Here is a 54,381-nt window from a genome sequence, read left to right as displayed (position 1 = left end):
ACGGTGGGATCATCCGGCACGGCGCGAAGCTGCTGTACGCCTACTGCAACGCGACGGTGCCGAGGATCTCCCTGATCCTGCGCAAGGCCTACGGCGGTGCCTACATCGTCATGGACAGCCAGTCCATTGGCGCGGACCTCACCTACGCATGGCCGACCAACGAGATCGCGGTGATGGGCGCCGAAGGCGCCGCCAACGTCATCTTCCGCCGGCAGATCGCCGGCGCCGAGGACCCGGAAGCCATGCGGACCCGCATGGTCAAGGAGTACAAGGCCGAACTGATGCACCCGTACTACGCCGCCGAGCGCGGCCTGGTCGACGACGTCATCGACCCTGCCGGGACCCGCGAGGTCCTGATCGCCTCGCTGGCGATGCTCCGCTCCAAGCACGCCGACCTGCCGTCGCGCAAGCACGGCAACCCCCCGCAGTAGTCGAGAACGCCGGGGGCGGTGGGTGCGCTCCCCTGGGGCCAAGCCGCTGAGCCCCGTAATCAGGAGACATGTGATGGTCAAGCAGGACCGTGCGGCGCGCACACGTCAGTCGTTGATCCGGGCCGCCGCCGAAGTGTTCGCGCAGGAGGGCTTCGCGCCCGCTTCGCTCGCCGCGATCAGCCGCCGGGCCGGAGTGAGCAACGGCGCGCTGCACTTCCACTTCGAGAACAAGAAGATGCTCGCCCGAGCCGTCGTGGACGAGGCGGCGGAGAGCGTGCGCCGGATCATCGAAGAGGCGGTGAACGGGGGAGGAAGCACTCTGCAGGTGCTCGTGGACACCACGCACGAGCTGATGAGCAGCCTGGCCGGCGACATCGTGATCCAGGCCGGCTTCGAGCTGGGCGGGGACCTGGCCTGGCGGGAGGAGCCCCGGCTCCGGCAGCGCTGGCAGCGGTGGATCGAGGACATGCTGCAGCGTGCCGACGCCGAAGGCGGACTGGCCGAAGGAGTGTCACCCGCCGACGCCTCGCTCGCCATCGTGGCCGTGACCGTGGGCCTGGAAGTGCTCGGCGGCGAGGACAAGCAGTGGCTGTCCACGGAGACGGTCACCGGGTTCTGGGACCTGGTGCTGCCGAGGCTGGCGAGTTCGCACCGTCCGTGCAGGTCGGTTCCCTCCCCGAGGCACGGCCTCGCGCCCCTCGCGACTCCGGCGGCCCAAGCAACGGACTGATCATGCTGTTTTGAGGGCCCGGCAGGGAGGAAGCCTGCCGGGCCTCCCCTCCGCACCCCCGGGTGCGGAGGGTTCTCTGTTTTGTACGATCCGCGAAAGCCCAGGTCAGCAGCGTAAGGCGGGGTCAACTGAGGCAAAATAAAACAGCGTAGACGGTTTGATATTGACAAACCGTGTGTCCTGTTTTTTACTCGAGGTACTTCCGAGCGGCTCACGATTCATGCACGAATAGGGGAAACGGCGTGGATATCGATGTACTGGGCGCGTTGGCCGTCCGCGAGAACGGGGTCTCGGTGACGCCGACGGCGCCGAAGCCGCGTCAGGTACTGGCTCTGCTGGCGCTGCACGCCGACCAGGTCGTGCCCGTGGCCACGCTGATCGAGGAGCTGTGGAGTGACCGCCCGCCGCGCAGCGCACGCACCACGCTGCAGACCTACGTACTGCAGCTGCGGGACCTCATCGCGACCGCGCTTCGAGGGGACCCGGAAGGGGCCGCGCCGCGCTCCGCCAAGGACGTGCTCGTCACCACGCCGGGGGGCTACCTGCTCAACACCGCCGGTGGCACCAGCGATGTGCGCGAGTTCGAGCGGCTGGCGGGGCTGGGGTACCGGGCGATGGACGCGGGCGACTTCCCGGGCGCGGCACGGCAGCTGGGCGACGCGCTCTCGCTGTGGACCGGCTCCGCACTGGCCGACATCCAGGCCGGGACACAGCTGGAGAGGGAGATCCGGCGGCTGGAGGAGACCCGGCTCTGTGCGCTCGACCAGCGCATCGAGGCCGATCTGCGGCTGGGCCGGCACCGCGAGCTCCTGGGGGAGCTGACCGTGCTGGTCAGCCGTTACCGCACCCACGAGAACCTGCACGGCCAGTTCATGCTGGCACTGCACCGCTCCGGGCGCCGCAGCGAGGCGCTCGACGCCTATCAGCGGCTGCGCTCGGTTCTGGTACGGGAGTTGGGGTTCGAACCCTCCGCCGGACTGCGGCGGCTGCAGCGTTCGATCCTGATGTCAGGTCCTGAGCCCACCCCCGACCCGGTTGCTGCCGGTGGCGAGCGACTCAGCCGGGTCGGCTGAGGAGAAGGCGGTCGAGATGCAGGCCAGATCGCAGCGGACCCGCCAGAGGCTGGTCCACGCGGGCGCGGAGATGTTCAACCGGAACGGCTATGCCCACGCGACACTGGGGCAGATCGCCGGAGCCGCCGGGATGACGAAGGGGGCGCTGTACTTCCACTTCTCCTCCAAGGACGGGCTTGCCGACGCCGTGCAGGAGCGGGGGCGCGCCATGTTGCAGGACTTCGTCAGGGAGCACGGGGAGGCAGGCGTACCGCCGGTGCAGATGCTCATCGACATGACGCACTGGCTGGCCAGGACCCTCCATGACGACCCGGTCATCCGGGCCAGCTTCCGGATCACCAATGAGCGCGCCGGACGCCAGCCACCGGTAACCGACTTCCATCAGGTCTGGATCACCCAGGTGCAGCGGCTCCTTGGCCAGGCCCGCCGGGCGGGGGCGCTGCGGGAGCGCGCGAGGGGTAACGGGCCCGCATCGCTGCTGTCCGCGACGGTGTGCGGTATCGGGGTGCTGGCAGGCACCGGTCTGCCCTACCCGCGGCTCAGCGACCGGGTCGCCGCGCTGTGGGCCCCGCTGCTGTGGGCGCTGGTGCCGCCCGAGGACATCGCCGGCTATCGCACCGGCCCGCCGGCCCCTGCCGCGAGCCTTCCCCCGGCGGCTGTCGCCGGCGAACTCCCGGACGCCGTGCCGCCGCCGGGAGCCGCGGCGGGCAACGCGCCGGCCGGCACACCCAGCGCACCGGATCCCGCGACCAGACTCGCTCCTACCGCGTAGTCGCGAGGAACAGTCCCTCCCGGGGACCAGGTCGAGCCCGCACATTTTCAGCACGGGCGGCGCTTGCCCCTGTTCACACGCGCCTTCGCCTACATCCTTACTGCCGGCCGGGACAGACTTTGGAGCCCCTCCATGCCCCACGCACACCAGACTCCCCTCAGGACGAGCGCCGTTGCGCAGCCCCGCGACATGGTGACCGATCTCGTCGCGGCGCTCGCCGGCGTACTGCGGCTGAAGCCCGAGAAGATCAATCCCGAGCAGACCTTCCGGTCGCTGGGCGTCGACTCGCTGCTCACCGTCGAGTTCATCGCCACGGTGAACGCCCGGTACGGCACCGCCATGAAGGCCTTCGCGCTGCTCGACCATCCGACCCCGCTGGACTTCGCCCGGCATGTGGCCAGCGAGCTGGGGGTACGGGCCTTTCCGGCCGCGGTCCCGCCCACGCCGTCGCCGGCGCCCGTGCCCGTTGCCGGGGCTGCGCCCCTGCCGGGCGGGCCGGTTTTGGCGACCGCATCCCCCGACCCCGGCACGCGCAAGATACTCGACCTCCTGCGTGAGGAACTCGCCCGCCTCCTGTGCTGCGACCCCTGGGACATCGAGCCCACCGCCGCCTTCGGCCTGCTCGGGGTGGACTCCATCATCGGCGCGCAGTTCGTGGCGGTCATCAACCGCACCTACGGCATGAGCGAGCGGGCGGTCACGCTCTACGACCACCCCGACCTCACCGCCCTCGCCGTGCACATCGCCTCCGCCAGCAGGACCCCGGCGGCCCCGCAGGCTCCGGTGAGTGCGGTTTCGGGGACGGCGGCTCCGCAGCCCGGCCCACCGGGGGTGCAGGCGCTGCTCGACGCGGTACGCGACGACCGGCTCACCATCGACGAGGCGCTCACGCTGCTGCCCGGCCGGTCTTGAACCGGCGGGCTCGAACAGGCGGAAGACCATGGACGAACGAGACATACTCATCCGGTTCAAAGCCGGAACCCTGGAGCGCGGGCAGGCCGTGCGGCTGCTGGCCGAACTGGAGGCCGGGCCCGGCCCGGGGACCCCGCAGCCGCAGCCGCAGCCGCAGCCGCAGCCGCAGCCGCAGCCGCAGCCGCAGCCGCAGCCGCAGCCGCAGCTGCCGGCTCCGCACAGCGCCGACGTCCCGGACACCGGCGACCGGTTCGCCGTCATCGGCATGGCCGGCCGGTACCCCCTGGCCCCCGATCTGCGGGTCTACTGGCAGAACGTGCGCGAAGGACGGGACACCTCGACGGCCGCGCCGCCCACCCGTCCCGGCGGATCGCCGCTCGGCGCGGGGCAGCGCGGACACTTCCTGGACGGGGCCGCCGACTTCGACGCCGAATTCTGGGGGCTGAGCACCCAGCGGGCGAGCCTGATCGACCCACAGGACCGGCTCTTCCTCGAAACCGCCTGGGAGGCGCTGGAGGACGCCGGCTGCACCGGCACCCGGCTCGACTCCCTGACCGGTCCCGGCGGGTCGCCGCGCGGCCTCGGGGTGTTCGTCGGGGTCAGCTCCCGCGACTACGCGCTGGTGGCCGCCGAGGCCTGGGCGCGCGGCGGCCGGGAGATGCCGGAGAGCGGCCACGGGGGCCTGGCGGGCCGGCTGTCCGGCCTGCTCCAACTGAGCGGCCCGGCGCAGGCCGTCGACACCGCCGAGTCCTCCGCCCTCGTCGCGGTGCACCTCGCCGTCGGTGCGCTGCGGCGCGGAGAGTGCGCGGCAGCCGTGGCCGGCGGGGTCGAGTTGCTGCTGCACCCCTCGCGCGGCCGGCCGGGCGCCGGAGAGGGCGTGGGCGCGGTGGTCCTCAAGCCGCTCGCCCGCGCACTGTCCGACGGCGACCATGTGCATGCCGTCGTATGCGCCACCTCCACGGGCGCGGGCGCCCGGACCGGCACCTCGGGCGTGCGCGCAAGGACCGGCCCACCGGGCGTGCGCGAGACCCGCGAGACCACGGAGTGCCGGGTGGGCCGCGCCGGGGCCGTCACCGGTCTCGCGGCCCTGACCGCTGCTGTCCTCCAGCTGCGGTACGCCACCCTCGCGCCCGCCCGGAGCGGGGACACGGCCACGTCCTGGCCCAGGCCCCGCGATGCGTCGGGCCGGGAGCTTCCCCGGGTGGCCGTCGTCGAGGTCACCGGTGCGGGCGGCCCGTTCGACGCCCGCGCCGTCCTGGAGGAGTTCGTCCCGGGCCGCCATCCGGGGCCCGGCCACCACGACGCGTGGGACGACACCGTCGAACGCGACGAGCTGATCCTGCTGTCCGCCCCCACCCCCGGCCATCTCACCGCCACCGCCGCCCGGCTCGCCGACTGGCTCGCCTCCGACAACGGCGGGAGCGGGAACACCGCCACCGGTGACGAGCGGGTCGCAGTCGCCGATGTGGCCCGCGCCCTGCGGGCCGGCCGCGCCGCACAACCCTGCCGGATCGCTTTCCCCGCCCGCGACATCCCCCAACTGGTCAGCTCGCTCAGGGGGTTCGTGGACCGCGACGCGGACGCCGAGGAAACCGGCGGCCACGTGTGCGGCCGCCGCGCCCACCACGGCTGCGTTCCCGCCAGCGGTGTGCGTTACGCGGACCTGCGCACGGGCGGATCCGATGTGCTGGGCCTGGGCGATGCGCCCGAGACCCGCGACTTCCTCGGCGCCCTGTGGCGCGGTGGCCGTATCGAGCAGCTGACCCGCCTGTGGCTGTCCGGCCTCGACGTCCACTGGGCCGCCCTGGAGTCACCGCCGGGCCCCGGCCGCGCTCTGGTGCCGCTGCCCCCTTCGGCCTTCCTGCGCCGTCCCCTGTGGATCGGGCCCCAGGCGGCCGCGGCGGGGACGGGGAGGGAGGGATGACCGGCCTCGTGGCGGCGCAGTACTCCCTCACCGCTCTGGAGCCCGACCGGCCCGAACCCGTCAAACTGTGGTTCTGCCCCAACGACGAACTCACCCCCACCCTCGCCACCACCCTGGCCACCCACTGGCTGGACGAGCACGAGCGGGAGATCGCCGCCCAGTTCCTGTTCGAGCGCGACCGCCGTCAGTACCTCGTCGCCCACACGCTCGTACGGCGGGTCATCGCGCTGGAGGGCGGGGTGCCCGAGGCGGAGGCCGTGATCTGGCGGTCCTCGCGGGGGCGGCCGTTCCTGCACAAGCCCGTGGAAGGGCTCCCGCGAGGCGGCCGGGAGCTCGACTTCAACCTGTCCCACACCGCCGGCCACAACTTCCTCGGCGTCGTCCGGCGCCATCGGATCGGGGTGGACGTGGAGCGCCTGGACCGGGACGACCAGGGATTCGACGCGGTCGTGCAGACCTTCGCGGACGAGGAACAGGCATGGGTGGCCCGGGCCGCGCCGGGCCGCCCCCGCAACCGCCGGGTGCTGCGGCTGTGGACGCTGAAGGAGGCGTACTCCAAGGCGCGTGGCCTCGGCCTCGGGCTGCCCTTCGACAGCTTCGCGTTCACCCTGGCCGAAGACCGGGGCGTACGGGGCTTCCGGCCGCCCAAAACCGAGAGCGCCCACCCGTGGCGGTTCATCGAACTGGAGCCGGTGCCCGATGTGCTGGCGGCCGTCGCCGTGGCGGCCGATAGCGATGTGCCCTCCGTCCTCCAACTGCACCACGGGTTCCCGTGGGACCGCAGCGCACCGCGGCTGCTGGACCTGCCGGAACCGGTGGCTTGAGTCCTGTCATCGGGCCGGACCAGGGGGCGGTGCCCGGCACCCGCACCTGCGGCTCGAGCGGGACTCCGGTGCGATACCAGCGGGGCTTCCAGGTTTCTGTGCAGACTTCCAAGGAGAGGACGGCCGCCATCAAAGCGGCCCGACGATGTGGGGGTGGCCGGTGCGCCAGGGCGTACAACTCGGCCTGCTCAGGGAGCACTTCGAGGCTGCCCGGCGGGGCGAGGGCCGCGCGGCGCTTGTCACCGGCAGCCCGGGTACCGGCAAGAGCGACCTGCTGCAAGCCTTCGCACAGGAAGCCGGGCGCACGGGCGCGCTGGTACTGAACGCGTCCGCGTCACCGGCCGAGACAGACCTGCCGTCGGGGATCGTGGGACAGTTGCTCAGCGGCGCCGGCCCGGACGCCGAACGCCACCTCCGGGCACAAAGCCCCTCACCGAGGCACCCCTTGGAAGGCGCCGCGGCCGGCGAGGAGCGCGGTGAGGACCCGGCCGTGCTCCACGAGGCGCTGCGCGCCATCGCCTCGCACACGCCCGTGGTGATCCTCGTCGACGATGTGCACCACGCGGACCAGGCCTCCGCCCGATGCCTGCTGTATGTGTGCGGACGGCTCGCCACGAGCCGGATCCTGCTGGTGATGAGCGCAGGCCCGCAGACCTGCTCCCGCCCCCCGCTGCCACTGCCGCTGGCCGAGTTGCTGAGACATCCCCGCTGCACCGCCCTACCGCTCACGACGCTGGACAGGGACGGGGTCGCCGATTTCCTGGCAGCGCCCTCGGGCGGCGCGATGGAATGGCCGACGGCCCGGCGGCTCGCCCCCGACTGGCACCGCTTCACCGGCGGGAACCTGCGGCTGCTGTGCGGGCTGCTCGAGGACCACCGGGACTGTGAACCGCTACGCCCCTCCCGTCCACTGGCGGGCACAGCCTTCCGGCGGGGCGTCACGGGCTGCCTGCGGGGAGCCGGTCCTCCCACGGTGTCGGCCGCCCGCGGCCTGGCCGTGCTCGCCGAAGCCTCGACGCTCACCCTGCTCGCCCGGCTGCTGGAGACCCCCGAACGCGCTGTCGGCCCCTGCCTGGACGAACTCGACGCGATGGGGCTGCTCGACGGCGGACGGCTGCGCCACGAGGGCGTACGGGCGGCCGTCCTGGAAGAGCTGTCCGCCCAGGAGTCCCACCGGCTGCACACCGCGGCCGGCCGGATGCTGTACGAGAACGGCGCCGAACCGGCCGTGGTCGCCTGCCACCTGGTCGCCGCCGATACGGCCGGCGGCCCGCCCGCTCCGGCGTGGGCCGCCGAAGTGCTCGCCGAGGCGGCCCGGCACACGATGAGCGGCGGCGGGGCCCGGCAGGCCGCGGACTTCCTGCGCGCCGCCCGCCGGGCCGGCGGCCACGAGGAGGCCGGACTGCTGACGATGCTGGCCCGCGCCGAGTGGGAGAGCGATCCGGCAGCCGTCATCCGGCACCTGCCCGACCTCGAACGGAGCCTCGGCACCGGGGCGGGGGCCGCTACCGACCCGGAGGGCGCGGTGGGGCTGCTGCTCTGGCACGGGCGCCCGGCCGGCGCGGCGCGGGCCCTGCCGCAACCGCACGGCTCCAGAGCGTCGGGCGAGCCGGCCGCGACGCTGGCGTACGTCTACCCCGGTGCGGGCACCGGGCCCCTCCCGCACGATGCGCGGGAGGCCCTCCCGGAGACGGCCGAAGGCGGGGCCGAGCAGCGGGACGAGGCGGCCGAGCGGGTGCTGGAGTCGATCGTCTACGACCACGCGCCACCGGCGCCCGTCGCCGCCGTCCTGTCGGCGCTGCTGCGTACGGGGGAGACCGGGCGGGTCGCCCGGTGGTGCGAGCTCCTCGCCGGCGGGGAGCGGACACGGGCCACTCCGGCCCGCCGGGCGGTGGCCGCCGCCGCCGCGGCCGTGGTGCACGGGCGCACCGGCGAGCACGACCTGGCGGCCGAGCACGCGGGCCGGGCGCTGTCGCTGCTGTCGCCGGGGGCCTGGGGGGTGGCCCTCGGGATGCCGCTGTCCGCGGCGGTGCTGGCGGCGACCCGCCTGGGTGCCTACGACGAGGCGGCCGCGCGGCTGCGCGTCCCGGTGCCCGCCGCGATGTTCCGCACCCGGGCCGGGCTGCACTATCTCCTGGCCAGGGGCCACTACCAACTGGCCGTGGGGCGTCCCGAATCCGCCCTCGGCGACTTCCACGCCTGCCGGGACCTGCTGGCCGACTGGCGGCTGGAGCCGCAGGGCGCAGCCGGCTGGAGCACCCCCGCCGCCCTCGCTCTGCGTGCCCTGCACGGTCAGGACCCTGCGAACGGCGATCCGGTCGCCGCACTGACCGACGCCGAGCGGCGGGTCGCGGTGCTGGCGGCCGGCGGCTGCACCAACCGGGCCATCGCGGCCCGGCTGTACGTCACCACCAGCACGGTGGAGCAGCACCTGACCCGGATCTACCGCAAGTTGTGCGTGAAGTCCCGCCGGGACCTGGCGGACCTTCTGGCGGCCCGCTCCCCGGCCCCGGGCCCGGCCCGCGGGACGGGGAACGGGGCCGGGCAACGGTCAGCGACGTGTGGCCCAGGTGCGCAGCCCCCGTCCGTTCTTGCGGCCGAGCAGTCCCGCGGCCACCAGCTCTTCCAGTACAGCGGCCGGTTCGTGCTCGGGTGACTGGAAGGACTCGTACAGCCGGTGCTGGATGGCGAGTGAGACGTCGAGGCCGATGGTGTCGAGAAGCGCGAACGGCCCCATGGGGTAGCCGAATCCGGACCGGATCGCGTGGTCCGTCTCCTCGATGTCCACATCGTGCCGTTCCAGCAGGGCCAGGGCCGCGCCGAGGTAGGGGAACAGCAGGCTGTTGACGATGAAGCCGGTGCGGTCCGGGCACGCCACCGTCGTCTTGCCGAGGGTGTGGCAGAAGGCGCGGGCCGTGGCCAGGATCTTCTGGTCCACCCTCCCGGTATGCGCCAGCTCCACCAGTTTCATCACCGGCGCGGGGTTGAAGAAGTGGATCCCGACGACGTCGGCCGGCCTGCCCGCCGCATCGGCGCAGGCGGCTACGGAGAGACTCGATGTGGTGGTGGCCAGCACGGTGCCCGGCGGGCAGACCTCTGCGAGCGCGGCGAACATCGCGCGCTTGACGTCGATGTCCTCGGCCACCGCCTCGATCACCAGGTCGCAGTCGGCCAGGGCCGTCATGTCAGGGGAGCCGGTGAGCAGTTCCCGGGCCGAGTCCTTGGTCTGGACGGTGACCCGGCCACGCCGTATGCCCCGGGTGAAGGACTCCTCGACGGCCCGCAGCGCCTGACCGGCCTTCTCCGCGGTGCGGGCCACCAGGACCGTGGGGTATCCGGCCGACGCCGTGACCTCGGCGATCCCGCGCGCCATCGCGCCGGAGCCGAGCACGCCCACCCGCCGCACGGTGGCGGCACCCGTGTCGCCGGGCCCTTCGGCCGGGCGGCCGGCCATGGCGCCGGTCTCGTCGTAGGTGTAGAACCCGTCGCCGCTGGTGCGCCCGAGCCGTCCGGCCGCGACCATGCGGCTGAGCAGCGGGGCGGGCTCGAAGGCGCAGTCGCCGGTGCGCCGCCACAGTTCCATCAGCGCGGTGTGCGCCGTCCCGAGGCCGATGCGGTCGAGCGTCTCCAGGGGGCCCGCCGGCAGTCCGCAGCCGAGCCGCATGGCGGTGTCGATGTCGTGCGGGGTGGCGTACCCCTCGTCGAAGAGGATGACGGCCCGGTTGAGGAAGGGGAGGATCAGCGCGGTGGCGTCGGCGGCGGGCCGGGCGCCGACCGCGACCGGGTCCAGACCGGCCGAAGCCACCAGCGCGTCCACCGCGGCGGCGGTGTCCGGGGAGGTCAGCGCCGTGCGTACCGGTTCGGCGGGGCTGCCGGCGACGGGCGGGGTGAACAGCCGCAGCCCGGCGATGTCGTCCGGGCGGCCGGTGGCGACGGCCAGCCGCGCGACGGACAGCGACGTCGTGGTGGTCACCACGGGGGTGCCGGGCGGACAGAGCGCGACGATCCGGCCGAGTACGTCCCTCTTGACGGCCGGGTCCTCCGGCACCGCCTCGATGACCAGCCCGGCCGCGCGCAGCGCCCGGTGATCGGCGGTGAAGGTGACATCGGGGCGCTGCGGAGCGTCCTCGGCTTCGAGGGCGGCCTTGAGCCGGCCGGCCGTCCGGGCCAGGACGTCCAGGTCGCTGTCCACGGCGACGAGGGTGTGGCCCGCGCGGTGCAGCAGCCGCAGGAGGGCCTCGCCCGTCGAGCCCAGACCGACGATGCCCGTCACAGGTGGGGTGGTCTGTCGCGCAGTCATGAGGTCCGCGCCTCCTGCGGCCGGAAACGATTGATGGCGTCGATGTGCTTCTCGCGCAGTTCCGCGTTCCGTACGCCGAGCCCCTCGCGCGGGGCGAGCGCCAGGACGCCGACCTTGCCCTGGTGGAGGTTGCGGTGGACCTCGTACGCGGCCTGGCCGGTCTCCTGCAGCGGGTACGTCTTCGACAGCGTCGGGTGGATCTTCCCCTTGGCGACCAGGCGGTTGGCCTCCCACGCCTCGCGGTAGTTGGCGAAGTGCGAGCCCACGATCTTCTTCAGCGACATCCACAGGTAGCGGTTGTCGTACTCGTGCTTGTAGCCCGAGGTCGAGGCGCAGGTGACGATCGTGCCGCCCTTGCGGGTCACGTACACGCTCGCGCCGAACGTCTCGCGGCCCGGGTGCTCGAAGACGATGTCGACGTCCTCGCCGCCGGTCAGTTCACGGATGCGCTTGCCGAAGCGCTTCCACTCACGCGGGTCCTGCTCCTGCTCGTCCTTCCAGAACCGGTAGCCCTCGGCGTTGCGGTCGATGATCGCCTCGGCGCCCATCTTCCGGCAGATCTCCGCCTTCTGGTCGCTGGAGACGACACAGACCGGGTGGGCGCCGCCGGCCAGCGCCAGCTGGGTCGCGTACGAGCCGAGTCCGCCGCTCGCGCCCCAGATCAGGACGTTGTCGCCCTGCTTCATCCCCGCGCCGTTGCGCGAGACGAGCTGGCGGTAGGCGGTGGAGTTGACCAGCCCCAGGGACGCCGCCTCCTCCCAGGTCAGGTGCTCGGGCTTGGGCATCAGCTGGTTCGACTTCACGAGCGCGAGCTGCGCCAGGCCGCCGAAGTTGGTCTCGAAGCCCCAGATGCGCTGCTCGGGGTCGAGCATCGTGTCGTTGTGGCCGTCCGAGGACTCCAGCTCCACCGAGAGGCAGTGCGCGACGACCCGGTCGCCGGGCTTCCAGGCGTTGACGCCGGGACCGGTGCGCAGGACGACGCCCGCCAGGTCGGAACCGAGGACGTGGTACGGCTGGTCGTGGCGGGCGGCGCCGGGGAACCGCCTGGCGTACCGCTCCAGGAACCCGAAGGTCGGCAGCGGCTCGAAGATCGACGACCACACGGTGTTGTAGTTGATGGCGCTGGCCATGACGGCGACGAGGGCCTCGCCCGGACCCGGCTCGGGGGTCGGCACATCCTGCGGATGCAGTGACTTGCGCGGATCCTTGTCCACGGAGGACATCCCCTCGAAGATGCCGGTGTCCTCCTTGCGGACAACGATGCCGCGATAGGTCTCCGGGAGCCGAATCCCCCCGAAGTCCTGGGGCGTCGCGTCCTCGGAGAGAAGGGCGTTGATGATCTCGTCCACGTGAATTCCCTGATTCTCTTGAGAGCCGAGGAGGGCGAAGCCGGCCCCAGTTCATGAGCGTGGGACACGGCGCCGCCGCAGAGCATCCCCTGTCCACCCCCTCAACGCGCACCCCCCGCCCTTAGGGGCCTGTTAGGGGAGGCCCCGGGGTAGTGCGCACAGCGATCCTGAGCCTGTATCGCGGCTTTTTTCGGACCGGCTTAGGAGAACTCATGACGGCAAGCCCCGACAGCCCCTGGTTCAGGAACTACCGTCCCTCTCCGGACGCACCCGTACGTCTGGTCTGCCTGCCGCACGCCGGTGGTTCGGCCAGCTTCTACTTCCCGGTCGCGCGCCAACTCGCACCGCAGGTGGAGGTCCTGGCCGTCCAGTACCCCGGCCGGCAGGACCGGCGCACCGAGCCGCCCGTCACCGGCCTGGACACGATGGCCGACCTGATCGCCGAGGCGCTGGAGCCGTGGGCGGACCGGCCCTACGCGCTGTTCGGGCACAGCATGGGCGCCGCCGTCGGCTTCGAGGTGGCCCGCCGGATGGAAGCGGCGGGCCACGGCCCCACCGATCTGTTCGTCTCCGGCCGCCGCGCTCCCTCGCTGGACCGCGGTGACGCGTGGCATCCCGCCACCGACGAGGAGGTCGTCGCGGAGATCCGGAAGCTGAACGGGACCGGAGACGCCCTGCTCGACGACGAGGAGACCCTGCGCATGATCCTGCCCGCGCTGCGCGCCGACTACGGGGCGCTGCGCGGCTACCGCTACCGCCCGGGCCTGGCCCTGGACTGTCCCGTCACCGCGTTCACCGGCGACCAGGACCCCAAGGCGCGCGTCGAGGACGTACAGGCATGGAGGAACCACACCCGGTCCGGGTTCGGCCTGAGGGTCCTGCCCGGTGGGCACTTCTTCCTCGTCGAGCAACAGGACGAGGTCCTGCGCACGATCCGGGAGCAGCTGGCCGGTACGCCGGTGGCGGCGCCGGCATGACCGTGTACTCGCCCGCCCCGAGGGGGATCGGGATCATCGGAACCGGCTCGTACCTGCCCGAACGGATCGTCACCAACGAGAGCGTCGCCGCCCGCGCCGGGGTCACCGCCGAATGGGTCGAGCGCAAGACCGGCATCCGGGAGCGGCGCTACGCCGCGGATCACGAGGCCGCCTCCGATCTCGCGACCGAGGCTGCGGTACGGGCCCTGACCGACGCCGGGGCGCGGCCCGAGGACCTCGCCTGGATCATCGTCGCGACCTCGACCCCCGACCACCCGCAGCCGGCCACGGCCGCGCTCGTGCAGCACCGCCTCGGCGCACCCGGGGCGGCGGCCTTCGACCTGAACGCGGTGTGTGCGGGTTTCGTCGCCGCGCTGCACACCGGCTCCCGGCTGCTGGCCGGGCCCCCGACCGGTGGGCGGCGCCTGGCGCTCGTCATCGGCAGCGAGGTCTACTCACGCATCATCGACCCCCAGGACCGCAGGACCGCACCGCTGTTCGGGGACGGGGCGGGCGCCGTGGTGCTCGGGCCGGTGACCGGGGAACGGGGGCTCCTGGGCACGGGGATGCGCACCGACGGCCACCTGCACGGACTGATCGGTGTCACCGCGGGCGGCAGCAGGGAGCCCGCGTCGGAGAAGACCGTGGCCCGCGGGGACCACTTCTTCCGGATGCGGGGACGGGACGTACGGGCCTTCGTGGAGCGGGAACTCCCGGACGCCGTCGCGGGCACCCTCGATGCCTTCGGCGTGGCGGCCGACGCGGTCGCCCACTTCATACCCCACCAGGCCAACGGCGAAATGCTGCGGAGCGTGGCCGCCGGGCTCGGGCTGACCTCGGCGCGTGTCCATCTCCCGGTCGAGCGGCACGGCAACACCGGAGCCGCCTCGATCCCGCTGGCGCTGGACCAGGCCCGGCGCGCGGGTGAGCCGTGCGACGGCGACCTGGTGCTGCTGGCGGGGTTCGGCGGCGGGATGACACTGGGCACCGCTGTGCTGCGCTGGGGCCGCTGACGGCCTCGGCACCGGTGGCCCGCACCCCCATGCCGAGGTGTCGCGCATTCAGCGGATAGGCCCGGTTTCGATCGCGGAGACAAGGAAGAGGAGTGGTTTCGCACCCCGGCCTCAAGGCCGGGTGGGAGTGCGATCTCGTGGCTGCTCCGACGTGAGGAGCGGAGCGGACGTTACCGCTGCTCGATCCTCAACGGCCCGTCAACGGCGCTCCGCCGCAGGCCCTGCCAGGCGGGGGAGCAGGAGTGCCTCGCCCCACATACGGGTCACACACTCACGGTACGCACCCCGCCCCGGGCCCGGTCGGGTACCCGCGCCGGCCGTTCGTTGGAGGGTCGCTAGAGCGCAGGTCGAGGTCTGTGGGCCGATGGGGTGAACGGGGCTAGCGTGCAAACGCCACCAGCTTCTGGCCAGGCCCCGTCCGCTTTCCATCCGCCGGACAGGTCTGGGGAATCGACCGGGCAACGGGGAGGAAAACGTGGAGATTCAGGTTCTGGGCCCGCTGAGTGCCGACGTCAACGGAGTGTCGATCGTTCCGACTGCGGGAAAGCCGCGGCAGATTCTGTCGCTGCTCGCCTTCTACCCGGGCCGGGTCATGCCCGTGCCCACGCTCATGGAGGAGCTCTGGGGCACCAACCTGCCCCAGAGCGCGATGACCACCCTGCAGACGTACATCCTCCAGCTGCGCCGCAGGCTGGGCACCGCGATGGGACCCGACGCGCCCGGCACCGCCAAGGAGGTGCTCGCCACCCGGCACGGCGGCTACCTGCTGCAGATCCCGCAGGAGTCCGTCGACGTGCACCGCTACGAGCAGCTGGTGTCGGCGGGGCAGAGCGCCTTCGACGAGGGCGAGGACGGGCGGGCCGCGCGCCTGTACCGCGAGGCGCTGGGAATGTGGCACGGGCCGGCCCTCGTGGACGTACGGGTCGGACCGATCCTCGAGATCGAGGTCCTGCGGCTGGAGGAGAGCCGCCTGGTGACCGTGGAACGGCGCATCGACGCCGATCTGCGAACCGGCAGACACACCGAACTCCTCGCCGAACTCACCGATCTGATGGCACGCCACCCCCAGCACGAGGGCCTGCACTCGCAGGCGATGGTGGCGCTGTACCGCTCCGGCCGCCAGGCCACCGCGCTGGACGTCTACCGCAGGCTGCGCGCCCGCCTCATCGAGGACCTGGGTGTGGAGCCCTCGCCGCAGCTCCAGCGGCTGCACCAGGCGATGCTGACCGTCGACCCGGCGCTGGACACCCTCAGCGGACCGCGCCGCGGCTCCACCTTCGATCTCTACGCGGCCTGAGCCCGAGCACGTCCCAGGCACTGTCAAGGAGGTTCGGTGAACGTGAGACCGACCGGCGAACTGACCCAGGAGGTACGGCATATGTGCGAGGAACCACCGGTCCGGCTCCACTGCTTCGCGCACGCCGGAGCCGGCGTCTCGGCCTTCTACAACTGGCCCGCGGATCTGGGGCCCGAGGTCGAGGCGCTGCCCAGACTGCTGCCGGGCCGCGACGCCAGGCGCCGCGAGCCCCGTGCCACCGGACGCGAAGCGCTGCTGGCCGATCTGATGGAAAGCTTCGCCCGGGCACCGGACGCCCCCTACGTGCTGTACGGGCACAGCCTCGGCGCGATGGTCGCCTACACCGTCACCCGCGCCCTGCACGAGGCCGGGCTGCCCGGTCCGGCGCTCCTCGCCCTCGGCGCCTGCCCGCCCCCGGACGCCCCCTCCTTGCTGTCGGACGCCGCCTGGGGGCCCGAGGACGAGCTGCTGGAGCTGCTCCGTGAGACCGGCACCCTCCCGCAGGGGGCACGGCCCGGCGGACTCTGGTACCGGGCGGTGCTGCCGGTGCTGCGTGACGACCTGTCCCTCGCCCACGAACTGCGGATCAACGCCCACGAGCCGGTGGTGGGCCCCCCGCTGTCCGTGCCGGTGCTGATCCTGTCCGGTGCGCAGGACCCGCTGGCGCCGCCGGACGTGATGGCCGGCTGGCAGGCCTGGAGCACGGGGCCGGCCGTGACCCGGACCGTGCCCGGGGACCACTTCTTCGTACGCGGCCACGAGCTGCCGCGGCTGCTCGGGCGCGCCTGCCGGGTCCTGCGGCGCACCAGGCCCGCCCGCGCCATGGCCGCGGCCGGCAGCTGACCGCCCAGCACAGGAGGAAGAGATGAGGGACAGCCGATGAGACGCGTCGTCATCACCGGGATAGGAGTGGTCGCCCCCGGCGGGATCGGCACCAAGGCGTTCTGGTCACTGCTGACCGAGGGCCGCACCGCGACCCGCCGCATCACCCTCTTCGACGCCTCCTCGTTCCGCTCGCAGATCGCGGCCGAGGCCGACTTCGACCCGGCCGGCCACGGCTTCGGCCCGCAGGAGGCACGACGCCTGGACCGGGCGGCCCAGTTCGCCCTTGTCGCCGCCCGCGAGGCGGTCGCCGACAGCGGACTGACGACGGGCGAACGGGCGGAGCGCACCGGGGTCACCCTGGGCAGCGCCGTCGGCTGCAGCACCGGACTCGACGAGAGCTACGCGCACGTCAGCGAGCACGGCAGCCACTGGCTGCTGGATCACACCCGGGCCGAGCCGAGACTCACCGACTACCTCGTGCCCAGTTCCATCGCCGCCGAGGTGGCGCGCGACGTCGGCGCGCAGGGGCCCGTCGCGGTCGTCTCCACGGGCTGCACCTCCGGACTGGACTCGCTCGGCCACGCCGCCGAACTCATCCGCGAGGGCAGCGCCGACGTGATGGTCGCGGGCGCCGCGGAGGCACCGGTCACCCCGATCACCCTGGCGTCCTTCGACGCGATCCGCGCCACCTCCCCGCGCAACGACGAGCCGGAGACCGCCTCCCGCCCCTTCGACCGCAGCCGCAACGGCTTCGTCCTCGGCGAGGGCAGCGCGGTGCTGATCCTGGAGGAGTACGGGCACGCGCTGCGGCGCGGCGCCCATGTGTACGCGGAGATCGCGGGCTTCGCGAGCCGGTCCAACGCGTACCACATGACGGGACTGCGCCTGGACGGCAGCGAGATGGCCGAGGCCATCAGGATCGCCCTCGACGAGGCACGGCTCGACGGCACGTGCGTCGACTACATCAACGCCCACGGATCGGGCACCAAGCAGAACGACAAGCACGAGACGGCGGCGTTCAAGCGCAGCCTGGGCGAGCACGCCCACCGGGTGCCGGTCAGCTCGGTCAAGTCGATGATCGGTCACTCGCTCGGCGCGATCGGCTCCCTGGAGATCGCCGCCAGCGCCCTGGCCATCGAGCACGGAATCGTGCCGCCGACGGCCAACCTGCACGATCCGGACCCCGCGTGCGACCTCGACTACACCCCGCTGGTCGCACGGGAGCAGCGCACCGACACGGTGCTCAGCGTCGGCAGCGGATTCGGCGGCTTCCAGAGCGCGATGGTGCTGACCACCCGCCGGCTGGGGGTGGCCGCATGACCGCGGTGGCCCCCGAGGAGGCCGGACTGACCGGCCCCCGAAGCGTGGAAGCGGCCATCACCGGCATCGGTGTCGTCGCGCCCGGCGGCGTCGGCGCCGAACAGTGGTGGGCGGCCGTGCTGCGGGGAGAGAACGCGATCGGGCCCGTCACCCGCTTCGACGCCTCCGGCTATCCCGCGCGCCTGGCCGGGGAGGTGACCGGCTTCGTCGACGCGGACCACGTCGCGAGCCGGCTGCTGCCCCAGACCGACCGGGTGACCCGGTTCTCGCTCGCCGCGGCGGCCGAGGCCCTGAACGACGCCGGCCTCGACCCGGCCCGGCTGCCCGACTACGCGGTGGGCGTGGTCACCGCCAACGGCACCGGCGGTTTCGAGTTCGGGCAGCACGAACTCCAGGCACTGTGGAGCAAGGGCAGCCGGCACGTCGGCGCCTACCAGTCCTTCGCCTGGTTCTACGCCGCCAACTCCGGCCAGATCTCCATCCGGCACAAACTGCGCGGTCCCAGCGGAGTCATCGTCTCCGAACAGGCGGGCGGCCTCGACGCCGTCGCCCAGGCCCGCCGCCAGCTGCGCAAGGGGATACGGGCCGTGGTCACCGGCGGAGTCGACTCGGCGCTCTGCCCCTGGGGCTGGACAGCCCATCTGGCCGACGGCGGGCTGAGCACGGCCGACGATCCCGACCACGCCTATCTGCCCTTCGACGCCGAGGCGTCGGGCCATGTCATCGGGGAGGGCGGCGCCCTGTTCGTCCTGGAGGACGGGGACGCCGCGCGTGGTCGCGGCGCCACCGTCCACGGCACGATCGCGGGCTGCGCCGCCACCTTCGACCCGGCGCCCGGCACCGGGGAGCCCCGGCTCCGGGCCGCCGCCGAACTGGCCCTGGCGGATGCCGGGCTCACCCCGGGCGGCATCGACGTCGTCTTCGCCGACGGGGCGGGCCAACGCAACGCCGACCGGGCCGAGGCGCAGGCGCTGGCCGCGCTGTTCGGCCCGTACGGGGTGCCGGTCACCGCACCCAAGTCGATGACCGGCCGGCTCTCGGCGGGCGGCTCCGCCCTCGACCTGGCGGCCGCCCTGCTCGCCCTGCGCGACCAGGTGATCCCCCCGACGACCGGCACCGCACGGGTCGACGACGACTGCCCCGTCGACCTGGTGACCGGCGGCCCGCGCCCGGCCGTGCTGCGGACCGCACTGGTACTGGCCCGGGGCCGGGGCGGCTTCAACGCGGCCACCGTAGTGCGCGCCGCGCACTGACCACGTCCCGCTGCCGGACGTTTCGAACCGACACCGAGGAGAAAGGCACATCTGTGGACCGGCTGGAGCTCACCGAACTGACCACCCTGCTGCGCGCCTGCGCGGGCGAGGGGGAGGGCGTCGATCTGGACGGCGACGTCCTGGACACCCTCTTCCTCGACCTGGGCTACGACTCGCTCGCCCTCCTGCAGACCACCGGCGTGATCGAGCGCGACTACGACGTGCTGCTGGACGAGGAGGCACTGGACGACGCCGAGACTCCGCGCCAGTACCTCGACCTCGTCAACCGCGCCCTGGCTGCCCGGATCGCCGCCTGATGAGCGGCGACGGACCGCAGGAGCCGAGCACGGGCGCGGGCCTCGTCGCGGCCCCGCCGAGGAGCTGACGTGTCACACACCCGACCCGGACGCCCCGCCCCGGCGGCGGGGGAGCCCCGGCTGACGGAGCTCGCCGACGGCGTCTTCGCCTATGTCCAGCCCGACGGCGGCTGGTGCCTCAACAACGCCGGATTGATCGTCGACGGCGGCACCGCACTCCTCGTCGACACCGTCGCCACCGAGGCACGGGCCCGGCGGCTGCGCGCCGAGACGCTGCGGGTGGCGGGCGGCCCACCGCGTCTGCTGGTCAACACCCACTTCCACGGCGACCACACCTTCGGCAACTTCGTCTTCTGCGAGGCCGTCGTCATCGGCCACGAACGGGCCCGCGCTGATATCGCGGTGGCCGGGCTGCACATGGCCGGGCTCTGGCCCGACGTGTGCTGGGGCGACCTGGAGGTGGTGCCCCCGAGCATCACCTACAACGACCGCATGACGCTGTACGCGGGTTCCCTGCGGGCCGAACTGATCCATCCGGGGACCGCGCACACCACCGGCGACACCATCGTGTGGCTGCCCGAGCAGCGGGTGGTTTTCACCGGCGACCTGGTCATGTCGGGCGTCACGCCGTTCTGCCCGATGGGTTCGGTCTCCGGCTCCCTGGCCGCGCTGCGGACCCTGCGCGCACTCGGCGCCCACACGGTCGTGCCGGGCCACGGACCGGTGGGCGGGCCCGGGCTGCTGGACGACAACGAAGGATACCTGCTGCGGCTCCAGGAGCTCGCCCGGGAAGGAGTGGCCGCCCGGCTCACCCCGCTCCAGGTCGCGCGCGCGGCGGGCCCCGGCGCGTACGCCGGTCTGCTGGACGCCGAGCGGCTGGTGCCCAACCTGCACCGCGCCTACGCGGAGGAGCTCGGCGCGGCGCCCGGCGATCCGCTGGACATTCCCGCCCTGTTCCGCGAGATGTCCGAGCACCACGGCGGGCGGCCGGCCTGCCACGCCTGAAGCGGCGTCAGAACGACTGGTGGTCAGGGATGACGCGCCGCTCACGGGTGACCAGCTCCCCGTCCTCGTACACCAGCACGTCCTCCACCACGCTGCTCGGCGCGATGAGCGGCGCCGGGTCCCAGGGGCGGCTGACCATCACCAGCGTGTAGTAGTGCGTGAGCAGGGTGCCGTCCGGTCCCGGGTCCACGCGCAGCATGTTGTGCCAGTGCCGGCACCGCACCGGCTCGGTGCCGAAACGCCGGGCGTGCCCGGCGCGCAGCGCTGCCGCGATGGCCTCGCGGCCGTGCGCCGGCGGGATACCGGGCGACGGTGCGAACACCCCGTCCTCGGTGAACGTGGCGGCGAACTCCTCCGCCCGCAGATCGTCGAGCAGCCGGACCTGCCGGGCGTAGAACTGCTGGACCTCCACGTAGAGCGAGGCCGGGTCGGTGCCGAGCCGCGGCTCGGTCGTGTACGTCGTCATGTGCGTCTCCTGGTCTCAAGGCCGTCGTGGCCGGCTGCCGGTGGGATGTGACACCTCTCAGCCGAGGTCGTCACGGGTCACGACACGGTGACGGACGCGCCATTTGCCCCGCGAGCGGACGAGCACGTCCTCCATGACACAGACCCGGTGCACCGCGGATCCGCCCTGGCCGGGTGTCACGTACACCAGCGCGTAGCAGCGGGTGTGCAGCGTCCCGCCGGCCTGCGGACGCAGATCGATCATGCCGATCCAGTGCCTGAACTGCTCCCCGCTGCGGGCCTGCTGGGCCTGGTTGCGCCGCACGCTCGACGCCAGCGCGACGCGGCCGCGCACCGGCTCGGCCAGGGTCGGTACGTCGAAGACGGCGTCCTCGGTGAAGGTTCCCGCCCAGCGCTCGGCGTCGTGCTGGTCGAACAACTGCATCTGGCGTCCGTAGAACTGCTGGATCTGCGCGTACAGGACGCCGAACTCCGCTCCGGCGAGCACCTCGGCGGGTGCCTCGAAGACGGCTGCGGTGTCGGGTGTGGCGGTTCGGGTGCGGCTGAGTGTCTCGGTGGTCATGTGACCGGCCCTCCGTTGCATCGGATACGGACACTTTCTGTGGCACAGATCGAGCGCCCTTCGAAGACTCCTCAAGTGCCCTGGTCGAACGTGTGAACCGCAGCCTGTGAAACGGCCGCGCCCCGACCAGCCGGAGGAGAACGAGCATGCCGAACTTTGTCTTTCCGGATCTTCCGCTGGACGGCCTGCTGCGCAGGGCGGCCGTGCGCGACCCCGACGGCATCGCCGTGCGGACCACGGACACAGCCCTCGGATTCGGCGAGCTGGACCTGCTGACCGATCGCCTCGCCTCCTGGCTGCGGCGGCAGAACGGGGGCCGGAGCGGTGTACGTACCGGCGTCGCCCATGTCCTCGACCCCGTCTTCGCCGCCACCTACTACGGCACCGTCCGCAGCGGTGCGACGGCGGTGCTGGTCAACCCGCTGATGGGGGAGGACGGGCTGCGGCACGTCTTCGCCACCGCCGGGGTGGAGGTGGCGTTCGTCCCCGCGGCCACCGCCGAGCTGCTCACCAAGCTGCGCGGCGTGCTGCCCCGGCTCCGCACGATCGTGGTGACCGACGCACCGGACGGGGTGACACCGGGCGACACCCTCTCCCTCCACCTGGAACTGGAGTCGGCCCCGCACACCCGCGGACACAGCCCCTGCGACCCGGGCTCGATCGCCTGCATCCAGTTCACCACCGGCAGCACCGGACCCCCCAAGGGCGTCCTGCTGACCCACCGCAACATGGTCGCCAACGCCAAGCAGACCGCCCTCGCCCACCGCCTGGACCCGGCCTCCGTCACCCTCAACCATCTGCCGCTCTACCACGTCATGCACCTCAACTCCGCGGTGTACGCCGGGGCGTGCCAGGTGCTGTGCCAGGACCCCGACCCGTTCGCCTCGCTCGCCTCGGCCGCCTCGGCCGGCGCCACCCACTACTACGGACTGCCCGCCAGGCTGCACCGCCTGGCCGTCGACGAGCGGCTGGCCGCCGCCTCGGGCCCCCCGCCCGGCGGCGCCCGGCTGACGGCCGTGCTCTCCGGCGGCTCCGGGCTGCGGCCCGAAGCGGCGCGCGCCCTGCGCGACCGGCTCGGCGTCCCCGTCATCCAGGGCTACGGCATGGCCGAGACCTCCCCGCTCACGCACTGCCAGCGGCCCGGGCGCTACCGGACGGGTGAGGTCGGCGGGACCGTCCCCGGGACCGAGTGCCGACTTGTCGACGTGGACACCCGCACCCCGGTCGAGGTCTGGTCCACCGGAGAGGTACAGGTCAAAGGCCCGCAGCTGATGGCCGGATACCTCACGGACGCACAGCCCTCCCGGATCGACGAGGACGGCTGGTTCTCCACCGGCGACGTCGGCTACCTCGACGACGACGGAGAGCTGCGCCTGGTGGACCGGCTCGACGACATCTTCAAGTACGACAACGAGATCGTCTCGCCGAGCCGGATCGAACGGGTCATCGGCGAGGACCCCCGGGTCGCCGACTGCATCGTCGTGGACTGGCCCGACGCGGTGCACGGCGGTCTCGTCTGGGCCGGAATCGTCCTGCGTGAGAACCCCGGGGGCGCGTACGCCGGAGCCGCGCCAGGACCCGGGGGATCCGGGCGGGCCCCGGGAGCGGACGTCCTGGCATCGGTCATCGAACGCGCCAACGAAAGGCTCGCGGACTTCGAACGGATCCGCCTGACCGAGGCGCTGGACGCGGTGCCCCGCACCCCCACCGGAAAGCCCGAACGACGCGCACTGCGGCAGCGGTTGAAGAACCGCACCGCCGCATGAACGCCCGCATCCGCCCCCACCACCAGGAGCAGACCATGGTGACCTTCGTCAACAGGCCGGCCGTGCACGGCGCCCCCGGCGCCTCCCGCACCGGCACGGGCCACGCGCCGCAGGCGATGCCCCAGGAGCGCGCATGAGTGCCGCCCGGCCGGACGCGATCGTCGCGGGCGCCGGACCCGTCGGCCTGACCGTCGCTCATGAACTGGCCCGCAGAGGACTGCGCGTACGGCTCGTCGACGCCGCCGCCGGCCCCGCCCCCACCAGCAGGGCCGTGGCCACGCACCCGCGCACCCTGGAGACGTACGACCAGATGGGCATCGTCGACGACATGCTCCTACGGGGCCGCCGCAACCGCGCGTTCACCATGTACGCCCAAGGGCGCCGGCTGGTGCGGCTGGAGGCCGACTACGCCACGATGCCGACCTCCTACCCCTACACCCTCGTCATCGCGCAGACCGACACCGAACAGGTGCTGCGCGAGGCCGTGGCCCGCCTGGGCGTCGAAGTCGAGTGGGGGGTGCGCCTCACCGGCTTCGAGCAGGACGACGATGCGGTGCGGGTGACCCTGAGCGGGCCGGACGGCACCGAGGAGACCGCCGAGACGTCCTGGCTCGTGGGGTGCGACGGAGGCCACAGCACCGTACGCAAACTGCTCGGGCTCGAACTCCTCGGCGGGGCCGGTGAGACCTGGATGCTCGCCGACGCACCGGTCACCACCGACCTGCCGCCCGACACCATCTACTGGGCCCACACCGGCGGACAGGCGCTGATGATGGTGCCCTACGCCCGGGAGGGCCACTGGCGGCTGCTGGACACCGCACCCACCGGGCGGGGCACCGGCCCGCGCCCCGTCGAGGAGCGGCTGACCGAGAAGCTGTCGGCCGGGCTCGGCCAGCGGGTCCGGGTCGGGAAGAGCGAGTGGACCTCGGTCTTCACCTTCCAGCAGCGGATGGTGGAGCGGATGCGCGAGGGCCGCGTCCTCGTCGCCGGGGACGCCGCGCATGTGCACAGCCCCGCCTCCGGACAGGGCATGAACACCGGCATCCAGGAGGCATACAACCTCGGCTGGAAGGTGGCCATGGTCGAGCACGGCCACGCGGGCCCCGAACTCCTGGACACCTACAGCCAGGAGCGGATGCCGATCGGCCGGGCGCTGCTCGGCTCCACCCGGGCCGCGACCTTCCTCGTCCAGCTCAAGAACGCGCTCGCCTCGGTGGCGCTGCCCGTCGTCTTCACCTTCGTACGGAACGTGACCCCGTTGCGCCGGGCCGTTCAGCGCAAGGTGCTCGGCGGCATGTCCGGGCTGCGCATCGGCTACGGCGATTCGCCCCTGACCACCGGCGACGCCCCCCGCCGCAGGTCCGGCGCCGGACCCGCCCCGGGGCCCGGGCCCGGCGAGCGGGTCGTCCGGGCCCAGGTCCACGATCCGCACGACCCCGGCTGCGCAGGACTGCGCGCCGAACTCCGCGACCCCCGCTGGTCCCTGCTGCTCGCCGCGGGCGGCACCGGCCCCGGGGACGTACCGGTCGGCGTGGCCGTCACGGCTGCCGCCCAGTACTCCGAGTGGCTGTCGGTGCGCACCGTCGGCGGCACCGGCCCCGACGGGCCCGCCCCGCTCGCCGACCCGGACGGACGGCTGCGCGCGGCACTCGGCCTGTCGCCGGGCAACTGGCTGCTGGTGCGCCCCGACGGCTACACCGCCGCGCGGGCCGGCGCCCTGACCCGGGCCGCCCTGCGCCGGGCGCTCGCCCCGCTGCGGCCGGCCCAGCTGCTCGCCGAAGCGGCCCGCTCCGAACCGGGACTCGTCCTCCCCGCCCCCACCCACCGGCTGAAGGAGCACTGACCATGGCCGACAACGGCCCCGTAGCCCTGATCACAGGAGCCACCAGCGGCATCGGACTGGCGGTGGCCCGTCAGCTCGGCCGGTCCGGGCACCGCGTCTTCCTGTGCGCACGCACCGAAGCGGACGTCAAACAGACCGTCGAGGACCTCCGGGACGAGGGCCTGGACGCCGACGGACTGGCGGCCGACGTCCGCTCCAGGGAGTCCGTGGCCACGCTCGTGAGCGCCGCCGTCGCGACGTACGGACGCGTCGACGTGCTGGTCAACAACGCCGGGCGCAGCGGCGGCGGCGTGACCGCCGACATCGTCGACGAGCTCTGGTACGACGTCATCGACACCAACCTCAACAGCGTGTTCCTGGTGACGCGCGAAGTGCTGAAGAACGGCGGCCTCACGGGCACCGGCCACGGGCGGATCATCAACATCGCCTCGACGGCCGGCAAACAGGGCGTGCTGCTCGGCGCCCCGTACAGCGCCTCCAAACACGGGGTCGTCGGCTTCACCAAGGCACTGGGCAGGGAGCTGGCCCCCTCGGGCGTCACCGTCAACGCGGTCTGCCCCGGCTACGTGGAGACGCCGATGGCGCAGCGGGTGCGCCAGGGGTACGCGGCGGCCTGGGACACCACCGAGGACGCCGTGCAGGAGCAGTTCGAGGCGAAGATTCCGCTCGGCCGCTACTCCACCCCGGAAGAGGTCGCGGGACTGGTCGGCTATCTGGCCTCCGCGTCCGCCGCATCGATCACCGCGCAGGCGCTCAACGTCTGTGGCGGACTTGGCAATTTCTGAATCTGTGAGGAAGAGGTGATGGGTGGTGTCCAGTGAGCGTGTGTACCGCACAGCGCATTCGGTCGAGGTGGCCGCACCGGCGGGAGTCGCCTACGGGCTGATCTCGAACCCGGTGCAGTGGCCGCTGTTCCTCCCGCCGAACGTCCATGTGGAGCGCCTGGACTTCGACGGGCAGAACGAACGGCTGCGGATGTGGGCCACGGCCAACGGGCAGGTCCGGTCGTGGATCTCCCGGCGCGTGCAGAACCCGCAGGCGCGGCGGATCGACTTCCGCCAGCAGCACCCGCAGGCCCCGGTCGAGACGATGAACGGGACCTGGACCGTCGAGGAGCGGCGGGGCGGCGCCAGTGTGCTGACCCTGCTGCACGACTTCACGGTGAGCGGTGACCGCCCCGAGGACGTGGCCTGGGTGGAGCGGGCGATCGACACCAACTCGGTGGCGGAGCTGGACCATCTCAAGCGCCTGGCCGAGCGCTGGCCCCGGCTCGACGAACTCGTCCTGTCCTTCGAGGACGCCGTACGGGTCAAGGGCCCGGCCGAGCTCGTCTACGACTTTCTGTACCGGGTGAGCGACTGGCCGGAGCTCGTTCCGCACGTGGCACGCCTGGAGCTGACGGAGGACACCCCAGGCGTCCAGGTCATGGCGATGGACACCCGCACCGCGGACGGCTCGACCCACACCACGGAGTCGGTACGAGTCTGCTTCCCGCAGGCGGGCCGCATCGTCTACAAGCAGACCACCACCCCCGCGCTGATGGACGCGCACACCGGTGAATGGTCGGTGCTGCCCGACGAGTCCGGCGTGACGGTCATCTCCCAGCACAGTGTGGTGCTGCGCGAGGAGGCCATCGAGAGCGTGCTCGGTGAGGGCGCCGACCTGGCTCAAGCCCGCCGCTTCGTGCGCGAGGCGCTCGGCCGGAACTCGACGGCCACCCTCAACCTGGCCAAGCGCCACGCGGAGTCCGCGATCCGCGTGCTGTGACCGGGCCCTTCGCACCGAAAACACCCTTCAGCAGCCAGGGCTTCTGTCCCCGGTCCACACCGAATGTTCGGCCGATGGTGCGTCCACCGCTGCTCCGGCCCCGCTCTAGCCGTCGCCGTGAGAGTTGCAGCGACGGACTTTCTCGCAGGGGAACGGGGCGGCAGCAGTGGGTGCTCGACTCTATTTCCGGCCGTCCGAGAGACCTCTAGGAGAGGCATGAGCCCCATGACCATCACAGCCGAGGAGAGCTACAACCGGACGAATCCGCCGTCCGACGGGCCGGTGCTGTGGCATCTCGCCCTGGTCAGCGGTGCCAGCGGCACGTCCCTGGACGCAGGACTCGCCGGGCTCACGGCCCGGTACACGGCATCCCCGACCCACGAGGACGTACCCGTGCGGATCCGGACCCTCGGCAGCGGAGGCGGCCACCGCGGCGCCGTGCTCGCCGGTGAGGGCGGGGCGACGGAACTGGGCGCCAAGGCATCCGCCGGGACCACTGCCTCCGTCGCCTTCATGTTCCCCGGCCTCGGCGACCACTACCTCGACATGGGCCGCGATCTGTACCGCGACTTTCCGGTGTTCCGGTCCGCTGTCGACAACTGCGCCGATGCCCTCGTCCCCGAACTGGGCGTGGACATCCGCGAGGTCGTCTTCCCCGGTCCGACACCCGCGACACGCACCGCTCCGGCCGTCGACCTGCGCCGCATGCTCGGCCGCGACACGGCCCCGCAGAGTGAGAACGAGCGCAGGCTGAACGCCACCCGCTTCGCCCAGCCGGCGCTCTTCGTCATCGAATACGCCCTGGCCAGGCTCTGGGAGTCCTGGGGGGCCCGGCCCTCGATCATGATCGGCTACAGCCTCGGCGAGTACGTCGCGGCGACCCTCGCAGGCGTGCTGTCCCTGAACGACGCGCTGACCCTGGTGGCCCGCCGCGCCGCGCTCATCGACACACTGCCGCACGGCGCCATGCTCGCCGTGACGCTTCCGGAGGAGCAGGTCCGCCCCCTGCTCGGCGCCGATCTCTCACTCTCCGCCGTCAACGGCCCCGAGTTCTGCGTGGTGGCCGGGCCGGTGCCCGCCGTCGAGGCATTGGCGCAGGGCCTCACGGAACAGGGCGTCCTCCACCGCAGGGTGCAGTCCACCCACGCCTTCCACTCCTCGATGATGGATCCCATCGCCGATGAGGTGACCGAGCTCGCGCGGACCCTGACTCTGAACGCGCCCCGCATCCCGTACATCTCCAACGTCAGCGGCCGGCTCATCACCGACCAGGAGGCCACGGACCCCGGCTACTGGGGCCGCCACCTGGTCAGCACGGTCCGCTTCGCCGACGGGCTGAACGCCCTGGGCGCCGCCGACCTGCTGCTGGAGACCGGACCCGGCCAGACGCTGAGCAGCCTGGCCACCGTCGCCCGCGGCAACGCGGCGGCCACCGTCGTCGCCTCCATGCGCCACCCGCTGGAGAGCCACTCCGACTCGGCCGTGGCACTCAAGGCCCTGGGCAGGCTGTGGCTCGCCGGCGCCGACATCGACTGGGCAGGCTTCCCCGCCTGCGAACTGGACATCGTGGCCGACGGCGCCACGACAGCCGCCCGGGACACCGGGGCCCCCACCGCGACCGCCACCGAACAGGAACTGCACGGCCTGTGGGCCAGGCTGCTGAAGACCGACCAGCTCCCGCACGACGTCAGCTTCTTCGAGGTCGGCGGCAACTCGCTGCTCGCCACCCGCCTGGCCCTGCGCATCAAGCGGACCTTCGGCACGGAGCTCTCGCTGCGGCAGGTCTACGAGTGGGCCACCCTGTCCCGGATGGCGACCGCCATCGACACCCTGAGCGCGGGCGGCGAGCTGACTCACCCGGAGGGGGGCTCCTCGCACACCGGCAACTCCCTGGCCCGCTTCACCCTGCCGAACGGTCTCACGGTCTCCCACCAGAACGAGGCGGAGACCCGCCACTTCTACGAGGACATCTTCGACCACCGTACGTACGCAAAGAACGGCATCTCCCTCCCGGACGGCGCCACCGTGGTGGACGTCGGCGGCAACATCGGCCTGTTCACCCTCTTCGCGCACTACGAGGCGAAGGACGTACGCGTCTTCACCTTCGAACCCGCGCCCCCGATGTTCGAGCTGCTGAGCCAGAACGTGGCCGAGCACGGCGTCAACGCCCACCTCTTCAACATAGGCATCTCCGACACCGAGGCCGAGGCGGACTTCACCTTCTACCCGCGCAGCTCCGGCATGTCCTCGTTCCACCCGGACGAGGCGGAGGAGAAGCACAACCTGCGCACGATCATCGCCAACCAGCAGAAGGCCGACGCCGACGCCGAGGTCGCCGAGCTGGTCTCCTCCGACGAGCTGATCGACGTCCGCTTCGAGGCGATCGAGTTCACCGCCACGCTGCGCCCGCTCAGTGCCGTCATCCGCGAGCAGGGCATCGAGCGCATCGACCTGATCAAGATCGACGTGCAGAAGAGCGAGCGTCAGGTCATCGACGGTATCGCCGACGAGGACTGGCCGAAGATCCAGCAGATGGTGCTGGAGGCTCACGACGCGGACGGCGAGGTCGGCCGCCTGGTCGAACTGCTGGAGAACCGCGGCTTCACGGTCAGGGCCGAACAGGACGAGTTGTACGTCGGCACGGACATCCACAACATCTACGCCGTACGCGGCGCACGCTAACGGAGTCGTACGACATGGAATTCACCACGGTAGGAGTCGTCGGCGCCGGCGTCATGGGCGTCGGTGTCGCACAGAACCTCGCACAAACCGGCCATCAGGTGGTGCTCGTCGACATCTCCGACGAGGTGCTCGACAACGCACGTCGTGAGCTGCGCAACAGCCTGCGCGCCTACACCATGTTCAACAGGAACTCCGGCGTGGACCCGGCGGCAGTCTTCGAGAAGATCGAGTTCACCACCGACTACGAACTGCTGGCCAAGGCCGACTTCGTCGTCGAGAACGTCACCGAGGACTGGGACATCAAGCAGCAGGTGTACGGGCGGATCGACCGCATCGTCCGCCCCGGCGTGGTCTTCGCCGTCAACACCTCGGCGATCTCCATCACCCGCGTCGGCTCGGTGACCACGCGTCCCGAGCAGGTCATCGGCATGCACTTCATGAACCCGGTGCCGATGAAGCCGATGGTCGAGGTGATCCGCGGCCACCACACCACGCCCGAGACCATCGACACCGCTCGCCGTTTCCTCGCCGGCATGGGCAAGGACTGCATCGTCGTCCAGGACGTGCCCGGCTTCGTCTCCAACCGGGTCCTCATGCTCACCATCAACGAGGCGGCCTTCCTGGTCCAGGACGGCGTGGCCCCCGCCGCCGACGTCGACAGGATCTTCCAGACCTGCTTCGACCACCGGATGGGCCCGCTGGAGACCGCCGACCTGATCGGTCTCGACACCATCCTCAAGTCCGTCGAGGTGCTCTACGAGAGCTTCAACGACAGCAAGTACCGGCCGGCCCCGCTGCTCAAGAAGATGGTCGCCGCCGGCCTCCTGGGCCGCAAGAGCGGCGAGGGATTCCACAAGTACCACTGACCCGCCGACCGGATCACCCGGCACCTCACCCACGACAACAGGACGGATGAAAGAGATGAGCACGGACAACAAGGCCCGGATCGCGGAATACCTCTCCCGCTTCTTCCCGGTCCAGGACCTCAAGGACGACGACGACATCTTCGAACTCGGCTTCGTCAGCTCGATGTTCGCGATGCAGCTCGTCTCCTTCGTGGAGCACGAGTTCGGCATCACGGTCGAGAACGAGGACCTCGAACTGGAGTACTTCCGCTCCATCGGAGCCCTCGACGCGTTCGTCGCCCGCAAGCTGCCGGTCCCGGTCCTGCAGTAGGACGAGAGCGGACACGACGACGATGACCGGAGCGCTCACGGCTCAGCAGGCCCAGGCCCAGAAGGAATTCCGGGCCTTCGCCGACAGCCACATCACCCCCCATGCCGACACCTACCACCGCGCCCAGCGCACCCCGCCCCAGATCATCCGGCTCCTCGCGGACGAAGGACTGCTCGGGCTGTCCGTCGCCGAGGAGTACGGTGGCGGCGGCTGCGACGCGGTCACGCTCGGCCTGCTCGCCGGTGAACTCGGCCGGGCCTGCTCCTCGCTCCGCAGCCTGCTCACCGTCCACACGATGGTGGCACACGCGATCGCCCGCTGGGGCAGCCCCTCCCAGAAGGGGACCTGGCTGCCCCTGCTGGCCCGCGGTGAGCGCATCGGCGCGCTCGCGGTCTCCGAGCCGGGCGTGGGCAGCGACGCCTCCGCCGTCACCACCCGCCTCGCCCGCGACGGCGACCACTGGGTGGTCGACGGCCACAAGAAGTGGACCACCTACGGGGAGAGCGCCGACCTGTTCCTGGTCGTCGGCCGCTCGGCGGAAGGCCCCACGGCCCTGCTCGTGGAGAGGGACACCCCCGGACTGCGGACCGAGCTGATCGAGGACATGATCGGCATCCGGGCCTCGATGACGGCCCATGTGCACTTCGACGACTGCCGCGTACCAGCCGGCAACGTACTGGCCCGGCCCGGACTCGGCGTCTCCCATGTGGTCGGCGCCGCCCTCGACCTCGGCCGCTACACCGTCGCGTGGGGCTGCGTCGGCATCCTCGACGCCAGTCTGGAGGCGAGCGTCGACTACGCCACGACCCGCGAACAGTTCGGCTCCCTCATCAAGGAGCACCAGCTCGTCAGAAGCATGATCAGCAACATGTACACGGACGCGCACGCCGCCCGGCTGCTGTGTCTGGAGGCCGGACGGCTGCGCGACGAGCGCCACCCCGGCGCCCTGGCCGCGACCTCTACGGCCAAGTACTTCGCTGCCACCGCTGCCGGCCGCGCCGCCGCGGACGCCGTCCAGATCCACGGGGCCAACGGCTGCAGCTCCGACTATCCCGTCCAGCGCCTCCTCGGTGACTCCCGGGTCATGGAGATCATCGAGGGCAGCGCACAGCTCCACCAGGTGGGGCTCGCCGAGTACGCGTTCCAGGAACGCGGACCGAGGAGTGAGCGATGACGACGACTGTGAGCACCGTCAAATGCGTGGTGTGGGACCTCGACAACACGGTGTGGGACGGGGTGCTCCTGGAGGACGGCGACGTCACCCTGCGCCCCGGCGTCGTGGAGGCGATCCGCACCCTCGACGAGCGCGGCATCCTCCACTCGATCGCCAGCCGGAACGACCACGAGGCGGCCATGGCGAAGCTGGCGGAGTTCGGCATCGCCGAGTACTTCCTCCACCCGCAGATTCACTGGGGCAACAAGTCGGACTCCGTCAGGGCGGTCGCCGAGGCCTTCAACATCGGCATCGATACCCTGGCCTTCGTCGACGACCAGCCCTTCGAGCGCGACGAGGTCGCCTTCGCCCACGCGCAGGTGCTGTGCATCGACGCCCTCGACGCCCCGGCCATCGCCAACCTGCCCGAGATGCGGCCCCGCTTCGTCACCGCCGACTCGCGCGAGCGCCGTCACCTCTACCACGCCGACATCCAGCGCAAGCAGGCCGAGGACACCCACCAGGGCACCGCCGAGGACTTCCTCGCCTCGCTCGGCATGCGCTTCACCATCGCGCCCGCCCAGGAACGCGACCTCCAGCGCGCCGAAGAGCTGACCGTGCGTACCAACCAGCTCAACGCCACCGGCTACACCTACTCCTACGAGGAGCTGGACGCCTTCCGCCGCTCGCCCGGTCACGACCTGCTCGTGGCCGGACTGGACGATGCCTACGGCACCTACGGCAAGATCGGCCTCGCCCTCGTCGAACGCGGCGACGACGTATGGACCGTGAAACTGCTGCTGATGTCCTGCCGCGTCATGTCACGCGGGGTCGGCTCCGTCCTGCTCAACCACCTGATCCGCAGCGCCCACGACGCGGGCGTCAAGCTGCGCGCCGAATTCGTGCCCACCAGCCGCAACAGGACCATGTTCGTCACCTACAAGTTCTCCGGCTTCCGCGAGGTCGCCAGGAACGGTGACGTGTCCGTCCTCGAACACGACGGCACCCGGCTGCAGGGCTTCCCCCCGTACATGGACGTCACGGTCGAGCACTGACCCACCCGGGAGACCGTCGTCAGGATCCCGCGCGGCACCACGGGATCCTGACGACAGCCTTCCCGCACCCACATTCCCCGGAGCGACGAGACGGATGGCGGAGATGAACGCCCAGGCGAACGAGGAACGGCTTCGGCGAGCCATGGCCGCTGTCCTGCAACTTCAGCAGCGCAACGCCGAACTGGAGAACAAGCGGCACGAACCCGTGGCGATCGTCGCGATGGCCTGCCGGCTGCCCGGGGGCGTCACCACCCCCGAGGAGTACTGGCAACTCCTCGCCGACGGCCGCGACGCCATCGGCCCGCTGCCCGCCCGCTGGGACGGACTGGAGCTCTACGACCCCGACCCCGGCGCCGCAGGCAAGAGCTACGCCGACCAGGGCGGCTTCCTCGACGACCTGGACCGGTTCGACGCCGACTTCTTCGGTATCTCGCCGCGCGAGGCCGTCTCGATGGACCCGCAGCAGCGGCTCGTACTGGAGGCCTCCTGGGAGGCGCTGGAACGCGCCGGCATCCGCCCCGACACGCTCGTCGGCAGCCGCACCGGTGTGTACGTGGGCGCTATGCGCGCGGACTACGAGACCGGGCACGCCCCTCTCGAAGTCCTCGACGGTTACCAGGGCACCGGCATCTCCGGCAGCGTCGTCTCCGGCCGGATCAGCTACGTGCTCGGCCTCCAGGGCCCCGCCATGACCATCGACACCGCCTGCTCCTCGTCCCTTGTCGCCATCCACTCCGCGCTCGGCGCGCTGCGCTCCGGCGAGTGCGACCTCGCGCTCGCCGGCGGCGTCACCGTGATGAGTTCCCCCGCCATGTTCGTCGAGTCCAGCCGGCTCGGCGCGATGGCCCCCGACGGGCGCTGCAAGAGCTTCTCGGCCCGTGCCGACGGGGCGATCTGGTCCGAGGGCGTGGGCATGCTCGTGCTCAAGCGGCTCTCCGCCGCCCAGCGCGACGGCGATCGCGTCCTGGCCGTCATCCGGGGCTCGGCGGTCAACCAGGACGGCCGCAGCCAGGGCCTGACCGCCCCCAACGGTCCCGCCCAGCAACGCGTCATCCGCGAGGCCCTCACCGCCGCCCGGCTGGACGCGGCGGACATCGACGCCATCGACGCGCACGGCACCGGCACGCCGCTCGGCGACCCGATCGAGGCGGGCGCACTGGCCGAGGTCTTCGGCCCCGGCCGCGACCCGCGGCTCCCGGTGCGGCTTGGCTCCTCCAAGTCCAACATCGGACACACGCAGGCAGCCGCCGGCGTGGCCAGCGTGATGAAGATGGTGCTGGCCCTCCAGCACGAGACACTGCCCAAAACCCTGCACGCCGACGAGCCCAGCCCGCACATCGACTGGCAGGACAGCGGACTCGCCCTGGCGCAGGAGGCCGGGCCCTGGCGGCGCGGCGCACGCGTCCGGCGGGCCGGCGTCTCGTCATTCGGCATCAGCGGCACCAACGCGCACGTGATCATCGAAGAGGCCCCCGCACAGGATCCGGCCGACCAGGAGGGCGACAACGGCATCGACGCCCCGGCGTACCCGCTGCTGTTGTCCGGACACGACCAGCAGGCCCTGCGCGGCCAGGCGGCCCGGTGGGCCGACTGGCTGGAGGAACACGGCAGCGAGAGCGACTGGCGCGATATCGTCCGTACGGCTGCGTCGCACCGTGCCCAGCTCGAAGTCCGCGCCTGTGTGTCGGCCTCGGCACCCGCCGAGGCTGCCGAGGCCCTGCGGACACTGGCCGGGGGCCTGCCCCGTCCCGGAACCGTCACCGGCACGGCCCGGGAGCGAGGCAAGGCCGTTTTCGTCTTCCCCGGCCAGGGCTCGCAGTGGGTCGGCATGGGCCGTGAACTGATCGAGGAGAGCGAGGTCTTCCGCACGGCGGTGGGGGAGTGCGACGCCGCTCTGGAGCCGTGGACCGGCTGGTCGGTCCGCGAGGTGCTGTGCGGTGAGGCGGACGCCTCGCTGACGCTGGAGCGGATCGATGTGCTCCAGCCGGCGCTGTTCACGGTGATGATCGGCCTGGTGGCGGTCTGGCGCTCGCTGGGCGTGGAGCCCGCCGCGGTGGTCGGATCCAGCCAGGGCGAGGTCCCCGCCGCGGTGGTCGCCGGCGCCCTGTCCCTCGCGGACGGCGCACGGCTCACCGCGCTGCGCTCGCAGGGCCAGCTGCGCGAGTGCAGCGGCCGGGGCGCGATGGCCCTGGTGGAACTTCCCCTCGCAGAGGTCGAGGCGCTGATCGCCCCGTACGGGCCGGCGCTGTCGGTTGCGGTGGTCAACACCGCTTCGTCCGCGGTGGTCTCGGGCGACATCGACGCGGTGGAGCGGCTGCTGGCCGAGCTGTCGGACACGGACGTCTTCAGCCGTCGCATCGCCTCGGACACCGCCGGACACAGCGCGCACATCGACCCGATGCTGACATGGCTCGCCGCACAACTGGAGGACCTGCGCCCGGCCCGCTGGACGATTCCGTTCTACTCCACGGTGACCGGCGGGGTGCTGGAAGGCGCCGCGCTGGACGGCGGCTACTGGTGCCGCAACGCCCGCGAGACGGTCCGCATGGACCGGGCCCTGGAGGCACTGGTCGCGGACGGCTTCGACGCCTTCGTGGAGATATCCCCGCACCCGGTGCTCGGCGTGGCGCTCACCGGTGCGACGGCCGCGACCCAGGGCGCCACGGCCGGCACCCTGGCCCGGGACCGCGGCGGGATCGCCCAGGTGCTGTGGTCCCTCGGCGCCCTGCACACCCAGGGCTTCGCGGTCGACTGGCAGCGGGTCCTCGGCACCGCCCCGAACGCGCGGACCGCCATGCTGCCCACCTACGCCTTCCAGCGCCGCACCTACTGGACGCACGTCCCCGGCCCCGGCTCTCGCGGCCCCGGCTCTCGCGGCCCCGGCGAAACCGGCGCCGGCACCGGCCTGCCGGACGAAGCCGCCGCACCCGACCCGGGCCCGGCCGCCCTGCTGACCCGGCTCGCCGCCCTGGAAGAGCCCGCACGCCTCGACGGGCTGACGCAGACCGTGCGGCAGGAGGCGGCAGCCGTGCTCGGCGCCGCCGAACCCGTACCGGCCGACAAGCGGCTCCAGGAGCTCGGCCTCGACTCGATCATGGCGCTCCAGCTGCGCAACCGGCTCGCCGAACTGACCGGCGCGGCCCTGCCCACCAACCTGGCGTTCAAGCACCCCACCCCCCATGCCATCGCCGCCCACCTCCTGGAACACTGCATCGGCGACCTCGGGAACGTCCCCGCGGCCGCCCCGCCCCAGCGCTCCGCGCAGCGCGACGCGCACCCGGCGACCGAGGGCCAGCGGCGGTTGTGGTTTCTGGAGCAGATGCGTCCGGGCACCCCGCAGTACAACACCCCGCTCGTCCTGCGCATCGCCCGCGCCCTCGACCCCGACGTCGTCTCCCGCGCGCTGCGCCGGCTGATGGACCGGCACGAGGCACTGCGCACCGGCCTGGAGATCCGGGACGGACAGCTCGTCCAAGCGGTGCACAGCGACTACGCGCTGCCCTTCGTCCACGAGGACCTGTCCGCCTCCGGCGCGCAGGAGATCGACGAGCGGATCCGCCGCGCCGAGCGGGAACCGTTCGACCTGAGTGGCCAGAGCCTGCTGCGCTGCCTGCTGCTGGACACGCCGGACGGACAGCTGCTCGTCCTCAACCAGCACCACGCCGTCACCGACGGCTGGTCGCTGACCCTGCTCACCCGTGAGTTCTTCGACACCTGCCGGGCCCTCACCGAGGGCGGCGAGCCCGAGATCCCCGGCCCCGCTCTGCACCTGGGCGACTACGCGGCCTGGGAGCAGGCGGGCATCGCCCAGGGGCGCTTCGATGACGGCCTGCGGTACTTCGAGACCGAGCTCGACGGGATGGGCCGGCTGGAGTTCGCCGCGACCACCGCCGAGGACGGCGATGAGGGCGGCACGCTCGACTTCATCATCCCGGCCGAACTGCACACGGACCTGGAGGCCCTCGCCGCCCGGGAGTCCGTGACGCCCTACACCGTGTACGCCAGCGCCTTCTCGGCACTCCTCGCCCGGACGACCGGGACGTACGACTTCGGGATCGGTACCGTCTGGGCCAACCGCCAGCTCTCCGGCGTGGACGACGTCGCCGGCTTCCTCGTCAATACGCTGCCGCTGCGCTGCGACCTGACAGGTGATCCGTCGTTCACCGAACTGCTCGGGGCGACGGCGTCGCGCGTGATGGGACTGCTGGAACGCCAGGACGTACCGCTGACGGAGATCGTGCGGGTCGCGGGCGGCGAACGCGCGGGCGAGGAGAATCCTCTCTTCCAGGCCGTGTTCAACTACCGCAGCACTTCCCTGCCCGCCCTGGGCGAGGGCGACGACGCCTGGATCCCGGTGGACGACGCCTCGGTCGGCGGTGGCCCGCGCGGCGTGGCCAAGTCGGAACTGGGCCTCACGCTCGCGCCGCTCGGCGATGGCATGCGGGGCGAGCTGGAGTTCCTGCCCGCTGTGCTGGACCGGGCATCGGCCCAACGCCTCGTCGACAGCTTCCGCACCCTGCTCGCCTCGGTGGCCGCCGACGCGGGCCGGCGTGTCGGCGAGCTGGAGCTGATCGGCGCCGACGAGCTGGTGTGGCTGGAGGAGCGCGGCGGTTCGGCGGCGGACACGGTCACCGGTGCCTCGGCACTGGAGCGGATCGTCGACCGGTCTCGCCGTGCGCCCGACGCGGTCGCGCTGGTCTGTGACGGAGAACAGACGTCCTACCGGCACCTGCTGGCCCGGGCCGGGGCGATGGCGAGCCATCTGCGGTCCGCGGGTGTGACCGGAGAGAGCCTGGTGGGCATCCATCTGCCACGTTCGGCGGAACTGGTGGTGGCGGTTCTCGCGACGTGGCTGGCCGGGGCCGCGTACGTACCGCTGGACCCGGAGTATCCGAAGGCGCGGCTGGAGCACGTCATCGTGGACAGCGGCCTGTCGGTGGTGGTTTCCACCCGGGACGGCGCGGACGAGATCGCGGACGACCGGATCCGGGTGCTGCTGGCGGATGCGCTGCCGGCGGTGGATGCGGATGCGGAGCTGCCGGGAGGTGTGGTGCTTCCGGGGCTCTCGGAGCTGGCGTACGTGATCTACACGTCGGGTTCGACGGGGCTGCCGAAGGGTGTGGAGCTGGAGCATGCGCAGTTCGCCAACTTCTGCACCGCGATGGATGAGCGCGTGGGCGGGGGCCAGGGCGACACGTGGCTGGCGGTGACGAGTCTGTCGTTCGACATCTCGACCCTCGAGCTCTTGTGGACGCTGACACGCGGTTACCGGGTAGTGGTGGCCCGGGGCGGTCCGGCGGAGTGGGCGGGATATCTGCCGTACGCGCCGACGCATCTGCAGTGCACGCCGTCGCTGGCCAGGATGTTGCTGGCGGATGCGGACGGCAGAGCGCTGGTGCGGGGCATGGACCGGGTGCTGGTGGGCGGTGAGGCGTTGGACCGGGGCCTGGCCCGCAAACTCCTGCGGCTGTGCCCGCACGGGCTGATGAACATGTACGGGCCTACGGAGACCACCGTCTGGTCGGCGGCCTGGGATGTGGTGCCGGGCGAGGTCGCCCTGGGCGAGCCGCTGGCGAACAACCGGCTGTACGTGCTGGACGCCGGGCTGGCCTGGGTACCCAGGGGAGCCCGGGGCGACCTGTACATCGGCGGACTCGGCGTGGCCCGCGGATATCTGGGACGGCCGGAGCTGACGGCGGAAAGGTTCGTCGACGACCCGTTCACCCCGGGCGGCCGGATGTACCGGACCGGCGACGTGGTGCGGTACCGGGCGGACGGAACGCTGGAGTTCTGCGGCCGGGCCGACGCGCAGGTGAAGCTGCGCGGGCACCGGATCGAGCTGGGCGAGATCGAGTCGGTCGCCGCCGAGTCTCCGGGGGTGTCGGAGGCGGCTGCGGTAGTCCGCGAGGACGTGCCGGGAGATCCGCGTCTGTGCCTGTACTTCACCGTCGTGCAGGACAGCGCGGTGAGCGGTGACGACGTACTGGTGGCGCTCACCGAGCGGTTGCCGGTGTACATGGTCCCCGACCAACTGGTCCGCCTGGACGAACTGCCGCACACCCCGAACAAGAAGGTCGACCGCAACGCACTGCTGAAGCTGGACGCCCCGCAGCCAGTGGCGCCGGCGACCGGCACGGCCGACGGGGACGCCATCGAGGCACTGGTCGCACGGGCCTGGGCCGAGGTCCTGAACACCCCGCACATCGAACCCGACAAGGGCATCTTCGACCTCGGCGCCACCTCCATGACCGCCGTGCGCGCCCACACGGTCATGTGCGCCGGCCTCGGCCGGGAGTTCCCGCTCTCCACGCTCTTTCGCTACCCGACCGTGCGCCAGCTCGCCGCGTACCTCCGCGACGGCTCGCCCACCTCACTCACCCCCCGGCAGACGAACACCCGCCGCGAACGCGACGGCGACGACGCGGTGGCGATCGTCGGCATGGCCTGCAAACTGCCGGGCGCACCCGACGTCGACACGTTCTGGAACAACCTCCGCGAGGGCGTCGAGTCCATCGCGTACTTCACCGACGACGAACTGCGTGCCGCGGGTGCCACCGACGACGAACTGGCGGACCCCGACTACGTACGCGCCAGGGGCCTGGTCGATGACCCGGACCTCTTCGACGCCGCGTTCTTCGACTACTCGCCCGCCGAGGCCGAGGTCATGGACCCGCAGCACCGGCTGTTCCTGGAGACCGCGTGGCAGGCGGTCGAGCACGCGGGCATCGTCCCGAAGACCTTCGCCGGAAAGATCGCCGTCTTCGGGGGCACCGGCTTCGGCGGCTACCCGCAGGAGTCGACGGGCGACCTGTCGTCCTTCTACCGCTCGATGATCGGCAACAAGAGCGACTACCTGGCGACCCGTGTCGCGCACCGGCTCGACCTGCGAGGCCCGGCACTGACCGTGCAGACGGCCTGCTCGACCGGGCTGGTCGCCGCGCACCTGGCGCGCGAGAGCCTGCTGCGAGGCGAGTCCGATGCCGCCCTCGTCGGCGCCTCGTCGCTGACCATTCCGCTCAGGCGCGGCTTCGTTCACCAGGAGGGCCTGGTCGTCTCCCCGGACGGCAAGTGCCGCGCCTTCGACGAGAAGGGCGCAGGCACCGTCTTCGGTAGCGGTGCGGGAGTCGTCGTGCTGCGGCGGCTGTCCGACGCGATCGAGGCCGGCGACACCGTCTTCGCCGTCCTGCGCGGCAGCGCCGTCAACAACGACGGCTCCGACAAGGCCGGTTTCACTGCGCCCAGCGTCGCGGGTCAGGCGGACGTCATCGCCCAGGCGCAGGCCGCGGCGGGCGTCGACCCGGCCTCGGTCGGCTTCATCGAGGCGCACGGCACCGGCACCAGGCTCGGCGACCCGATCGAGGTGCAGGCGCTTCAGCAGGTCTTCGGATCGGCCGACCGCGAGGAGCCGTGCGCGATCGGTTCGGTCAAGACCAACATCGGGCACGCCGACGCCACCGCCGGAATCGCCGGACTCATCAAGGCCGCGCTCACCGTTCACCATGGGGAACTCGTCCCCAGCCTCAACTACGAACACCCCAACCCCGAGATGGGGATGGACCCCAGCCTGTTCTACGTCAACACCGAGACCAAGCCCTGGCAGGAGGACGGCCCCCGCCGCGCGGGCGTCTCCTCGTTCGGCATCGGCGGCACCAACGCCCACGTGGTGCTGGAACAGGCACCGCAGCGCCCCGCCCCGGCCGCGGCTCCGGACGGCTCGGTACCGGTGGTGCTGTCCGCCCGCGACGAGACGGCGCTGCGCGAACAGGCGGCCCGGTGGGCTCAGTGGCTGTCCGGCGGGCACGAGGTGACGCCCGCTGCCGTCGCCGCGACCGCAGCCGGACGCCGTGCCCACTTCACCCACCGGGCAGCCGTGACCGGGGCGGACGCGGACCGGCTCGTCGAAGGTCTGACCGCGCTCGCACAGGGCCGTTCCCATCCGGATCTGGTCCAGGCGACCGCCCGCCCCCACGGCAGGACCGTGTTCGTCTTCCCCGGCCAGGGCTCGCAGTGGGAGGGGATGGGCCGGGCGCTGTCCGACCAGTCCCCGGCCTTCGCCCGCACGGTGCGTGAGTGCGACGAGGTGCTCGCGCCGCTGACCGGCTGGTCGGTGACGGACGTGCTGACGGGCCGGACCGGATCCGGCCCGTCAGCGGAGCGGCTGGACGTGATCCAGCCCGTGATGTTCACCATGTACGTGGCGCTCGCCGCGGCCTGGCAGGAGCTGGGGGTGGAACCGGCCGCGGTCGTGGGCCACTCCCAGGGCGAGGTCGCCGCCGCGGTGGTCGCCGGTGCGCTGACCCTGGAGGAGGGCGCACGGATCGTGGCCGTGCGCAGCCGTGCCCTCCAGGGTGTGGCGGGGATCGGCGCGATGGCGGTCGTGGAACTGCCACTGGACCGGGTACGCGAGCGGATCGCCCCGTACGACGGCCGGATTTCCGTCGCCGCCGTCAACACCCCCCGCTCCGTCGCGCTGTCCGGCGAGGCCGACGCGATCGAGGACCTGCTGTTCGCCCTCGACGATGAGGACATCGTCTGCGGCCGGCTGGAGGCGCCGGTCGCCTCGCACAGTCATCACATGGACGCCCTGCTACCCGCACTGGAGGCAGAACTGGCGGACCTCGCACCGAAGGCCGGACGGATCCCGTTCTGCTCGACGGTCACGGGCGGGTTCCTGGACGGCACGGCGCTCGACGCCGCGTACTGGTCGCGCAACCTCCGCGAGCCCGTCCGTCTCGACCGGGCCCAGCAGTCCTTGCTGGACGTGGGTCACGACGTGTTCATCGAGGTCAGCCCCCACCCCGTGCTCGCCATGCCGCTGACCGAGGGCAGCGACCGGGCCCTGGTCACCGGCACCCTGCGCCGCGGCCGGGGCGGACACGAGGAATTCCTGCGGGCCCTGGCCACCCTCCACGTCCACGGGCACCCCGTCGACTGGGCCCGCGCCCTGCCCGCGGCCACCACCGCTCCCGTCGCCCAGCTCCCCACCTACGCCTTCCAGCGCCAGAGCTACTGGATCGAGGAGAATCAGCCGGCCCGCTCCACCGAACCCGCCGTCGACCGCGCCTTCTGGGAAGCCGTCGGGGACGGCGAGGCGGCCCGCATCGCCGGCCTGCTGGGCGCGCCCGAACGCCTCCGGGAGAACATCGAGGAACTGCTTCCGGTGCTGAACGCCTGGTGGCAGCGCCAGGAGGCGGAATCGAAGATCGCCGACTGGCTGTACGAGGACATCTGGCAGCCCGCCCCGATCACCGCCCCGGCCGCCTTCCCCGCCACCGTCGTCCTGGTCACGTCCGACGGCGAGACCCGGACGGCCGACGACCTCGAAGCGGCTCTGTCCGCCGTCGGCGCGCGGGTGCACCGCATCCCGGGCTCGGACGACCGAGCCGAGACGGCGCGGGCGCTGACCGCCCTGCCGCAGCAGCCGGAAGCCGTTCTCAGCCTCGCCTCGCTCGACACGGCCCCCGGCCCAGGCGGAACCACCCGGGGACTGCTCACCACCCTCGCCCTGCTTCAGGCCCTCACCGACACCGGATGGGCCGTCCCCCTGTGGGCCCTGACCCGCGGCGGTGTCACCGTCGACGGCGACACCGGCCTTCCCGGCACCGCCCCGGCCCTGGTCCAGGGCCTCGGCCGGGTCGCCGCCCTGGAGGACCCGCTGCGCTGGGGCGGAACCCTCGACCTGGCGCGCAGCCCGTACGACGGCTGGGCCGGACAGGTCGTGGCCGCACTCGCGGCAGGCGACCACGAGGACCAGAGTGCCCTGCGCGCCCACGGCAGGTACGTACGCCGTATGCGCCGCACCCGGCCCGTCGCGGGAAGCGACGGCTGGACGACCCGCGGCACCGCGCTGATCACCGGGGGACAGGGCGTACTAGGCCTGCACCTCGCCCGGCGCCTCGCCGATCGAGGCGCCGAACACATCGTGCTGGCCTCCCGGCGCGCCACCGGCACAGCCGAGACCGAGGAGCTGCGCACCGAACTCGAATCCCGCGGTATCCAGCTGACGCTGGAGCGCTGCGACGTGACCGAAGCGGACCAGGTCGCAGCGCTCGTCGGCCGCACCGGCGACGACACCCGCCCGCTCACCGTCGTCGCCCACCTCGCCGGGGTCTCCCGCATGGCACCCATCGGGGAACTCACCGCCCACTGCGCCGCGGAGGAGATCTCCGCCAAGGTCCTGGGTGCCCAGCACCTGCACGAGGCACTTACAGGACGTGAGATCGACGCGTTCCTGCTGTACGGCAGCGGCGCCAGCCTCTGGGGCGGCGCGGGACAGGCCGCCTACGGCGCCGCGAACACCGCGCTCGACGCGATGGCCCGCCACCGCCACGCACAGGGGCTGCCCGCCACCGTGCTGCATTGGGGCGGCTGGGCCGGCGGAGGCATGGTCTCCGAGGAGGCCGAGCGTCTCGCGCGCTCCCGCGGGCTGCGCTCCATGGCCCCCGGCCGCGCGCTGGACGCCCTCGAACTCGCCCTGAACACCGGTACGGTGGCGCTCGGCGTTGCCGACATCGACTGGGCGAAATTCGCCCCCGCCTACCGTGCGGCCCGCCCGCGCCCGCTGCTCGACGGCATCGAGGAGGCCCGAGAGGCCCCGGCTGAGCAGGCACTGGCCGGCGATCCGTCGGCCGGCCGGGAGCTGCGTGCCCGCCTCGCCGGACAGGACGCCGACGAACGGCTGCGCACGGTGACCGGCCTGGTGAAGGACGAGGTCATCCCGGTTCTCGGACTGGCCGCGCACGACCTGCCCGACGACAAGCCACTGCAACAGCTCGGCCTCGACTCGCTGATGGCCGTGACCGTACGCAACCAGCTCATCCGCCGAACCGGTCTTTCCGTCACGACCGAGATGATCCTGCGCCACGCCAGCTGCGTCGGGATAGCCGGGGCCTTGGCCGACGAACTGCAGCCGGAGGAGCGGCAGACGGGTACCGGCCGGCCCGGCCCGCAGACGGGCTCATGGCTGCGGGTGCTCAAGCCTGCCGAGCGCCCCCGCGCCCGGGTGTTCTGTGTGGCCGGCATGGGCGGCACCACCGGCGGTTACGTGCCGCTGGTCCGTCACCTGCCCGACGACGTCGAACTCCTCGGTGTCCAGCTGCCCGGACGCGAGGCCCGCGCGGACGAGCCTCCGCTGACCGACATGATGGCCATGGCCGACCAGGTCGTGGCGGCGATGTCCGACCGGCTCGACGTACCGGTCGTGCTCTACGGACACAGTCAGGGATCGTGGCTGTGCTGGGAGGTCGCCCACCGGCTCGCCCACCGGCCGGGCGTGCCGCCACTGGCGCTCGTCGTGGCCTGCGCGCTGCCGCCGCTCGCCGAACCGACGCCCGGCCTGAACCGGCTCGCCGAACTCACCGGCGACCTCGACGGGGCAGCCCTGGACGAACTCGCCGGGATCTTCCGGGGGCTGCTGCCCGACCAGATCCTGGAGAGCGAGGAACTCCTCGCCCAGTACGTCGACCGGCTGCGCGCCGACACCGTCCTCGCCGAGAACCACCGGGCCGTCCTGCGGGGCGTCACCCGCACCCCGCTCGGGCTGCCGGTCTTCGCGGTGGCGGGGACCGAGGACCCGGTGCTGCCCGACGGAGCGATGGAGGTGTGGCGCGAACTGACCTCCGGCGTATTTGTCTCGTCGGCCATCGAGGGCACCCACGCCGCTCCGATCGTCAATGCCGGGGCCATGGCGGCCGAACTCAAAGACGTGATCACGCACCTTGCGACCGTGGAGGAAAACCATGCCTGAGACAGTCCGCCCCGACGGGGCTCGGATCCACTACGAGGTGCACGGCGAGGGCTTCCCCGTCCTGCTGCTCGCGGACGGCGCGGCGGGCGGGGGGATCGCCTCCTGGCAGACGAACTTCTACCACCCGGTGTCCGAGCTGGCCGGCCGGTTCCGCGTGATCGCCGTCGACCAGCGGCACGTGGGCCGCAGCACCGTCGCCCCCTTCGAGCCGTTCTCGTACGAGCAGAGCTCGGCCGACATGCAGGCGGTCCTCGACGACCTCGGTGCCGAGCAGGCCCATGTGGTCAGTGCCGGCACGGGCACCGCGCTGGCCTGGCGGCTGGCGCACGACACCCCCGCGCGGGTGCGGTCCGTCGTGTCGCAGGATCCGGTCGGTCTCGACGACACCAACACCCTGGGCACCTTCCTCGGCGAGTACGACGAGGCGATGCGGCTGACCAGGGCCGAGGGCCTCGAAGGCGTCATCGCCGCGGCCCAGGCGCAGGGCCATTTCGCCCCCGGTAACGGGGCCGGCCCCTACGCGGCCCGGCTGAACGCCGACCCGGCGTTCAGGGACGAGATCCTGACGCTGCGGCGCGAGCGGTACGTCGTCTCCGTCGTGCGCTTCCGGGACGGCATCTGGCCCCAGGGCTCCGCGTACTTCTCCGTCCCGGAGGAGTGGATGACCGGCTTCCCCGCACCGCTGCTGATCCTGCCCGGCAACGACCCGCTGCACCCGGAAGGTGTCGCCAAACGTCTCGCGAGCGAGGTGCCGAACGCCCGGCTGCTCGACGCGGGGTACGACGCCGGAGACCGCCGCACGGAGGCCGTCCCGGCGATCGTCTCCTTCCTCGACGAGAACACCCCCCGCTGAAGGAGACCTGAGACATGCTCACTCTTGACACACTCGACATCACCGACGAGTCGGCGTACGCCGAGAACGGCTACCCCTACCCGGAGTTCGACCTGCTGCGCCGCGAGGCGCCGGTCTTCTGGTACCGGCGCCCGGGCTTCGAGCCGTTCTGGGTGCTGACCCGGCACGAGGACATCGCGTGGGTGTCGCGCAATCCGAAGATCTTCTCCAGCGCCCAGCGGGTCACCCTGGAGACCCCCGAGGCCGTCGACATGTTCGAGAGCCAGCTCGACCAACGGGCCCAGATGTTCGGCCACGGCCCCGACATGCCGCCGGCGCTGTCGTACATGGACTCCCCCCACCACCGCCATCTGCGCCAGGTGATGGCCCCGTGCTTCACCCCGAAGGCCGTTGCCGAGCTGGAGGAGCGGTTCAACGAACTGGCCGTGCAGTACGCGGCCGAGTTCACCGCCCGGCTGGACGAGCACGGCACCGCCGATGTGGCACGCCACCTCTCCGCCCGGCTGCCGGTCGCCGCGATCTGTGAGCTGGTCGGGGCGCCGCTGAAGGACTGGGACGACATCTTCGAGTGGAGCGAGGGCACCACGGGCGCCGCGGACCCGGACAACCAGCGCGAGGGCGAGGACACCGAGGCCACGTTCGCCCGGAACATGACCGCTCTCAACGGCTACGTGGCGAATCTGGTCCAGGAGCGGATGGCCCAGGTCGACGAGACCAGCACCGATGTGCTCAGCCGGCTCGCCCGGGCCCGTATCGACGGGGAGCCGCTGGCCTTCCACGAGATCCTCTACACCATCTTCAACCTGCTGGTCGCGGGCATCGGCACGACCCGCAACGCGACCACGGGGGGCGTCCAGGCGCTGCTCGAGCATCCGGAGCAGCTGCGGAAGCTCAACGAGGACCCGGCGATGGTGCCCGGCGCGGTCGAGGAGATCCTGCGCTGGACGTCGATCGCGGCGAACTTCGTCCGGACGGCGACCCAGGACACCGAGATCGGTGGCCGGCGCATCCGCAAGGGCGAGACGGTTGTGATGTGGTATCCGGCGGCCAACCGGGACGACTCCGTCTTCGACGCTCCGTACCGCTTCGACATCAGCCGGGACGCCACCGCGCAGCTCGCGTTCGGCGGCCACGGCGAGCACGTCTGCCTCGGCTCGCACCTGGCCCGGCTCGAAATGAGGGCGGTGCTGAAGGCCGTCGGCCCGCTGCTGGCGGAGCTCGAAATGGTGCGCAAGCCCGACTTCACAGTGCTGCACCTCCAGGCCGTCGAGATCAAGCGGCTTGTCGTACGACGTAAGGATCGGTGAAAGAATGTCGGACAACACGCGACCGATACCCCAGTCGCTCCAGGAATTCGCCGCCGGCGATGAATCGGACTTCAATGTGGTGGCCCCCTGGGTCGGGCCCGTCGTCGACCCCGAAACGGGTCGGCTGCGGGAGCCGATCCGGGGTCATCATCTGGTGGCGACTTCCGTCGGCTGGCCGAAGCCGGGACATGAGCCGGTCGCCATCGAACTGAATGAGGCTATTCTCGGCGAACTCTATGTGAGGCCGGGGCTGATGGCGGTCTGTCTGGGTATTTCGGAGAACAACTTCAACAGCACCCGTTCCCTGTCCATCTGGGAGAACGAGGAGGCGTTGAAGGGCTTTTTGATGTCGAAACCGCATCTTGCCGCGGCGCGTCGGGTCCGCGAGCTGATGTTCGACTGGGAAGGCGCGAACTGGGAGTGCACCGAGACGACCGAACTGCCCACCTTCGAGGAGTCGCGGGTCCGTTTGGACGCCGTCCGTCGGCCCGGCCGGAGCTCGTTCGCATCGCCCGGTCGCTGACCGGGCTGGACAACCGCTCGAGAGTGACTCAAGAACTGCTTGAGAGCGAGCGGAGAATATTCGTCATGATCCATGGAAGAATGAAGACAGGAGTCCGGATATGACCGCGACCATCGACGCCTCGCCGCAGGCGCTCACCACTCATTTCCTGCACCATTTCGACCTGGCCTTCGGCATGGTCCTGGAACTCGCCGAGGACTTCGACGACGAGACCGCGCGTATCGCCCCGGCCCCGCACAAGCCCCTGGTCTGGTTCCTGGGCCATCTCACCTGCGCGACGGACTACTTCTCGACGCTGCACCAGGGGACCGAGTCCCTGGTCACGGAGGAGTTCTCCCGGCGCTTCGCGGGCAACGACGACCAGGACTGGTCGATCGGCCCGTCGCTGGAGGAGATGCTCGACCTCTACCGGGCGGTCCACGCGCGCATGCGCGAGTTCGTCGCCGGTCTCGTGCCGGCCGACCTCGACAGCGAATCCCCGCTGGAGCCCTTCGGCGACGACCGGCTGAAGAATCTCGGCAAGGCGCTCTCCATCATTCAGATGCACGACGCCTACCACTGCGGGCAGATCGGGTGCCTGCGGGTGGCGCTGGGCAAGCACGTTCCTTTCTAGTTCCGGAAGGTTTCCTTCACGGCGCTGCTACGGTGTGGGAAGGCTTCGTCCGCAGCGTTCGGGCCTTGGAACAGGAGAGTGCAAATGCCGTCTCACATCGCTTTCTTCAATTTCCCGGCCATAGGCCATGTGAACCCCACACTCGGCGTGGTGGAAGAACTAGTGAAGCGGGGGCATCGCGTTTCGTGCACTGTGACGAATCACTTCGCCCCGGCAGTCGAAGCGCTCGGAGCGGAAGCGGTCAGGTACGAGTCGGTATTCGGCGACTTCTATCGCAGCCCCTACACGGCGGAAGCCAACGCCGGTGAAGGCATGCGGTGTCTGGACGAGGCGAAACTGCTCGTGGAGCAGGTAGGCCCGTTCTACGAGCAGAACAAGCCGGATGTCATCGTCCACGACTTCATGGCCTGGGGGGCACGCTTCTTCGCTTCCAAGAACGATATTCCGCTGGTGCGGAGCTTTCCCTCGTACGCTGCGAACGAGCACTTCAGCATCCAGGAACGTTTCCCCATGGCGGAATACGACGACCCCCAGGTCATGGAGATGATCGGGAAGCTTACGGCGCTGCTGCCCGAATTCGGTCTGCCCGCCGATCCCATGGGGTTCTTCCAGGGGATCGAAGACCTCGGGATCGTCTTCATGCCGCGTGAATTCCACTACGACGGCGAGACCTTCGACAAGCGGTTCGTCTTCGCCGGACCCTGCCTCGGCGACCGGTCCTTCCAGGGGTCCTGGCAGCCGGCCGCCGGTGGGCGCCCGGTGCTGCTGATCTCGCTCGGCACAGCGGCTACCGGCTGGCCCGAGTTCTTCTCGATGGCAGTCGAGGCGTTCCGCGACTCCGAGTTCGATGTCGTGATGTCCATCGGCGACCACATCGACGCGGCCGAACTCGGTACGCTCCCCGCCAACTTCGAGGTCAAGCGGCACGTGCCCCAGCTCGATGTGCTCAGCCACGCCCAGGTGTTCATCACCCATGGCGGGATGAACAGCACCATGGAGTCGCTGTACCACGGCGTGCCCATGGTCGTCATTCCGCAGATGTCCGAGCAGCGGGCCAACGGCCTGCGCGTGGACGAGCTGGGCCTCGGCCGGCATCTGGCCAAGGACGATGTCACCCCTCAGAGCCTGCGCGAGGCCGTCGTCAAGGTCGCCGGCGACGCGTCCGTCAAGGACCGGGTGCGCACCATGAGCGACACCATGCGCTCCGTCGACGGCCCGGCCATGGCGGCCGACGCCGTCGAGGCGCGCCTGGCCACCACCCGCTGACCGAACTCCACGCACGAAGGGCCTGTGTCCCGGCAGCCGCCGGGACACAGGCCCTTCGTGCGTCACCGGTGTCCCAAGCCCGTCGGGGGCTGCGGGCGACGAGCTGATCGCGATCCGCGCTCTCCGGCTTCGTCGTCCTGTCCCACCACATCGGCCTGCCCTGCGTCCGAAGACGCGGTGGACGCACGTTCGAGTTGTTTTCGAGTGAAGTCGCCCAGGGTGTGAATGCGCGGGGGGACTGCCCTCAATGCTGCGCGACCCCATTCCCAACCGTCTATGAACCGGAAGGCACCGTGAAGCGACTCATCAAGATCGCGGCCGCTGTCCTCGCCCTGGGGCTGGTGGCACCTGTCGCCCTGGCCAGTGGGGAGACCGACGCCGCAGCCAAACCGCGCACCGTTTCCTTCTCCTCGATCGGCTCCCTTGCCGCCCCCTCCGGCAAGGGCAGCTTCCGATTCGGCGTGTCGAGTTCCGCCACCCAGATCGAGGACCAGAACACCGACACCGACTGGTACAAGTGGAGCCAGCCTGCACCCGAGGGCCTGGGCAAGAGCCCCTTCGTCGGAGAGGGCGTCAAGGGCTACTCCAAGGCCATCGAGGACATCGGGCTCCTCGAGGACCTGAACGTCGACTCGTACCGCTTCAGCATCGAGTGGGCCCGCATCGAGCCCCGTCGCAACCAGATCAACGAGGCGGCCCTCGACCACTACAGCAAGCAGCTCGACGCACTCATCGCGCGCGGCATTCGCCCGATGATCGTCGTCCACCACTTCGCCAACCCCGTCTGGGTCGACAACCCCGAGGACCCCGGCTGCACGAAGGGCCCCTCCGACACCAACCTGTGCGGCCTCGACCACCCGGTCGGCGGCCCCCTGGTGGTCAAGGAGATGGCCGAGCACGCGAAGCTCCTCGCCGAGCGGTTCGGCGACCGGGTCGACGAGTGGGCCACGCTCAACGAGCCCATGGTCTACATGCTGTTCTCGCACGCCTTCGGCGCGGGGCCGCCCGGCAAGGCGAACCTGGCCACCAACTTCTCCAGCAAGTTCGTGCCGGCCCTGCGCCAGTACATCAACGCCCACGCGGCCATGTACAGGGCCATCAAGCGCTACGACCGCCATGACGCGGACCGTGACGGCCTCAACTCCACCATCGGCCTGACCGCGAGCGTCAAGCAGTACGTGGCCGTACGCGACGGAAAGGTCAGCACCGAGCCGCGCGACACAGCCGCCCGCGACCGCTTCCGCCGCTTCTTCGAGCTGAACATCCTTGACTCCCTGTGGAAGGGAGACTTCGACACAAACTTCGACGGGACCGCCGACGAGCCCCACCCCGACTGGAAGGGCACGCTCGACTGGCTGGGCATCCAGCTGTACGACCGCACCGGCGTCTCCGACCCGGGCGACACACCCGGCCCGGGAACGCTACCCGTCATCAACGTCGACACGTGCGGCACCGCACCGTGCCTCCCGGCTTCCGACCCCTCCTACTTCATACCCGCGATGGGCTACGAGTCGGACCCCGGCGGCCTCTACCCGGTGCTCAAGGACTTCGGTGCCCGCTACCGCGGCCTGCCACTGGTCGTCAGCGAGTCCGGCATCGCAACCAACTCCGGCAAACGACGCGCCGAGTTCACCGTGCGGGCCCTGGAACAGATCCAGCGGGTGCGCGCCGAAGGAGTGGACGTGCGGGGCTACTACCACTGGAGCCTGATGGACAACTTCGAGTGGCTGCAGGGGTACGGCGCCCGCTTCGGCCTCTATGAGGTCGATCGCACCACGATGAAGCGCACCCCGACGGAGGCCGCGAAGGTCTACTCGGCCGTCGCCGAGGCGCGCACGCTCACCCCTCAGATCCGCAAACTCTACGGGGGCAGCGGCCCCCTCTCCCCGGAACCGGCCGACGCAGCCACCACGGCCACGCCCGTCCCGGCAGCGACCGGCCGCAGGCACTGAACCACCCCAGATGAATCACCCCTCGGGCGCCCCGGAATCCGGGGCGCCCGTTCCGGTGGAGCCGGGCTCGACCTGGTCTCCAGCACGGCAGTTGAGGGTGGGACGGGCACTGTGCAGGGGGCCGTCCCCCAGGCCGTACGCCGGTCGTTCGCTTCAACGAGCTATCGAGGATGAGCAGATGAGCTATGCCCAGGTGAACAGTGGCGGCGACCGGGTCCCGGCGACCGCCAAGGACATCGTGGCCGTTGTTCGGACGGTCGTCGCCGAACTGCTGGACGTACGGCCCGACGCCGTCGGCACCGACCGGCCGCTGCACGACCTCGGGCTGGACTCCGTGCAGATCACGTCCCTCGTGGCCACACTGTCAAAACGGTTCGGGCGCCCCGTGCCCAGCTGGGTCGTGTGGCAGTACCCCACCATCTCCGGCATCGGCGCCCACCTGGCCGGCGACGACACGCCTTCCGCCGTAGCGCCGCGCACCCGGCCGGCGCCCCTCGTCGCGAACGAACCCGTCGCCATCGTCGGCCTCGGCTGCCGGCTGCCCGGCGGCATCGAGACGCCCGAGGCACTCTGGGAGAGCCTGTGCGAGGGAACCGACACGATCCGCGAGGTCCCCGCCGACCGCTGGAACGCCCAGGACTGGCTCGACCCGGACCCCCGGGCGCCGGGTCGGATGAACACCCGCTGGGGCGGCTTCCTCGACAACATCACCGGATTCGACGCCGACCTGTTCCGGATCTCGCCCGCCGAGGCGAAGCACATGGACCCGCAGCAGCGCATGGCGCTGGAAGTCGCCTGGGCCGCATTCGAGGACGCCCGGATCGTCCCCTCCGACATCTCCGGCACCCGCACGGGTGTCTTCTTCGGCACCATGGCGCAGGAATACCACCTGGCCACCGGCGCCGACCCCGACGCCATCGGGACGCACTCCGCCGTCGGCTGGGACAACTCCATCATTCCGGCGCGCATCGCCTACACCCTGGGCCTCCACGGCCCCGCCATAGCCGTTGCGACCGCCTGCAGCTCCTCGCTCACCGCCACCCACCTCGCCGTGCAGAGTCTGCGCCGCGGCGAGAGCGACCTCGCCCTGGCGGGCGGCGTCAACGTCATGCTGCACCCCCACACCACCGTCGCCATGACCAAGTTCGGCGGCATGAACCCGGACGGCCAGTGCCGCGCCTTCGACGCGGGCGCCAACGGCTACGTACGCGGCGAGGGCTGCGGCGTCGTTGTCCTGCGCAGGCTCTCCGACGCCCTCGCCTCCGGCGACCGCGTGTACGCCGTGATCCGCGGCACCGCCGTCAACAACGACGGTGCCTCCAACGGACTCACCGCCCCCAGCCCGCAGGCCCAGGCCGACGTCCTGCGCACCGCCTGGCAGGACGCCGACATCGACCCCAAGGACGTCTCCTACGTGGAGGCACACGGCACCGGCACCCTGCTCGGCGACCCCATCGAGGCCGAGGCACTCGGTACCGTGTTCGCCCAGGGACGCCAGGAGCCGCTGTACCTGGGCTCGGCCAAGACGAACTTCGGCCACCTGGAGCCCGCAGCAGGCGTCACCGGCCTCATCAAGACCGCCCTGGCCCTGCACCGCGGCGAAATCCCCGCCAGCCTCCACTTCGACGTGCCCAACCCGCACATCGACTTCGAGGCCAACAAGCTCAGCGTCGTCACCGAACGCCGGCCGTGGCCCGCCGCCCGCCGCCGCTACGCGGGCGTCAGCGGCTTCGGATTCGGCGGCACGAACGCCCATGTCGCCCTGGAGGAGGGCCCCTACAGCCGACGCCGCCTCGTCCCCGTCACCGCCGCGAGCGAGGACGCGCTGCACGACGCCGTCGCCGCTCTGGGCGCCCGGGAGAACAACGCCACCGGCCCGTACCCCACCCCGCCCCACGACACCGGAAGGCACCGGGCGGTCGCCGCCCTGACGCCGGCCGGCCGTGCCGACATCGTCGCCGGTCCCGGCCGCTCCACCGAGCGCCCGCCGCTCGCCTTCTTCTTCTCCGGCCACGGCACACAGTGGATCGGCATGGGCCGCGACCTGCTCTGCGAGCGCGCCTTCCGCGCCGCCCTCGACGCCTGCGACCGCGCGGTCGCCGCGCACACCGGCTGGTCGGTGACCGACGAACTCCTCGCCGACAGCAGCCGCTCGCGGCTCGACCGCACCGACGTCGTCCAGCCCGTCCTCTTCTCCGTCCAGGTCGCCCTCGCCCGCACCCTCGCCGCCTGGGGCATAGAGCCCGACACCGTCTTCGGCCAGAGCATCGGAGAGGTGGCCGCCGCCGTCGTCGCGGGGGCCCTCCCGCTGGACGAGGGCGCCCGGCTCATCACGACCTGGTCGGCGCTGATCGCCGAACGCGCCTCCGGCCACGGTGCTCTCGTCGTCTGCGACCTCACCGCCGACGAGGCCGCTCGGCTGGCCACCGACGACCGCGGGATCTCCGTCGCGGGACACCTCGCTCCCGGCCAGGTCTGCCTCTCCGGGCCGACGGACGCCGTCGCCGCCGTGGAACGGGAGCTGTCCGAGAACGGCGTCCGCACCGTACGCGTCAACATCGACTACGCGTCCCACAGCGCCGGGCTCCGGGACCTCGCACCCGAACTGCTCCGCCGGCTCGGCACACTGCGCACCGCCGTCGCGTCCACACCCTTCTGGTCGACCGTCCTCAACGACTTCGTGGACGGCACCGCTCTCGGAGCCGACTACTGGGCACGCAACATGTGCGAACCCATGCTGCTCGCCGAGGCGGTCACCGCACTCACCCGGAACGAACCTGCCGCCGCGCGCGGTCTGCGCATCGTCGAGGTCGCCCCGCACCCCGTCGCCCAGCACTCCTTCGAGCGGACACTCGCCGCGATCGACGGCACCCACCTCCCGGCCCTCGCGACCTGCCGGCGCGACCGGCCCGCCCGCCGGAGCCTGGAGGAACTGGCCGCCGAGCTCTGGTGCGAGGGCCACGAGATCGACTGGGCGGCCGTCCACGGCCGCCCCGACCGCCCCACACGCAAGACGCCCGTCGTCCTCACCGTGTCCGGCAAGACCGAGGAAGCACGGGCCGAAAACGCCGCCCGCCTGGCCGACCACCTGGAGGGCAGGCCGGAATCGGAGCTGCTCGACATCGCCTACAGCACCGCACACCACCGCTCCCACCTGGAACACCGTGCGAGCGCGGTGGCCGGGAACCTTGCACAGGCCCAGGATGCTTTGCGGGCGTTGGCGGGTGGCAGGGCGCACCGTGATGTGGTGGAGGGTGTGGTGGGGGGTGGTGATCTGGCGGTGTTGTTCACGGGTCAGGGTAGTCAGCGGATTGCGATGGGGCGTGGGTT

General features: G+C 71.6%; 38 protein-coding genes and 1 pseudogene. 35 read left to right on the top strand and 4 right to left on the bottom strand.

All coding sequences use genetic code 11. The features are described from left to right. From E6R60_RS34360 to E6R60_RS34325, 8 genes are all read left to right on the top strand, one after another. Positions 1 to 431 (top strand): carboxyl transferase domain-containing protein (locus E6R60_RS34360; protein ID WP_276614103.1); only part of this gene is annotated, 431 nt, incomplete at its 5' end. Between the two features lie 73 nt (positions 432 to 504). After that, on the top strand, positions 505 to 1,161 hold the full coding sequence (locus tag E6R60_RS34355; RefSeq protein WP_136330645.1) for a ScbR family autoregulator-binding transcription factor: 657 nt from the start codon (positions 505 to 507) through the stop codon (positions 1,159 to 1,161). A gap of 242 nt (positions 1,162 to 1,403) precedes the next feature. After that, positions 1,404 to 2,234 (top strand): AfsR/SARP family transcriptional regulator, encoded by an 831-nt coding sequence (locus tag E6R60_RS34350; RefSeq protein ID WP_136330644.1) that lies wholly within the window; start codon positions 1,404 to 1,406, stop codon positions 2,232 to 2,234. A 16-nt stretch (positions 2,235 to 2,250) separates the two neighbouring features. Beyond that, positions 2,251 to 3,006 carry a ScbR family autoregulator-binding transcription factor gene (locus E6R60_RS34345; protein ID WP_136330643.1) on the top strand — a complete coding sequence of 252 codons (756 nt, stop codon included), beginning with the start codon at positions 2,251 to 2,253 and terminating at the stop codon, positions 3,004 to 3,006. 132 nt (positions 3,007 to 3,138) lie between these two features. Next, positions 3,139 to 3,918, top strand: coding sequence for an acyl carrier protein (locus tag E6R60_RS34340; RefSeq protein WP_136330642.1), 780 nt, complete (start codon positions 3,139 to 3,141; stop codon positions 3,916 to 3,918). A 28-nt stretch (positions 3,919 to 3,946) separates the two neighbouring features. After that, positions 3,947 to 5,842: a polyketide synthase gene (locus E6R60_RS34335; RefSeq protein WP_136330641.1), complete on the top strand. Its 1,896-nt coding sequence runs from the start codon at positions 3,947 to 3,949 to the stop codon at positions 5,840 to 5,842. Next, a complete protein-coding gene (locus tag E6R60_RS34330) occupies positions 5,839 to 6,666 on the top strand; it encodes a 4'-phosphopantetheinyl transferase superfamily protein (RefSeq protein ID WP_136330640.1) in 828 nt (275 codons plus the stop codon). The genes E6R60_RS34335 and E6R60_RS34330 overlap by 4 nt, the downstream gene beginning before the upstream one ends. Positions 6,667 to 6,826: 160 nt before the next feature. Further along, positions 6,827 to 9,322 (top strand): LuxR family transcriptional regulator, encoded by a 2,496-nt coding sequence (locus E6R60_RS34325; protein WP_168713729.1) that lies wholly within the window; start codon positions 6,827 to 6,829, stop codon positions 9,320 to 9,322. Here the strand turns inward: E6R60_RS34325 and E6R60_RS34320 are convergent. Both E6R60_RS34320 and ccrA read right to left on the bottom strand, forming a co-directional pair. Further along, positions 9,218 to 10,966 (bottom strand): 3-hydroxyacyl-CoA dehydrogenase family protein, encoded by a 1,749-nt coding sequence (locus E6R60_RS34320; RefSeq protein WP_240802799.1) that lies wholly within the window; start codon positions 10,964 to 10,966, stop codon positions 9,218 to 9,220. The two genes, E6R60_RS34325 and E6R60_RS34320, sit on opposite strands and share 105 nt — an antisense overlap. Next, a complete protein-coding gene (ccrA, locus tag E6R60_RS34315) occupies positions 10,963 to 12,315 on the bottom strand; it encodes a crotonyl-CoA carboxylase/reductase (protein WP_136330638.1) in 1,353 nt (450 codons plus the stop codon). The genes E6R60_RS34320 and ccrA overlap by 4 nt, the downstream gene beginning before the upstream one ends. Positions 12,316 to 12,527: 212 nt before the next feature. On the opposite strand from ccrA, the gene E6R60_RS34310 reads away from it, so the two are divergent. The 8 genes from E6R60_RS34310 to E6R60_RS34275 all read left to right on the top strand — a co-directional run bounded on the left by E6R60_RS34310 (position 12,528) and on the right by E6R60_RS34275 (position 20,322). Continuing rightward, positions 12,528 to 13,292, top strand: a complete 765-nt coding sequence (locus E6R60_RS34310; protein ID WP_136330637.1) for a thioesterase II family protein — start codon at positions 12,528 to 12,530, stop codon at positions 13,290 to 13,292. Then, complete coding sequence (locus E6R60_RS34305) at positions 13,289 to 14,305, top strand: beta-ketoacyl-ACP synthase III (protein WP_136330636.1); 1,017 nt, start codon at positions 13,289 to 13,291, stop codon at positions 14,303 to 14,305. Before E6R60_RS34310 ends, E6R60_RS34305 begins: the two co-directional genes overlap by 4 nt. 475 nt (positions 14,306 to 14,780) lie before the next feature. Further along, positions 14,781 to 15,602, top strand: a complete 822-nt coding sequence (locus tag E6R60_RS34300) for an AfsR/SARP family transcriptional regulator (protein ID WP_136330635.1) — start codon at positions 14,781 to 14,783, stop codon at positions 15,600 to 15,602. Positions 15,603 to 15,638: 36 nt separating this feature from the next. Continuing rightward, the gene (locus E6R60_RS34295) at positions 15,639 to 16,445 is read left to right on the top strand and encodes a thioesterase domain-containing protein (RefSeq protein ID WP_240802798.1); all 807 of its coding nucleotides are present in this window, start codon (positions 15,639 to 15,641) and stop codon (positions 16,443 to 16,445) included. A gap of 36 nt (positions 16,446 to 16,481) precedes the next feature. Then, complete coding sequence (locus E6R60_RS34290; RefSeq protein WP_136330634.1) at positions 16,482 to 17,747, top strand: beta-ketoacyl-[acyl-carrier-protein] synthase family protein; 1,266 nt, start codon at positions 16,482 to 16,484, stop codon at positions 17,745 to 17,747. Next, positions 17,744 to 19,000 (top strand): ketosynthase chain-length factor, encoded by a 1,257-nt coding sequence (locus tag E6R60_RS34285; protein ID WP_136330633.1) that lies wholly within the window; start codon positions 17,744 to 17,746, stop codon positions 18,998 to 19,000. The genes E6R60_RS34290 and E6R60_RS34285 overlap by 4 nt, the downstream gene beginning before the upstream one ends. A gap of 53 nt (positions 19,001 to 19,053) precedes the next feature. Then, on the top strand, positions 19,054 to 19,317 hold the full coding sequence (locus E6R60_RS34280; protein ID WP_136330632.1) for an acyl carrier protein: 264 nt from the start codon (positions 19,054 to 19,056) through the stop codon (positions 19,315 to 19,317). A gap of 69 nt (positions 19,318 to 19,386) precedes the next feature. Then, positions 19,387 to 20,322 (top strand): MBL fold metallo-hydrolase, encoded by a 936-nt coding sequence (locus tag E6R60_RS34275; RefSeq protein ID WP_206309592.1) that lies wholly within the window; start codon positions 19,387 to 19,389, stop codon positions 20,320 to 20,322. A 7-nt stretch (positions 20,323 to 20,329) separates the two neighbouring features. Here the strand turns inward: E6R60_RS34275 and E6R60_RS34270 are convergent, their stop codons facing one another. Then, positions 20,330 to 20,788, bottom strand: coding sequence for a nuclear transport factor 2 family protein (locus E6R60_RS34270; protein ID WP_136330631.1), 459 nt, complete (start codon positions 20,786 to 20,788; stop codon positions 20,330 to 20,332). A 57-nt stretch (positions 20,789 to 20,845) separates the two neighbouring features. Beyond that, positions 20,846 to 21,349 (bottom strand): nuclear transport factor 2 family protein, encoded by a 504-nt coding sequence (locus E6R60_RS34265; RefSeq protein WP_136330630.1) that lies wholly within the window; start codon positions 21,347 to 21,349, stop codon positions 20,846 to 20,848. A gap of 146 nt (positions 21,350 to 21,495) precedes the next feature. Between E6R60_RS34265 and E6R60_RS34260 the strand changes: the two genes are divergently transcribed. The 19 genes and pseudogenes from E6R60_RS34260 to E6R60_RS34180 all read left to right on the top strand — a co-directional run. After that, the gene (locus E6R60_RS34260) at positions 21,496 to 23,115 is read left to right on the top strand and encodes a class I adenylate-forming enzyme family protein (RefSeq protein WP_136330629.1); all 1,620 of its coding nucleotides are present in this window, start codon (positions 21,496 to 21,498) and stop codon (positions 23,113 to 23,115) included. After that, complete coding sequence (locus E6R60_RS36915; protein ID WP_168713728.1) at positions 23,112 to 23,252, top strand: hypothetical protein; 141 nt, start codon at positions 23,112 to 23,114, stop codon at positions 23,250 to 23,252. The genes E6R60_RS34260 and E6R60_RS36915 overlap by 4 nt, the downstream gene beginning before the upstream one ends. Beyond that, positions 23,249 to 24,958 (top strand): FAD-dependent oxidoreductase, encoded by a 1,710-nt coding sequence (locus E6R60_RS34255; protein ID WP_136330628.1) that lies wholly within the window; start codon positions 23,249 to 23,251, stop codon positions 24,956 to 24,958. The genes E6R60_RS36915 and E6R60_RS34255 overlap by 4 nt, the downstream gene beginning before the upstream one ends. Positions 24,959 to 24,960: 2 nt before the next feature. Continuing rightward, positions 24,961 to 25,743, top strand: a complete 783-nt coding sequence (gene fabG, locus E6R60_RS34250; RefSeq protein WP_136330627.1) for a 3-oxoacyl-ACP reductase FabG — start codon at positions 24,961 to 24,963, stop codon at positions 25,741 to 25,743. A gap of 25 nt (positions 25,744 to 25,768) precedes the next feature. Then, complete coding sequence (locus tag E6R60_RS34245) at positions 25,769 to 26,725, top strand: aromatase/cyclase (RefSeq protein ID WP_136330626.1); 957 nt, start codon at positions 25,769 to 25,771, stop codon at positions 26,723 to 26,725. Between the two features lie 63 nt (positions 26,726 to 26,788). Then, complete coding sequence (locus tag E6R60_RS34240; protein ID WP_136330625.1) at positions 26,789 to 29,407, top strand: FkbM family methyltransferase; 2,619 nt, start codon at positions 26,789 to 26,791, stop codon at positions 29,405 to 29,407. Further along, positions 29,404 to 29,961: pseudogene (locus E6R60_RS38005) on the top strand (3-hydroxyacyl-CoA dehydrogenase NAD-binding domain-containing protein); the annotation flags it as partial. The gene E6R60_RS34240 and the pseudogene E6R60_RS38005, both read left to right, overlap by 4 nt. Then, complete coding sequence (locus E6R60_RS38000) at positions 29,941 to 30,273, top strand: 3-hydroxyacyl-CoA dehydrogenase family protein (protein ID WP_346766103.1); 333 nt, start codon at positions 29,941 to 29,943, stop codon at positions 30,271 to 30,273. The pseudogene E6R60_RS38005 and the gene E6R60_RS38000, both read left to right, overlap by 21 nt. A gap of 55 nt (positions 30,274 to 30,328) precedes the next feature. Beyond that, the gene (locus tag E6R60_RS34230) at positions 30,329 to 30,583 is read left to right on the top strand and encodes a phosphopantetheine-binding protein (RefSeq protein WP_206309591.1); all 255 of its coding nucleotides are present in this window, start codon (positions 30,329 to 30,331) and stop codon (positions 30,581 to 30,583) included. A gap of 22 nt (positions 30,584 to 30,605) precedes the next feature. Beyond that, entirely contained in the window at positions 30,606 to 31,757 is a 1,152-nt protein-coding gene (locus E6R60_RS34225) for an acyl-CoA dehydrogenase family protein (protein ID WP_136330622.1), read from the top strand. Continuing rightward, positions 31,754 to 32,791, top strand: coding sequence for an HAD-IIIC family phosphatase (locus tag E6R60_RS34220; protein ID WP_136330621.1), 1,038 nt, complete (start codon positions 31,754 to 31,756; stop codon positions 32,789 to 32,791). Before E6R60_RS34225 ends, E6R60_RS34220 begins: the two co-directional genes overlap by 4 nt. Positions 32,792 to 32,885: 94 nt before the next feature. Then, entirely contained in the window at positions 32,886 to 44,537 is an 11,652-nt protein-coding gene (locus E6R60_RS34215; protein ID WP_136330620.1) for a non-ribosomal peptide synthetase/type I polyketide synthase, read from the top strand. Then, positions 44,530 to 45,390 (top strand): alpha/beta hydrolase, encoded by an 861-nt coding sequence (locus E6R60_RS34210; RefSeq protein ID WP_136330619.1) that lies wholly within the window; start codon positions 44,530 to 44,532, stop codon positions 45,388 to 45,390. Before E6R60_RS34215 ends, E6R60_RS34210 begins: the two co-directional genes overlap by 8 nt. A gap of 14 nt (positions 45,391 to 45,404) precedes the next feature. Then, positions 45,405 to 46,697, top strand: coding sequence for a cytochrome P450 (locus E6R60_RS34205; protein ID WP_136330618.1), 1,293 nt, complete (start codon positions 45,405 to 45,407; stop codon positions 46,695 to 46,697). A 4-nt stretch (positions 46,698 to 46,701) separates the two neighbouring features. Continuing rightward, complete coding sequence (locus tag E6R60_RS34200) at positions 46,702 to 47,220, top strand: DUF3291 domain-containing protein (protein WP_136330617.1); 519 nt, start codon at positions 46,702 to 46,704, stop codon at positions 47,218 to 47,220. 100 nt (positions 47,221 to 47,320) lie between these two features. Further along, positions 47,321 to 47,833: a DinB family protein gene (locus E6R60_RS34195; protein WP_136330616.1), complete on the top strand. Its 513-nt coding sequence runs from the start codon at positions 47,321 to 47,323 to the stop codon at positions 47,831 to 47,833. 84 nt (positions 47,834 to 47,917) lie between these two features. After that, positions 47,918 to 49,099: a macrolide family glycosyltransferase gene (locus E6R60_RS34190; RefSeq protein ID WP_136330615.1), complete on the top strand. Its 1,182-nt coding sequence runs from the start codon at positions 47,918 to 47,920 to the stop codon at positions 49,097 to 49,099. A 293-nt stretch (positions 49,100 to 49,392) separates the two neighbouring features. Then, complete coding sequence (locus tag E6R60_RS34185; protein WP_168713726.1) at positions 49,393 to 51,051, top strand: family 1 glycosylhydrolase; 1,659 nt, start codon at positions 49,393 to 49,395, stop codon at positions 51,049 to 51,051. A gap of 178 nt (positions 51,052 to 51,229) precedes the next feature. Continuing rightward, the coding region (locus E6R60_RS34180; RefSeq protein ID WP_168713725.1) for a type I polyketide synthase at positions 51,230 to 54,381 on the top strand (3,152 nt) is incomplete at its 3' end.

The sequence above is a fragment of the Streptomyces sp. A0642 genome (assembly GCF_004795105.1).
Lineage (GTDB): Bacteria > Actinomycetota > Actinomycetes > Streptomycetales > Streptomycetaceae > Streptomyces.
Note: the sequence above shows the minus strand (reverse complement) of the source record. Positions and strands in the feature narration are given on the sequence as shown.

Coding starts and splice junctions, on each gene's coding strand:
- E6R60_RS34335 (WP_136330641.1), top strand. CDS start 3,947: ATGGACGAACGAGACATACTCATCCGGTTCAAAGCCGGAACCCTGGAG.
- E6R60_RS34255 (WP_136330628.1), top strand. CDS start 23,249: ATGAGTGCCGCCCGGCCGGACGCGATCGTCGCGGGCGCCGGACCCGTC.
- E6R60_RS34355 (WP_136330645.1), top strand. CDS start 505: ATGGTCAAGCAGGACCGTGCGGCGCGCACACGTCAGTCGTTGATCCGG.
- E6R60_RS34285 (WP_136330633.1), top strand. CDS start 17,744: ATGACCGCGGTGGCCCCCGAGGAGGCCGGACTGACCGGCCCCCGAAGC.
- E6R60_RS34290 (WP_136330634.1), top strand. CDS start 16,482: ATGAGACGCGTCGTCATCACCGGGATAGGAGTGGTCGCCCCCGGCGGG.
- E6R60_RS34210 (WP_136330619.1), top strand. CDS start 44,530: ATGCCTGAGACAGTCCGCCCCGACGGGGCTCGGATCCACTACGAGGTG.
- E6R60_RS34200 (WP_136330617.1), top strand. CDS start 46,702: ATGTCGGACAACACGCGACCGATACCCCAGTCGCTCCAGGAATTCGCC.
- E6R60_RS34330 (WP_136330640.1), top strand. CDS start 5,839: ATGACCGGCCTCGTGGCGGCGCAGTACTCCCTCACCGCTCTGGAGCCC.
- E6R60_RS34270 (WP_136330631.1), bottom strand. CDS start 20,788: ATGACGACGTACACGACCGAGCCGCGGCTCGGCACCGACCCGGCCTCG.
- E6R60_RS38000 (WP_346766103.1), top strand. CDS start 29,941: ATGGGCAAGGACTGCATCGTCGTCCAGGACGTGCCCGGCTTCGTCTCC.
- E6R60_RS34260 (WP_136330629.1), top strand. CDS start 21,496: ATGCCGAACTTTGTCTTTCCGGATCTTCCGCTGGACGGCCTGCTGCGC.
- E6R60_RS34225 (WP_136330622.1), top strand. CDS start 30,606: ATGACCGGAGCGCTCACGGCTCAGCAGGCCCAGGCCCAGAAGGAATTC.
- E6R60_RS34265 (WP_136330630.1), bottom strand. CDS start 21,349: ATGACCACCGAGACACTCAGCCGCACCCGAACCGCCACACCCGACACC.
- E6R60_RS34230 (WP_206309591.1), top strand. CDS start 30,329: ATGAGCACGGACAACAAGGCCCGGATCGCGGAATACCTCTCCCGCTTC.
- fabG (WP_136330627.1), top strand. CDS start 24,961: ATGGCCGACAACGGCCCCGTAGCCCTGATCACAGGAGCCACCAGCGGC.
- E6R60_RS34340 (WP_136330642.1), top strand. CDS start 3,139: ATGCCCCACGCACACCAGACTCCCCTCAGGACGAGCGCCGTTGCGCAG.
- E6R60_RS34215 (WP_136330620.1), top strand. CDS start 32,886: ATGGCGGAGATGAACGCCCAGGCGAACGAGGAACGGCTTCGGCGAGCC.
- E6R60_RS34220 (WP_136330621.1), top strand. CDS start 31,754: ATGACGACGACTGTGAGCACCGTCAAATGCGTGGTGTGGGACCTCGAC.
- E6R60_RS34310 (WP_136330637.1), top strand. CDS start 12,528: ATGACGGCAAGCCCCGACAGCCCCTGGTTCAGGAACTACCGTCCCTCT.
- E6R60_RS34345 (WP_136330643.1), top strand. CDS start 2,251: ATGCAGGCCAGATCGCAGCGGACCCGCCAGAGGCTGGTCCACGCGGGC.
- E6R60_RS34195 (WP_136330616.1), top strand. CDS start 47,321: ATGACCGCGACCATCGACGCCTCGCCGCAGGCGCTCACCACTCATTTC.
- E6R60_RS34305 (WP_136330636.1), top strand. CDS start 13,289: ATGACCGTGTACTCGCCCGCCCCGAGGGGGATCGGGATCATCGGAACC.
- E6R60_RS34240 (WP_136330625.1), top strand. CDS start 26,789: ATGTTCGGCCGATGGTGCGTCCACCGCTGCTCCGGCCCCGCTCTAGCC.
- E6R60_RS34190 (WP_136330615.1), top strand. CDS start 47,918: ATGCCGTCTCACATCGCTTTCTTCAATTTCCCGGCCATAGGCCATGTG.
- E6R60_RS36915 (WP_168713728.1), top strand. CDS start 23,112: ATGAACGCCCGCATCCGCCCCCACCACCAGGAGCAGACCATGGTGACC.
- E6R60_RS34205 (WP_136330618.1), top strand. CDS start 45,405: ATGCTCACTCTTGACACACTCGACATCACCGACGAGTCGGCGTACGCC.
- E6R60_RS34320 (WP_240802799.1), bottom strand. CDS start 10,966: ATGACTGCGCGACAGACCACCCCACCTGTGACGGGCATCGTCGGTCTG.